We start from the raw sequence: 41475 nt of genomic DNA, 5'->3' as shown, positions 1-41475 counted from the left end.
CGCGGGCGGGCCCAAGCGGATACGTGGCGCCCCGGCATGGCCAGTCAGCCGCCCGTCCGCCGCCGTCCGCGAGCGAATAGCGGGACAACCCTTAGCCACAAGCCCCGGCGACATCACGAATTAATCCTAAGTAGAACACATCGCGGAGCTGCCGAGCCCACGCAATATGATCCGGCCACCGCTCCGCAGACGTCGCTCGGGGCGGCTAGAGCGAAACGCCTCGATGGCCGTGCCAGTGTGACGCAAGGACGCTATTCGGTGTTCATGTACCACGTGTTCAGCCGCCGGCTGGCTTCCTCGGCCTGCAGTGTGAGGAATGGCGATCCCTGGTCGGTGATCTCGGCGCTGCCGGTTTCCCCCTTGAAGATCCATGAGAGGCGAGCCTTCCATTCACAGGCACCAGCACAACTGGTGGTGATGTCGAGCACCTCGGCTTCGCCGCGGGAGACGGTGTAGGGGAAGCCCGGGTTCGGATCCGGGGAGAATTCGCCGGTGTCAGCGTCGTACTGCATGTGGTGGGGTCGGGCGCCGGCTCCGTCGAGATCGATGGCGAAATACCGTTCCGGTATTTCGGCTCCGCATCCGGCACCGACGAACAGCAACTCGTCTGCCGCCACCTCACGTTTGTTGATGATCTCGACCTCCAGGCCAGTCAGAATCATCACATCCTCACTGGGCCCCTGAACGGTGACTGTCAGGTGTCCTCCGTTCGATGGTCTCCAACCCCGCTCTCGCAGTCCCTCAGCAGTCGCCGCGTCGTGCTGGGGCGCCCCCTCCTTCGGGTACTTGGCCTTCACCTGCGTGATGACCGACGACACAGCGCTCTTGGCATCCCGGCCGGTCCAATTCTGGCACGTCGACTGGTAAGCGGTGATGGCATTGACGTAGGGAACGGATCTGGGATCAGAACCGAACCAGGACTGGGCCACTGACACCCCGCCCTGAGTGAGCCACCCTGCCAACACCGCACCCACAACCGAACCGACCAGAGCTGTGACCGCGGGCCGTCTCCACCAGGGCACCGCAGTGGCTGATGCACTATCAGTCGCTGGTTCAGTGCTGATGGCCGTTTGGATGGGCGCGGCCGCCGCGCTCTGGGGCCCCTGTACCGCTGATCTTCCATCGCTTTCCGATGAACCTGCCATCACCCTGCCCCTCATACAGTGGTTAGAGAATATGCCAAATCTGATTACCTCAGCAGGAGTTCGCCAATCCAACTCGACTACCTGTCTCTGACATCTGCGCGTACCCCACGTCGAGCCTTGTGGTGTCGGGCTACTCGCGGATGATCACCGCGATGGATCTGCTGCGGCCGGGCGCGCGCCCGGCATGCCCGCAGCACTCGTCACCTTCGACCCGCCATGGACCGGCCGGGACCGCACCGGCACCCGGCCGGGCCGTAGCCACGGTGGGCGCTTGACGGGCCACAGCGAGTGAAAGTTGAACTATCAAGCACACGCATCTACATTAGGAGACACGTCAACCACTTGCCATCGAGGCAAGCGGTAGGCGCGGCCGCTCGGCCCCGACCCGAACTACGCCGGTGAACCAAACAGCCGACCGTCCAGCTTGGCCGCGCCGCGCTGACGTGCACTGCTCTGCGCGGCGCGCACCACCGAGCCACAACATCGTTGTCGTGCGCTGGCATCGCCCCGTCGCCCCCACTCGAGCCTGCGTGAAAGCGCGCCAGGGGGAAGCGCCGTCCGCAGGCGAGCCTCCCAGGAAAAATTCACCGTTTCGAGGAAGGGAAGTCCTGCCATGCCCGCCACCAGGAAAGCCGGCTCCCGGCTCCACAACGCCAGCGATCCGCGGGTCGCCGAGGTGTGGGCGGCGTTGCGGCGGGGCGTGGACATCGAGGGACAGCCCAGGATCGATCTCGACCGTTTCATCGCGCTGTGCAAAAAGGGTGGCGGGGTCGTCGCGAAGGCGATCAGGGGCGACTTCGTCGACGTGGTCGGGGTGCACGCCGTCGGCGGCGTCGCCGGCACGCTCCTGATCGGCGTCTTCGACACCACAGACGGACTCGTGGCCGGCGCGGGCCCGGGACAACTGGGCAAGCAGGCCATCGGTGCCTTCGCCGTCGCCGCCTACTCCCTGGCGATGTCCTGGCTGCTGGCAAGGGCCATCGACGTCACCGTCGGCTTCCGCGTCGCACGCCACCACGAAATCGCCGGCCTCGACCAGGTCGTCCACGCCGAAACCGCATACGCGTACTCCACCGTCGAGGAGAGCCGGCCCGTGCCGCCGACCGGCATCGCCTCCTAACCACCCGAACCCCGGACGGGCGCCCGTCCGGCGCAACCCACGACAGACGTCCGCCACCAGCAACGGAGGATCCAATGAGCCAGACCATCAACGAACCCATGGCCGACGTGCGGGACATGTACCTGCTGCACACCATGTTCCGTCGTGAGTTCGGCCAGCTCCCGCAGCTCGTCAGGGCCGTCGCGCCCGGCGACACCAAGCGTTCGGAGGTCCTCGGCGCCCATATCGCGCTCCTCAGCGGCCTCCTGCACCTCCACCACGAGGGCGAGGACCTGATCCTGTGGCCGCTGCTCCAGGAGCGGGGCGGGGACGAGGCCGGCGCCATCGTGCCGGTCATGGAGGAGCAGCACCACTCCATCGAGGCGGCCAACACCGAACTGGCGCGTCTGCTGCCCGCGTGGCGGAGCTCCGCTCGCGGCGGGCGTGAGTTCGCCGATGCCCTCGAACGGCTGCTGACCGCCCTGCTGGAGCACATGGCCATGGAGGAGGAGCGGATCCTCCCCCTCGCCGAGAAGCACGTCACCGCCGCCGAGTGGAACAAGATGGGTGAGCACGGACTGGCCGAGGCACCGAAGAAGGACCTCCCGGTGATCTTCGGCATGGCCATGTACGAGGGAGACCGCGAGGTGATCAAGGCGATTCTCGCCGAGGCCCCGCTTCCGGCCCGTTTGCTCATGCCCCTCCTGGCGCCGCGCCTCTTCGCCAAGCACGCCAAGCGGATTCACGGCACCGCCACGCCGCCGCGCGTCACGCGCTGACGGTCGGCGCGCAGTCGCACCTGATGGCAGCGGGGCCTTCCGGGCAGCCCGGCCTCCACAGCGGGCCGGGCGGTGGAGGGCCCCGCTGTCGTCCCGCCGTACCTCCACGGGACCGGACCGCTGCGGCCGGAACGACGTGGATCGCACAGTTGACGAGTCAACCGGGAGCAGCACATTGAGGCGGCGATCACGCCCCGTTCGAGCAGGCGGCGGCCCCCGCCGGACGGTCCGCCGACGACACCCGGGGCCGCATTCCCCCGGTCTCCTCCGCAGGCCGCGACTCCGTTCCCAGGAAGGAACACCCATGCCCTCCCCCACCGATGCACCTGAGTCCGATGCCCCAGAGTCCGAAGGCCCGGACATGACCGCCCCGGCCGGCTCCGCGTACGACGTGCGCGGGCTGGAGCCGCTCGACGGCTTTCCCTTCCCGGTCTTCGTGAGCCCCGGCGGTGCCGCCCGCGGGCGCGCCGTCGCGGAGCGCGCGGCCCGCACGGTGGCCTGGCTCGAGAACGCCGTCGCCCTCCCCGCGACTCCGCCGCTGTTCGTCGTCGGCCCCGAGAACTGGGAGCAGGTGGCCGCCTTTCCCGTGTACGGGATGCCGCACGTCGAACTCGACAGGATCGTCGTCGGCCAGCGGCCCGCCCCGTTCTGGACCACTGTCGTCGACACGATCACACCGCACATCGACTCCGCGGGCCTCGACCGCCTGCGCCGGGCGTACGGGAACGAAGTCGACCTCGGCTCCTTCGCCGACCTGCTGGTCTCCCACGAACTGACACACCTGTCACACATGGGATCGACGTCCTGGGGGGACGACGGGGCGGTCTCCTTGTGGATGAGCGAGCTGGCGGCGAACCTGGGTCTGCACGGATACGTCCACGAGGTGGAACCCGACCAGGCGGAACGCCTGGAGACGGCGTTCGAGGTCACCTGGGCCTCCCCCGACGGACACTGGCCCGTACGCGACTTGCCCGACATGCGCGACTCTCTCCGGGGCGACGGCTCGAACTACGTCTGGTTCGAGTTCGGGCTTCAGGTCCTGGCCAAGCGCCTGTGGGAGACGGCTGGTGTCACAGCTCTGCGGCGCATCGCGGGCGCCCTGCGCGGACCCGCCCTCGGCTTCGACCAGGCGGAGAAGCTGCTGGACGACCTGGACCCGTGGGTGGCCCGCGCGGTCCGGGAGTGGCCGGCCTTCACTCCCGGCCGTCGGCCGGTCGGATCGTGACCAGGGCTACGGAGCCGTCCGTGGAACCGGGGCGTTGAGGCAGTGGCGGGTGACGGCCCGGCGGCCCGACGGCCGGGTTCCGCTCCGTCAGCGCCGCTCCGGGCGGCCCCCAACCCCCGCTCGGGGCGCGGTGCGCCGGTCCGATCCCAGGGGGAGCGGGCTCACTCCAGGCGTTCGAGAATACGGTCGGAGATCTGGCCCAGCATCGCGAGTTCCGCCGGCGTCAACGCGTCGACGACCAGTCGGCGAACGGCCGCGACATGGCGGGGCGCGGCCGCGGCGATGGCGTCACGACCGGCCTGCGTGACGAGGACGAAGGACACACGCCGGTCCTCCGCGGACTCCTCCCGGGCCACCAGGCCGCGTTTGGCCATCCGGTCGACATGGTGGGACGTCCGGCTCTTCTCCCACTCCAGTGCCTTCGCCAGTTCCAGCACCGGCTGCCGGCCGTCGGGCATGTCGGTCAGTTGCACGAGCACCCCGTAATCCGCCGCGGACAGCCCCGAATCCGTCAGCAGCTCGCGCGTCAGCCGACCGGTGAGCCTGTCCCGCATCCGGAGAAAACTGCGCCACGCCTGCTGTTCCGTTGCGCTGAGCCACGGCGGTGTCCCTGTCATGAACGCCATTCTAGATAAAAAGTTGATACGTCACCTTGTGTCATAGCGTGGTCACGGTCGGATGCCCGTGCGGGCATCCTCCGCATGATGTGCCGCGCGTGCCGGGTCCCGGAAAGGACTTCCCCCTCGGCGGACGCCGACCCGCGCCCCGGTACGAACGCGGTGAGGACCAGGCCGACGAGTGCCGCCCCGGCCGCCACGACGAACGAGGTGCGGAAGGCCGCTCGTGAGGGAAACGCCGTCGCGCCGACCACGACGGTCGAGTGGGTCAGGACCAGCACGAGGACCGTGCTGGCAGCCGCGCCGCCGACCGAGCGCATCAGGGTGTTGACGCCGTTGGCGGACGCCGTCCCGGTCACCGGGACCGCATGGGTGATCAGCACCGAAGTGGCCGCGACGGCGATGCCCGCACCGGCTCCGACCAGGGTCGCCGCGATGACGAAGTCGGTGACACTGCCCATCCGCAGCGCGACGAGGACATAGCTGGCGGCCATGACCGCCGAGCCCGCCATCATGGCGAGCCGTGCCCCGTACCGCTCGACCAGGCGGGTGGCGACCGGGGTCAGGAGGAGCGCGGCCAGGCCGTTGGGAAGGACGGCGGCACCGGCACGCACCAGGCTCAGCCCGAATCCGTACCCGGTGGCGGTCGGCGCTTGCAGGACCTGCGGAAACACGAAGAGCATGGTGTAGATCGCGAACCCGATCGCCACAGTGGCCAGGTTGGTCGTCAGAACCGGCCGCTGTGCGGCGAGCCGCAGGTCCACGATCGGGAAGCGGGTGCGCAACTGGTGCGCGCCCCAGGCGAGAAGGACCAGCAGGGCCGCGGCGCCGAGTCCGAGAGTACGGGTGCTGCCCCAGCCCCACTCCCCCGCGTTGACGACCGGCAGCAGCAGACCGATCAGCCCCGCGGTCAGTCCGACGGTACCGACGACGTCGAATCGCCCCGTGGACAGCCGCTGCGACTCGGGCACCAGCAGCGCGACGAGGAGGGCGCAGAGCACGCCCAGCCCGGCCGATGCCCAGAACAGCACGTGCCACGCGAAGTGTTCGGCGACCAGACCCGCCAGCGGAATCCCCGCTACGGCGCCCAGGCCGAGGATCGCGCTCAGGAAGGCTATGGCTCCGCCGATCCGGGCCGACGGCAGTTCGTCGCGGAAGACGCCCAGGGCCAGGGGGATCACCCCGATCACGCAACCCTGCAGACCTCGGCCGATCACCATCGGCCACAGCGAATCGGCGAGCGCGGAGACCACCGAACCGGTGGCCACCACCGCGAGTGTCAGCAGAAGCGCGCGCCGCTTGCCGAAGAGATCGCCGATCCGGCCGCTCACCGGGGTGACGACCGCACCGGTGATGAGCGTGATGGTCACCACCCATGAGGCACCCGTGGGCGTGGTGCCCAACAGCCGGGGGAAGTCCGGGATGAGGGGAACGACCAGTGTCTGCAGCAACGACGCCAGCAGACCGGCGGTGGCGAGAACGGCGACCATGGCCGTAGGGGAACCGGGACGTTTCATGGGGATCTCCGCGGGGGCACTTTCTTGGATCATGAGCAGACCTGCGACGCGTCGGCAGTTGCCAGGGCCGACCGGGCGCACTGTGCCTGCCGCGAATGCGGGGGCAGTTGGGGCGGGGAAGGGTTGTTCACGTGGTCGCGCGGTGACGCGGCGAGGGAACGTTGATCACGACGGCGGCGACGAGCGCGCCGGCGAACATGATGGCCGCCGCCCACCAGAAGGCGGTGACGAAACCGTGGACGACGCCGGCGCCGGCCATCGCACGGCGTTGCGCGGCCGTCGTCAGGGTCCCGTCCCCGGCGAGGCGCGAGGAGATCCAGTGGCTGGTCGAGCTGGTGGCGACGGTGTTGAGCAGCGCGGTGCCCAGGGAGCCGCCCACCTGCTGCGCCGTGCTCACGGCGGCGGAGGTGACACCGGCGTCCTGGGGCGCGACACCCGCCGTGGCGGTGGCCATGACGGGCATGAAGACCAGGCCCATGCCGAAGCCCAGGAGCACGGCGCCGGGCAGGACGTGGGTGGCGTACGCGGAGTGGGTGCTCAACGCGGTGAAGGTGAGCATCCCGATCGCGGCGATGGCCAGTCCCGGGGCGATCATCAGTCGCGGTGCGACGCGGGACAGCAGCCGCGCGGAGAGCTGCGTGGAGGTCAGGAGGATCGTCGCGGACATCGGCAGGAACGCGAATCCGCTCTTGAGGGCGGAGTAGCCGAGGACGTTCTGCAGGTAGTAGGTGAGGAAGAAGAACGCCCCGAAGAGACCGACCATTGCCAGGCACAGGGTCAGCACGGGGCCGCCGTGCGCGCGGGAGGCGATGATCCGCAAGGGGAGCAGGGGACTTGCGGCGCGGGCCTGCCACCAGGTGAATGCCGCAAGGAGCGCGACGCCGCCGGCGAGCAGAGCGAGGACCGTGCCGGACCCCCAGCCGTCGGACTCGGCCCGGCTCACCGCGTACACCACGGTGACGAGGCCACCGCTGCCCAGGACGATTCCGGGCCCGTCGAACCCCGCCGCGCGATGACCGGCACGGTGGTCGAGGAAGAACGCCGCGCCCGCCACGCCCACAGCGGCGATGGCCACATTGACGTACAGGCACCAGCGCCAGTCGAGGTACTGGGTCAGGATGCCGCCGAGGAGCAGGCCGATCCCGCCGCCGGCCGCGGCCAGGGCCCCGAAGACGCCGAACGCCTTGGCGCGTTCCTTGCCGTCCGTGAAGGTCGTGGCGAGCAGGGAGAGCGCGGACGGAGCAAGAAGGGCGGCGAAGCACCCCTGCCCCGCACGGGCCGCGAACAGCATCGCGGGCCCGGTGGCGGCACCGCCGACCGCGGAGGCCGCGCCGAACCCGACCAGACCGACGACGAAGGCCCTCTTGCGGCCGACCCGGTCGGCGACGCGGCCGCCGACGAGGAGCAGCCCGCCGAACGCCAGGGTGTAGGCGGTCACCACCCACTGCCGGCTGCCGTCGGTCAGCCCGAGGTCGCGCTGGGCCGAGGGCAACGCGATGCTCATGATGGTGGCATCGAGCACCACCATGAGCTGCGCCAGCGCGATCACCGACAGGGCCCACCATCGCCGGTTGTCCTGCCGGGGCTGCGCAGCGTGTCGGCCAGGAACCGTTGCTGTCGAACTGCTCATCGGAACTCCGAATCTCCCTCATCGATGTCTGTGTGCGACGCGCACGCGAAGCAGCCCGGGCCGAACAGTCGCCGCGGGCACGTGGTGTGCTCTCGAAGCCGAGCTCCCCCCAGTGCGACGACACCTCGGCCATGGGAGGAGCCACCGAACCCGCGGGCGTTGATCGGCGGGATCCGGCGCGGCGGTTGCGGGACTCCCTGCCGCACGAACACTCTCACTGGATGACACATCAACTGTTTGCCCGGCGAGAGCCTAGCATGGAATGTTGAATCCGAAACTACTTCTCCTGAGCTACCGTGCCGCGAGCACCCCTATACCGCTGCAATCCCGGAACCCCCTGGCGGCGATGCCGTCCACGGAAAGGTTGACCAATCAACCTCATGGGAGTAATTTAGGGGACACGTCAATCAACCTTGAGGAGTGCGTTGCCACAAGCTCAGGGCGGATGGACGACGCTCCCTCAAAGGCTGTGCGGTCTTGGAGCGACCCGTGATTCAACCGCTCTGCCGCAAGGAACAGACATGCGCCTTGGTTTGACCATCCCGACGTTCGGTCCGCACTCCACAGCCGACGTGATCGCCCACGTGAGCCGCACGGCCGAGGAGATGGGGTACGACTCACTGTGGACCGGCGACCGCGTCCTGAGCCCCGAGCAGCCGAAGGACCCCTATCCGGGCAACAACGGCGTGATGCCGCGGGTCTTCGAGAACTGCATGGACCCGGCAGCGGCCCTGTCCTTCGCCGCAGCGAACACCAGCCGCGTGCGGTTGGGCACGAGCACGCTCAACGCGCTCTGGCAGCCACCGATCATGCTGGCACGCCAGTTGACGACCCTGGACGTGCTCAGCGGCGGGCGCCTCGACGCCGGGCTCGGCCTCGGCTGGATGCGCGAGGAGTACGAGGCCCTCGGTCTCCCCTGGGCGCGCCGCGGCGAACGACTGGAGGAGACGCTGAACGTGCTGCGCGGCTACTGGACCGCCGAGCGACTCTTCACCCACGAAGGCAGGTACTTCACGATCCCCGAGACGGTTGTCGGCCTGAAGCCCGTGCAACGTCCGGGACCGCCGGTGCTGCTGGGAGCCTTCAACCCGGCCGGCCTGAGCCGGATCGCGCGCGCCGCCGACGGATGGCTCTCGGGCGGTATGCCGCTGCCCTTCTACCACTCACTTTGGACGCCCGTACTCAAGGAGGCCGAGGCCATCGGCCGCGACCCCTCCGAGCTGAAGGTTGTGATGCGCGTCAACGCCCACATCACCGAGGCGGACGCCGCTCCGGAAGAGGTGCCCCAGCGCGGCTCGTTCGGACAGTACGTGGCCTACGCCCTCAGCGCCGCAGAGGCTGGCGTCCATGAGCTCTTCATGGATCTGGACCAGTGGCCGCTCTCCTCGGTCGAAGAGCGCATCGACATCGCCGGACGCTTCATCGAGGGCGTGCGCGCCGGCTGAGCACCAATCCGGGCGGTGACGCCGCGCCGCCGAAGGAACAGAGCCGGCGACCACCGCCGGCCCGCGGCCGCCTGACGCCGCCCACCGGCAAAGGGACTTCGCTGTCTTGCCGCTGTCGCCGCGCATTCCGAGTACTCCCTTGACCCGTGGAGCACGACTCCCCATGACGCTCATCGCCCTGCCGGACGGCCGGCAGCTCGACATCGCCGTTTCCGGTCCCCCCGGCGGTGTTCCCCTGATCTACCACCACGGCACACCCGGTGCCGTGCCCCAGAGCCGCGTCATGCAGCGGGACGCCTGGGACAGGGGACTGCGCCTCGTGACCTTCTCCCGGCCCGGCTACGGCAATTCCACGCGCAAGCCCGGTCGCGCGGTCCTCGACGTCGCCGCCGACGTCGAGGCGCTGCTCGACCACCTCGAGGCGGACCGCTGCCTGACCCTGGGCCACTCCGGTGGCGGTCCGCACGCACTGGCCACGGCTGCCGCGCTTCCCGGCCGGGTGGCCGGCGTGGCGACGTCGTGCAGCCTCGCGCCGTACGACGCGCCCGGGTTCGACTTCCTGTCGGACATGGGAGAGCAGAACATCAAGGAGTTCGGGCTCGCGCTGCGAGGGGAGGCCGCGGTGCGTCCCGCGCTGGAGGCGGACGCCGTCGGCATGCGACGGCCCGACGCGGTCGACGCGGTCCGCGCGTTGCTGGCGTCCTTGCTGTCCGACCGGGAACGCGCGGCCATGTCCGTGGACGCCGGGGCAGGACCGGCGGAGGAGATGGCGGAGCGCTGGGCTCACGGCCTGCGCGACGGGGTCGACGGATGGGTCGACGACGACCTCGCCTTCGTCCGGCCGTGGGGATTCGACCCGGTCGCCGTCCAGATGCCCTGCTTCATCTGGCACGGTGCCGCCGACCGCACGGTCCCTCCGGCTCACGGACGCCGCCTCGCCGACCAGCTGCCGGACGCCGTGCTGCGCATGCTCCCGGGCAAGGGCCACCTCATGGTGCAGCTCGACGGAATCGCGATGATGGCCGACGAACTCCTGAAGACGCTCTGACCGACGAGATCGCCGCCTCGGGAGGCCATGATCACGGTCCCGGCGCCGGCAGGGCGACGCGGGCCCGAACCCGCACACGTGATCATGCAGGGGTCCCCGCCAGCAGCACCGCTCCGAGCGCGACCAGCATGGCGCCACTCACGGACTGCACCACGCGAGCGACGATCGGCCTCCGCAGCCATGCGCCAAGCCTGTCGACCAGCAACGCCACGGCGGGGAACCACACCAGGGCCAGGGCCACGACGATCAGACTCAGCACCAGCGTCAGCGGCATCGCCGGTTGCCCGGGCGGCACGAACTGCGGGAGCAGGCTGAGGAAGAACACGGGCGCTTTCGGATTGAGCGCGTTGGTCAGGAAGCCCTGCCGCAGCCCGGGCAGGGCCCCGCGAGCGGTGCGGGGTTCGTGAAGGGGCACCGCGTCCTCCACCGCGGACCGGCGCTGGCGCGCCGCCGCGAGGAGGACCCGCGCGCCCAGGTACACCAGGTAACCGCCGCCCAGTACCTGCACCAACCGGAAAAGCGCGGGGACCGCCACCAGGACCGCGGCGAGGCCCGCTACGGCGAGCATGGTGTGCACCAGCAGTCCACAGGCGATCCCGATACCCGTGGCGATCCCGGTACGGCGGGAGACCAGGGCGTTGCGCACGACCACGGTGAAATCCGCGCCGGGCATGACGACCATGCCGGCCGCCACCCCGGTGAAGGTGAGGAGTTGTGGGTTCATGCATGTCATCGTGAGGCCTTGTGGCCTTTAGGGTGTATTTGGAATCTTGACGCCCGGCCCAAAGGAACGCTTAATGTTCGACTCGACGCGTCTCGCCGCGCTGGTGGCCGTGGCCGAGGCCGGGTCCATCACACGCGCCGCCGCCCGTCTCGGCTACACCGCCCCGGCGCTCTCCCAGCAGCTGGCGAAACTGGAACGGGAGGCCGGAGCGGAACTGCTGGTGCGCACGCACCGCGGCGCACGCCTGACGGCAGCCGGTGAAGTGCTGGTCAGCCACGCCCGTCGGGCCCTGGACGAGATGGAACGCGCACGCCTGGAACTGTCGCAGCTCACGGGACCGGCCGGCGGGCGGCTGCGGATCGGCACGTTCACGACCGCGGGCATCCACCTGCTGCCACCCGTGCTCACCGCCCTTCGCCGGGAGCATCCGCAGGTGGACGTCGTCGTCGCGGAGTACGAGCCCCCGGCCGGCGTCGCCGCCGTGGCCGCCGGAGAGGCCGATCTCGCGCTGACCCACGTCTACGAAGGAGGACCGGACCCGGCTCCGCCCACCGGGGTGGCGGTGGAACCTCTACTGGTGGAGGACCTCGTTCTGATCACGGCCCCCGGCCATGTGCTGGCGGCCGCCCCCAATCCGCTGGAATGGGCGGAACTCGAGGGCCAGCCCCTGGTGAGCAGCACCCCGGACCATCCGAACCGGCGCGCGATCGAGGCGACACTGCGGGCCGCGGGCGTACGGCCGGTGGTGGTGTGCGAGACACCCGCCTACGTCACGGTGTGCGCCCTGGTGAGCGCCGGTCTCGGGGTGGGACTGGTGCCGCGGATGATGGCCGCGTCGTCGGCGGTGCCGCTCGGCGTACGCACGCTCGCGCCGCCCGGACTGCATCGGACCATCGCCCTCGCGTCCCGCAGTGACGACATGTCACCTGCGTTGCGTACCCTGCGAGCCCTGATCCTGGGGACCTACCACAGGCCGCGAGCGGGGTGACCGAACCGGCGCAGGCATCCCCACGGCGTCACGCCCTGGTGGACGGGACGGCCGCGCACAGCGCGGAGGGTGCGCACGCCCTCGTCCCGTGCGCTACGAACTCAAGGCCCAATCCACGCAACGATGAATCATCACCGCCGTCACGCCCGACCAGGGCACTTCGGCAAGATCCTGTTACGAGCTCTTAGCGGTCAGTCCAGGGCGCGTGTCCACAGGCCACGGTGACGACGACTCAGCCCGGCAGTGAGACAGGTGCCAGGGTGAGTGAGCGCTGCGGGTTTCCGGCGGGGTGGTCGTTGATCCAGGCCAGGCCGCTGGGGTCGAGGCGTTGGCGGGCGCGGGTGACGGCGACGTAGGCGAGGCGGGCGTCAGCGTCGTCGATCGGCCCGGGCACAGGGTTGCCGTGCTCGTCGCGTTTGCCGCTGTCCTTGGGCGGGTGGAAGTCTTCGGCGATCTTCACCTGGGGCCATTCGCGGCCCTTGGCCTTGTGCACGGTGGACACCGTGACCTGCGCGTTCTTTTCGTCGACGAGGCGGTTGACCGCGGCCAGGATGGCATCCGCGCCGTGCTGGTCGACGAGGTCGACCAGTGGCTGCAGGTCACCGCCGGCGGGGTCGTGCTCCGCGTAGTCCTGCAGTTCGCCCCAGGAGGTGAACAGCACCAGTTCCGGGTGGGTGGTGCGGCGTCCGTCCTGCAGGTCGCGGGCCGCGTAGGCCAGGGTGCGCAGGCTGTCGCCTCCCCCGGCCAGGGCGACCCGGCGGCTGAGGCCGAGGAGGCGAAGGACTTCGGCCATGGCTCCGATGTTGCTCCGGCACAGCACCGCGTCCGGCCTGGTGACTGCGTCGATCTCGGTGGGGATCGTCTCGGTGCCCTCCAGGCGGATCGGGGCACCGGCGATCGCCAGCCACCGGTTGGCCTCCAAAGCCAGCAGCGGGCCGAAGCGGAACGACCGGGTCAGCGACAGGGCGGTGCCGTCGAAGCCGGTCATGACGTCCTTCGCGCCGCGCCAGCCGTAGATGGCCTGCGCGGAATCCCCGACCATGACCAGCTGCGCGTGGCCACGCTGGTTGAGCAGCACCTGCTCCAGGACCGGATTGGTGTCCTGGGCCTCGTCCAGGAGCACGAAGTCGGCCTTGAGTTTCGGGTCGGACAGCGCCCACATCTTCAGGTAGTGGTCGTGCTCGAAACGCACCGCCCCGGCGTCGGGGTGCTGCAGGTCCGCCCACGCCGCGCGGGCGTAGGGCAGGACCCGACGGGCGAACTCGGCATGCAGGTCCTCGGTGTCGATACCGCGCAGCCGCGCCACATGCTGGTAGCCGATTGTCCGGTCGGCGGAATGACAGAACCGGGTCACGGTGCGCTGGACCGTCGACGTCAGGGCCGACGGCAGGACGACGCGGTTCCCGACCTTGATCGGTTTGGTGATCCCGAGCGCCTGGGCGGTCTGGCGGCCAGGCACCCGCGGGCCGTTCAAGCGGGCCCGGTACCGGTGGCCGATGGCGGCGTAGGCCAGGGAGTGCGCGGTCCTGCACAGCACCGTCGCCGGGAAGCGCATCGCAGCGTCCTGCGCGATAGACCGGTTGAACGCGACATACACGCCACGCTGCGGCGTGCCAGCAGCGAGCTGGGTCAGCGTGGTGGTCTTGCCGGTGCCGGCACCGGCCTGGATCACCAGATGATCCCCGGTGGCGAAAGCGTCGGCCGCCATGGCTTGTTCGTCGGTGGGCTGCAGCATCAAAAAGTACTCCGTAGAGCTGAGCAGGGCGCGAGTTCGCCCATGGATGGGTCAGGTGTCGTCTTCGTCGAGGAGGAAGCCGCGCATCGGCACCGGCGGCAAGTCCTCGGAGGAGGCAGTGGCCAAGTGGCGGCGCAGCGCTGCCAGGTCCCGGACGATCGCGGCGTAATGCGCCACCACGGGCTCTGCCGGTACTGCGGCACGCGCAAGGCCGTCGACCATCAGGGCCTTTGCTGCCTCCCGGGAGGGCACAGTGCTGGCCTGCTGCCGACGGGCGACTTCGGCCGCGACGGCTGCCGGCGTACAGGGTTCCTTGCGGTAGAAGACGGCGGTCGCGGCGAGGAAGACTTCCCGGTGCGCAGGGCTGCTGTAGTCCGTGGCATGCAGAGCCACCAACAGATACGGGGCGAGCCCAGGCTGTCGAAGCAAAGCAGCCAGGGTGACCTGCTCAGCGCGCTCGTCGGAGAGAAGAAGCGCGGGTGGAGGTGGGTCGGGGTCGGGCGTGCCCACCAGGGTCTTGCTCACACAAGCCTTCGCGACGATTCGGCGACGACTGTCGGACCGTCAACAAGAGCCACACTCTGGGGAACGCGGTGAGGGCGAAGGCGTAGACCGGTCGCGGATGAAGGGGAAGTGCGATCCGGGTCCGGGCCGACCGCCGGTCCGTGCGTCGCCTGCAGCTCTACCGACGCTGGCGGGGGTGGGAAAGCGCGGCTGGAGCCGACGCATCCGGGGCCCCCTGCGCGGCCGCTGTTGGCGAACGGGAAATTGGTCGAGTGCATGACCGCAGACAATGACGGCCGACACGGCGCTTCAGCGGTATCGGGGCCGGTCCCGTCATCCGGTCGGCCCCATGCGACGTACTGGCGTTCCCGTTTTCGAGCGATTGTGCGCAGCGGGTTGCCGGTTCGGGTGATGCTCCCCCGGCCGTCCGAGGCCAGAGGTCAGCAGCTCGGCGCAGGTCAGGAAGCCGGTGATGCGGGGGGCTGGTGGCCGGCGCAGAGGGTGCCGAAGAGCTGGTCAAGCGGGGCGCCGAGGGCGTGGGCGAGGGCGTGCCAGGTGGCCAGGGTGCCGATGGTGCGGCCTTGTTCGATCTCGATGAGCGTGCGGCGTGACAGGCCGGTTCGGGCGGCGAGCTCGTCGTAGGTCCAGCCGCGCTCGGCCCGCAGTCGTGACAGCTCCTGGCGGAGCGCGTCGAGGTTCGGGTCGGGCGGCGGAGTGATCGTCACCGCTCTATCGCACGGTGCAGAACCCTGCCCTGTCAGTGCAGACCTCTGCCCTATTTGCCCTGGCCGGGCTCCGAGCGGCAGGGCAGAGGTCTGCACTACCGTGTCCGGACACCAGCGCTCCCCACCTCGGACGCCGGCCGAACCACTCGTCATACAGCAAGGAGGACAGTTCTCCATGGGGCACGGCGCACTCCCCCACCCGGTGAACCGCACCTGGACACTCCAGGTCCGACCCGGCCCCAACGGGATCATCCTGAATTGCCCCCAGTGCGGCCGCTTCCCCGCCAACCCCGGGTTCGAACCCGCACAGGCAGTCGTTGTGAACCACCTGGCCCAGCACGCCCGTTCCGAACCACTCCCTGGTCACTTGCGAACCTGCCGCTGTGGCGAGCACGGCTGCCACTGGCACCCTCGCCACCGCGGCTGCGACGGACCGATCACCCTGCTACTCGCGCGGAGCGCATGCGGCCGCATCTGGCGCCTGACGGATGCCTGCCGGGCCTGCGCCTCTGTCACCGAACACACCGCCACGGTTCCCGAGCCCCGTGACGTCGCCAGGGTCACCGAAGAGGTGACCAGCGGCCCGGTGGAGCTCTTCCCTAGCAAAGCCGAGGATCTCATGGAGGAAGGGCTCCACTGGCAAGACGGAGCAATGCATGGCTGAATCAGCCCAGCCATAAAACCCCTCCTTACATGCGGAAAGGCCGTAGGGAGATCAAGAGAAATCCCAAAATGCCGCAAGCGCGGGGAGTTGCTGGCCTCCCCGCGCTCGCTTGCCCGCCCCACCGCGACGACCTGATGACGACGCCTACCGCCCCGGACGCCCCCAATGTGCGGGGAACCACATAGGATTCCCCGCACATTCCTCAACCCAGATCCGCAGGTCGAGTTCTCCCCGGCCAACAGCTCCCGGTTCACTCACCGCGATAGGCGAAATACACCTAACGGAGACTTCTCAGTTTCCGGATGGCAAACTTGACCAGCAGCGCTTGGACCAGGGCGCAGCATATCCAGATCACCGCCATCAGTGGCGATACGTCATAGCCACCTCCGGAACTTACTCCATTGTCGGTCGAGGTTTGAAACGTTGACCCCAGTTCCAAAGCAACGACAACTACGACCGACAGTGGAGCCGTGAGGAGCGTTGCGGCCGTGGTTACGAGGCCATCGCCCGGAGTCCACAGGGCATCAGCAACCGACAGGACGGCTACAGTCGCAATATATGCGTACGAAACTACTCGCCCGACCACTGCACTTCCTTAGCTCTTCCGAGGCCGTCAGGGAAATCGCAACCATCAACCTTTAATAGTAGTGGTTGATCTGATTGTTCAGCGTTTGCAGTTTCCGTACGAATTTCACCCAGGTCTCAGTGGCAACCTTTTCATAGTTGGCACCGCCGACGATGAAGTCCATGATCGAGAACCTTGAATGCCCGTGAACCGTCAACGTCATGTCCCCGTTTTTCTTCTTCTTGAAGTCGAAGCTGATGTATCCGGGGTAATCCGGGTGCCCCTTCAGAGTGTCGAACTTCCAGTAATGGGAATTCATTGAAGCAACGCGAACCGGAAACGGTGCGGGGCCGACATGAAGATTAATTCTAGTGCCGACTCCCGGCAGCTTATTCGGGTGTCCAGCTATCGGGAAAACCGCACCGAAGTTCGCTTTGACGAATCCGAAGAATCTACTTGCCGATACCTTTGACCAGCCGATCCGGTAGGTTATTTCGTAATCGAACAAGCCGGTCGGGTCGCTACAGTTAACCGGGTCACCGGAGCAGTAGGAGTACGCGTTCGCTCCGCCGTCGGCCTCGGAATCACGGGTCAGGAAACGGCCGACGGTCGGATCGTAGAGCCGAACACCCATCGAAATGAGGCCCCCGGCCGCGTCGGATGCCCGTTGCGTTGCTCCGAGCCAGGCGTACCGGGCGTTGGCACTGTCTGAGGAAAGGTTGCCGTACTCGTCGTACGCCAGCGCCGAAGGTGTGCCGGCGCTGTCCAAGGGGAGTTGCACGGTCACGTCGCCGTGAATGTCCGTGAGTTGAAGGATCGTGTTCCCGGTCGCGCCGGTGGTGGCCTCGAGCCCGGCGCTCAACCCATGTACGTTGCGCGTGATGGTGCCGTTCGAATCTTCTTCGACCCAGACTGGGCTGTCACCGTCGCCACCGTAATGGTTCTTCTTTGCTCCGACTTGCGTCCAGGCTCCATCGCCGCCCTGCAGTTCTGTGGTCCATGCGGCGAGGCGTCCGACGGCGTCGAGGGTCCACGTGCTACGGCTTCCGCCTGTGATCCGCTGGCGCACCATGTCATCGGCGTAGTAATTGATCGTGGCGCCGCTTGCCTGAGTGACGGTGCGTCCGAAAGCATCATAGACAGTGCCGCTGGCAGTCAGGCGGTCTGCGCTGTCGTATGTGTACGACAGCACCGTCGCTCCATTGCTGGTGCAGTCGTCCCCTGCGGCACTGGTCGACGTGGTCAGCGCCTTGCGGTTGCTGTTGTCGTCAAATGAATACTCTCTTCGAGAGCAGGATCCGTCGGGATTGACCTCATCTGCCCTAGCCAAACGGCCAACAGAGTCGTAGATGTAACTGCGGCTGTGTGATTGGCCGTTGGTGTTGACCTCGCGAGCGACCTGATTCTGAGCTGATCGGTTGATTGTGTCTGTGGCAACGATCGCATGGTCGCTGTCTCGGGAGTAGATCCGCGAGACAGGTGCGCTTGTCTCGTCTCGCGTGACGCTGAGTGTGTACCCCCCAGGCAGCGATTCGGTTGCGAGTTCGCCGTCGGCGTCGTAGGTGGCCTCGAAGGTTCCTGCGACTGAATCGGTTCGCGATGTGGGAAGACCTCGCGGGTCTGCGGACGTGTCGTAGGTGAATGTCGTTGTGGAGGGTGCCGAGTCCGTACTTTTCACGGGCCGGCCGAGCCCATCGTAGGCGACAGCAGTGGTGTTACCCGAGCCGTCAGCGTAGGAGATCTCCCTGCCCAGGACGTCGTACGTGTGCGTAACCGTTCGCCCGTTTGACGTCACGCTGGCCACTTCGCCGCTGTTCGTGTCGTATGCGGTGGTGGCGTCGGGAACGGCTGTGCCGAGGCCGCCTGAGACAGAGGTTCTGATGCCACGGCCAGCGGAGTCGTACTGGGTGGTAGTGGTGCGGGTCGTGGTACCCACTGCTTCGGTGATCTTGGCCACGTTGCCCCACCGGTCGTATTCGGTGGTCGAGGTGGGCAGTTGGGCGGGGTTGCTGCCGCCACCAGTGATGGCTCCGGCGGAACCAGTGGTGCACACAAGGTCGGCCCATTCGGGACGGCCCTGGCAGGGACCCGTGCCGGTCGCGGAGTAGTAGGTGATGACCGAGGTGCCGGCGTCCGTGCCATCGGATTTCGGCAGCGTCGACTTGGTCACCCGACCTTGGGCGTCGTAAGACGTGTTCGTGGTGAGTGTGAGCGCGAAAGAGGTACTTGTACTGGTGGGCAGGCCCTTGACCCAGTCGTATTCCGTTTTGGTGCCGCGGACTTCTCCGTCGGGGTGCAGTTCGTCAACAAAGGCGCCGACCTGGGACGTGGTGGCTTGGTTGGCCACTGTGGCGGTGCCGTCGGTAGGTCGGCCTTCGTCGTAGGTGTTCACCGTGTGTGTTCTGGCCGGAACGTACGTCCCTGCCGGCAGGTCGGTTCCTCCCGGCTCGGCCTGAAGTGCCGAGGTGAGGATGACCTCATGGAGCGGTCCATATTCGTCGGTCTCGCGCAGACCGTCGGGGGAATACTCGGAGCGAGTAGTCAGAAGCTCAGCACGCTCGGATGTTGTTTTGCCAGCGATGCGGAGCAGGGACAGTTCGTCGTAGGCGCGGCCGGTGGTCGCCGAGGTCAGGGCCAGCTCCCGGTTGGCCGCGGTCAGCTCGCGGATGGTGTTGCCGAACTGGTCGTACTCTGTGGTGGTGATGTGCCCGCCTGGGGTGGCGGTGTTGACCTCGCGGCCGGAGGCGTCGGTGTAGGTGACCGTTGCCTGCTTGTAGTTCTCCTTGACCAGGTCCGCCCCGGTGTGGGAGGTCGGAACGTAGTCGTCCGAGGATATGGCGGCCGGAAAGATCGCTGTGGCGTCGGTCGGAACATCGGTCTGGCCCCAGGCACTCACGTCTGCGCTGCCCATCGCATTGGGGGCCTTGGCATCTGTGAGCGGCACGTTGTAGACGACGCTGCTAGTCGCGGTGGTGCCGTCCAGAGTGCTCTTGCTGCCTTGAACCAGGTTCGGCCGTGACGCGGACCAGAGCCTGCCGCTGTCAGGGTCAGTGTCGGAGCCGCCCTTGTAGGTCACTGTCCAGGGGAGCTCGCCGGGCGGGGTGAGGGTAGTGATGCGGCCCGCGCTGTCGTAGGCGTAAGTCGTCTTCAGCAGATTGGGGCTGGTCCGCGGATCCCACGCCTCTCGCAGTCGGCCGGAGTCGTCGTAGGCGTACTGAGCGATCACACTTGCTGTGGTGGTGCTGCTGCCGGGTGTGACGGCCCAGAGCTTGATTTGCGACAAGCGGCCGTTGTAGTCACCGAACGCGCTGGTGGTGGCGGAGGTCGTCGTAGCGTAGACGAACTGCAGAACGCGGCAGCCGGTGTTGGTGGCGGTGTTTGCGAAGGAATCGCTGTGCCCGGTTGTGGCGGCGTCGATCGCGCCCTGGCACTTATCGGCGCTGACCGCTGTGGTAGGGGCAATCAGGTACTTGGGACGGGACAGCGTCACGCCGCCCCCGGCGGGGACTCCCTCGGGGACCACCGTGGTGTCGGAGTTGGCGGTCGGCAGCTTCGTGGTGGAAACCAGCCAGGTGTACGTCCCACTGACCCGAGCGAAGATGGTAGTGGCGCCTTGGTCGTCCTTCAGGGTGAAGTCCGTGACATCGGCGAGAGCGTTGGTGGCATGACCGTCCTTGTCCTTGCTGGTCAAGGTGAGGTCGTCGGAGCCGGGCTCGGGCTTCCAGCCGCCGGACGTCGTGGCGGTGAAGCCGGTTAGCATGCCCTCGACGTCGGTCAGCCCCACCGAGGTGTCGGTCACCTTGTGGACGTTGGCCCAGTCGGAGTCGGTGAGCTCAGCAGCGGTGCCCGCAGTCCATTGCGGGCCGTAGATCGGGACCTGACCTGCAGTATCAGTTCCGGCTGTCGGGCGCCGAGAGGAGGCAGTGCGCGACACGGTCTGTCCGAATACTGTGACGTCGGTTGCCGAGACGGTGAAGTCGCCGGTGAGGGTGTTCACCGAGCCCGGGCCGACTTGCTCTGTTGGGGCTGTGCCGGAGTTGCGATCCACGGTGATCGTGTTCGCCGGGGATGCCCCGGGGGTGGTGCCATCAGTGAAGTACGCGCGCACGTCGACGGGGCCGTCGGCAAGGCTGTCGGCAACATTCCAGGTCAGCGCGGGCGGAACAGCCAAACCACCGGACACGGTCAGCGCGACCGGCCAGGCCGTGAGCTTGGCACCCGTGGAGTTCACAGTGACGGTGTTGGCGGGAATGCCGTGCCAGGAGTCGGTCACGCCGACCCGGTACTGGTAGGTCACCCCGGTATAGCTGCTCTGGCCCTGGGCCATCAGCGCCACCCGGCGCGCTGGACGCTCGCCCTCGCCGGGCGAGGTCAGTGCCGCGCCCGAGCCGGCGTAAAAGACATACCAGGCGCCTGAGGCGAGGTTCCCGGCCGCGTCCACGGTCTTGACGCTGATCTGGTGCCGGCCTGCGGGGAAGGTCAAGGTCTTGGTGAACGCTGCCCCTGTGGTGGCGGTGGACGTCCACGTCCCGCTGTCCAGGGTCCAGGTCACCGCCGCCACATCACTGCTGGGTGGGGTGACGGTGAACTTTCCGTTGAAGTTGCCGTCCGCGTCCTGCGTACCGGACCAGGTGTTCGACGGGAAGTCGTTCGAGGACACGGCGGTGTTCGCGGGTGCGGTGGTGTCCACCTTCAGGTTCTGCGCCGCAGACCAGGCGGAGTACTGGCTGCCGTCGTAGGCCCGGACCTTCCAGGTGTACGAGCCGTCGGCGAGCGAGGTGGTGTCCGCCCAGGTGCCCGCCAGTCCGGAGTTAGCGAACGCGCTGGAACCGGAGGCCACCACGGTGCTTCCCGAGAGCACCTGGAAGTCCTGGCGCACGGTGTCGCTGTCCGCGTCCGTGGACGTCGCGGAGAACGTCGGGGTGTGCGAAGCGGTGTATCCGGCCGTGGCTCCCTGCGAGACTGCGAGGGCGCTGGGTGTAGTCGGCGCGTGGTCGTAGGTGATGGAGAACGTCGGGTTGGGCGCGAAGCGGACGAAGTCGTTGGAGTCCGTCTCGGTGGCGTTGAACAGGCCCAGCGTCCAGGGGCTGTGGCTGATCCCGGCCAGGTACTGCATCCCGGAGGTGACGTCGAACTTCACGCTCTGGTTCGGGCTCTGGCTGGTGGTGGTGAACGTCGCCGACGCGTTCGGGCTGGGATAGTTCGGGTTCGTCCCGCCGGTCTGCTTGTCGGGCTGGTTGTTCCACGTGGTCGCGGTGCCGATCCCGCTTGTGGAGAAGGCGTTGACCGTCGTGGAGTTGGACACCGAGGACGCGGCGTAGGTGACCTTGGTGTTCAGGGTCGCGGAAAGGATCTTCGTCCCGAAGATCGTCGAGGGCACGCTCAGGGTGTAATAGGTGCGCTCGATCCCGGTCGGGGAGGAGAAACCCTGGTAGCCGAGTGCCAGCCCGTTGCTCGGGGCGGAGTCCCAGTTCGATGTCGTCGGGTAGGCCTGCTGGACCTCATCGAAGTGCAGCGTCGAACCCGACGCAGGATGCGGCACATACGCCGGATCCACATACACCGGGAAGACGGTGTTCTTCGCCGTCAGCAGCGCACGGTCCACCGTCAGGTGCAGCTTGTGGCTTTCCAGCCGGGCCTTCACCGGGGCCTGGTGCGCGTGGCTGCCGGGGCCCCGGGGGCCGGAACGCGTTCCCGCGGCCTGCTTCTTGGCCTGGGTGTCGGCGGTACCCGCCTCCTTGAAGGTGGTCGCGGTAGGGCCGGCCTTCGGCGCGATGGCTTCGGCGGTCGTGGCGGAGTCCCACATCACTGGGGCCGGTGAGGTCACCAGAGCGTGGCCGCCGGTGTCCTTGACCGTGAGGTTCCCGCCCGTGTCGGTCGTCACGGTCGTCTCGGTGGCGGTGGCGACGGTCTGCACCAAGTCCGCGAGTGCCGGGTCGGCGGCCGCTTCAGCAGTCTTGACGACCAGCGTCTCCTCCGCTCCGCCCGCGACAGTGGCGGTGACCTGAAGGTCCACGCCGTCCAGGACGTCCCGGTAGGTGGCCGTGGTACCCGACAGCATGGGCTTCGGCAGGGCCGACGGCCACGTCAGCAACGTCTTCTTCCCGTCGACCGTCATCGACACCAGCGCTCCGCTACCGCCGCCCGACAGCACCAGCGGCGACTCCGACGCTGCCGGCACCACCGTCCCGCCCGGACCCGCCTGCAGAGTCGCGTCCAGGTCGACCCAGGCACCGCCGCGCTTGACCCACCGCGGTTCGGCGAACGCCGACAACGTCAGCAGACCGTCCGGACCCACGAACGTCTGCGACGCATCCGTACGGGCGCCCAGGACCTCGATCTGCCGATTCTGCAACCGCGCCATCAACCGCGCCGACGCCTCATCCTGCGCCTGCGCGGGACCGAACACCGCAGCCTCGGGAGCCGCCGCAGATGCCTTCGCCGCGGTCACAGCGACCGCCAGACCAGGCTCCCCCACCACCGTGGCGGAACCGACAGCCAAGGCCATCACCATCACACCTGAAACCCGTCGCAACCAGCGCGACGAAGCCATCCCGGAACGGGCAGCCGGCACACGATGCCGGACACCCCCCCACCTGCGACCCACGAAGAACCCCTTGAATGGCCGAAAAGTTCACAACCGAACCGGGGAATCTTCACATGCCCAATACATCACTCGAGCCAAAAATATCGCACACCCACCTCCAGCCCACCAGCGCGATAACAACCCATCAGTACTGATGGCCATTCCACGGATAAGGCACTCCGCAACTCGCCCATCGTGGAAGCCGTTTGACTGATTGCACAGATCCGGATCGAAGTGACCGATTGATGTCCGATATAAGGATCTTGAGAAGATTGTGATCGAGGACACATCGCAGAAGGGAACTTCTGCGCGCCCCACACAACCACCAACCACCCCTAAATGGGGCACAAGGCATCACTTTGTACCGTGTCCGACTCTGGCAAATTCTGTTCGGTTGGTACCGAAACGGCTCGGTCGTCAGAGGTAGTACGGGACGCGGTTCTGCGTGCGTGCCGGGCTGATCTCCTGGATGATCCCGGGTTGCGCAGCCAGCTTTCGTCGGTGCAGCACCCGTCCAGATCAGAGCACCGGAATCGGCTCAAGCCGTCACCGGGCTGTTTCTCTGCCGATGACGCCCTCGAATCAACTACCGAGCCTTTACAGATGGCTTCAGCATCAGTGACGCAAAGGCCCGGAAGGGCGGCGAGAGGCTGCTGCCCCAAGACACTGCTCGCTCCCGTTGGCGGCTCCCTCACTGCGCTGCGGGGGGGGGCAACAAGTCTTCCTTGGGAGGATCGATAGGGGTGTTCGCGCACGGCGGCAACGGCAGATTGACTCCCCGGTAGCAACGCCCGATACCCGAGGAGCGGCTGTCGCGTCCAACAACAACGCCACTCAGGACCGGTACGCGACGCGTCTCGCAGAAGACCTGGACAACAACGCCAACCAGCAGGCGACGGCCCGCGTCAGTTGGCGGACCTCCAAAGCCAGCTCGCACCGCTCGAACAAGAACGGCATGGCTGACGCCACTTCAAGGAACCGCGACCGGCGCACCAAGCGCGGCTACGCCCGAACAACCGGCAAGTGAAGCGCCTTCGCCGACATAGCCGACGAGCCGACGAGCCGGCGGTATCTGCAGGGAGCATCGTCGGCGTCCTCCTTCGTAACTGCGGGCCGGCGCCTGCGATCCCGCTGCCCGGCTATCGGCGGCTGACGGACTGGCGGGGGATCCAGCGCATGTCCAGGGCTTCAAGTGCGTCTAGCTGCGCTTGGGTCAGGTGCTCCGGGTGGCGGCGTTTGCCGGAGATCCACTCCCCCAGTCGGAAGACGGAGCCACGGTTCGTGGCGACGTAGTTGAGGGGGACGTTGAGGTGCTGATAGCTGCGCCAGTAGGCGCGGGCGACGCGCAGGCCGCGGATAAAGGCGTATTCGGCGGCGCCGCGGGGCCGGCGCAGCAGCACGGCCAGAGGGTGGCGGAGAGGCAGGACGCCCAGAAGGTTCTGCTGGTCGGGATGGAGGGCGTCGAAGGCGGTGATCTGCTCTTCCAGCCACCGGGCGAGGGCGGTGTCCTCACGGTCGGGCCGTAGGTCGGCCAGGGCCAGGTCGCCGCGGCGGGCGGCCGTCAAAGCCTGGACGTAGGTGCGTTGCCAGTCGTGGGACCAGCGGGCGTTCCACCAGGGGTCAATTTCGTTCAGGGCCCGGTGGTAGGGGTGGGGCAGGGTGCGTTCGCGTGCTTCGCGACGGCGTTCGGCCAGCCACCGGCCCAGGCGGATACCCCCGAAGGCTTCCTTCGCCAGGGGGTGGAGGTGGCCGTGATGGGCGGCGTAGTCGCGGGCGATGAGCAGGCGGTGTTCGATGCTGTGCGGGGGGTGTTCCCAGCGCATCTGGAGGGTGTCGAGCGTGTCGATGCGTTCTTGCAGGAGCATGCGGTTCATGCGCAGGGAGCGTTGTTTGCCGACCCACCAGCCCAGATAGAACCGGTCGGGGCCGATGTACCGGCTGGGGACGTCGAGGTGACCGAACTCGGTGTGGAAGCGTTCGGCGCTTTCGAAGCCCAGCTCCCACACGCGGTTGGGTGATTCTTCGGCTTCCAGGCTGAGGACGGGGATGATTTCGTCGGCGCGTTCGGGCCCGACCGACGGTGGCAGGATCCTGTACGGCGGGGGCTTCCAGTGTTTGATGTCCACGCGGTAGAAGACGTGCTCGTCGTAGACCGACAGGGCGATCAGGACCTGGTAGAGCAGCCGGTAAGCGGTGCGCTTGGTGCCTTCTGCCATCTCCTGGCCGGGCTCGAGGTAGACCGGGATGACGATGGTGGAGACCTTGCCGGCGCCGGGGGTCTGCCGCAGAGGGCGGCCGACAGCCTGGGTGATGTCCACCGAGCTGGTCTTGGGGTCGGCGAACAGGATGGAGTCGATCGCCGGGATGTCGACGCCCTCGGTGCAGCAGCGGCAGTTGGTGAGCACGGAACGCAGCGGCAGCCCGGTGGACGGGTCTGTGTGCAGGGGTGCGGAGGCGAACTGGGTGAAGGCCTGCAGGCGGTCGAACCGGTTCTGTGCGGCGTTGACGGTGCCTACCTGCAGCGGCCCCTGAAAGCGGCGGGGCATCAGAGCGGCGGTTTCGTGCAGGGTCTCGGCGAAGATCTCTGCGGACCTGACGCGGTTGTGGCAGGTCAAGGTGCGGCGTAGGTCGTAGGTGTGCTGCGCGTTCAGGAGCGCGACTTGCGCTGCGGCGACCCGCAGCCCTTCGGTGGAAGACCGGAAGCACGAGTGCCGGTTGAGGACTCTGCGCAGGTCGTCGTCGTCGATGACGACGGCCACGACCCGGTAGTCGGCCAGGAGTCCCTGTTCGATTGCCTCAGCCAGGGAGAGCCGGTACACCACAGGCCCGTACAGACTGAGGTCGTCCATGGAGGCGATCTCCGTCAGCGGCATGTCGATGCGGCCGTCTGCCACCGCCTGGTAATCGAAGACGCGCTCGGTGGCGGTCATGTAGAGGCGGTGTCGCGCAGGGAGCTCGTCGTTGTCGTGAATGATCGCCCAGAGACTTTCGGCGTTGCCTGCGGTGCGGTGGGCTTCGTCGGCAATGATGACGTCCCAGTCGGGAAGGAAGAAGTCCCGGTGCGCCTTGGCGATCTTGTTCAGGGATGCGTAGGTGCTGAAGACGCTGACGGGTCCGTCGGCCTGGGCGATCTGGTCGGTGAGGAAGCGGGCTTGCTCGGTGGCACTGCCCGCCTGCCCGGTGGTGGTGAGCACGCCGCGCAGGTCGGGGTTCTCTGGCGTGTCGAGTCCACAAACACCGATGTAGAGGCCGCCGCGGCCCTCCGCGTGCCAGGCGGCCGCGGTCTGCTCGAGGAGTTTCCTGGTCGGCATGACAACCAGGGCGCGGCCGCGGGGGGCCGCTTCATGGACGGCGTTCAGGCCGACGAGGGTCTTGCCGGTGCCGCAGGCCATGATGACCGAGACGCGGTCTGATCCGTCGAGGAAGTGGCTGACGCAGGCGCCGACAGCGAGTTCCTGGTGTCCGTGCAGCACGGTTTTCAGGCCGGTGTCGGCCCTGGTCAGCGTGGCCATGGCTCCTCCGAACGACTTTGCTGCCTTTCCATTGCGAGAGTGGAGGAGCCGCGTGCGGCAGCACGTGGGGCAGGGGCGGGGATTCACTCGAAGGAGTGGCGAGGTCTTGCGCGAGACCTCACGGTCGGGGCAGTTCTCCACCGGCGCGTACAGCCGCCAGGCTCCGAGCAGCGGTAGAGGCTCGAGCAGGGACGGGGAGCTGATCGTGGCGGGCGGTTACTGCCTGGCGGGAAGGAGCCGGATGACCCGGGTGAGGAAGCCATGTCCAGGCCGGGCGGCCGGAGTTCACTCGAAGGAGTGAGGTGCTATGTCCCGTAGCTCCAGGTGTTGGCCACGATGGACGTGACGCCCGCCCGTATCGGCAGCGGGTGAGCCCGGGCAGCTGGAAGGTTCCGATAATGCTGGATGCGCCGCGGTTGTGGGGGCCTCATTTCCGGCTGGCGTTGCCGGTGCGGTATGTACCGGGCGAGTCAACTGGATCGTTCGTGAACCGGCTCGCCCGCGCCAACGGTCTTCAGCTGGGCGAGCTGCTGGACCGAGTCGGGCTGGGTCAGCGGGCGGTCGACCCGCAGTTTGCGGAGATGTATGTCAACCAGGCCGGGCTGGAGTACCTGGCGGTGCTGGCCGGCCGACCCGTTTCGGCACTGCAACGGGCGCTTCCCAATCTGGCGCCGGAGCGGATTCTGCCCGGGGACGGGCCGGCCCGCTGGCACTGGCCGTGGGAGCCGACGGACGGTTACCTGGTCCGTGGCTGCGACCTGTGCGCTGCGGCGCGGGGAGCCCGTGAGCCGGTATGGCTGGTGTGCCCGGACAACTGGCAGGTATGCGTGCGGCACAGCCGGTGGACCGATGACGCGCGCGGTGACACCGCCGGAGTGGTGCGGCTGGACAAGCTACCGGAGGTGCTCGACGCCCACCAGCGGCGGCTGATGCGGCGGCGCCGGGTCGGGACGGCCGCTGAGGGCCTGTTCGCCGATGCCCACCAGATCGCCAGGCATTGGTGGAGCACCGCTCCCGGCACGCCGGTGTGGCACCAACGCGCCACAGAAGTGGGCCTGAATCCGCTCGAGGCGCGGGCTGCCCCGCTGGTGTTCTACCCGGAGGCGGTGTTCGTCGCCGGTGCCCTGGTCGACTACGAACGGCGCCTGGTAACAGGCGGGGACTGCGCCGTGGTCCTGGCGATGCTGGATGAAGTGCTGCAGCGGTGGGGGCTGGACGTGGTACGCGCCAGGTCGCCGCTGCGGGAGTGGGTCATGCGGCATCGCGAGCCGGCTCCGCGGTCCGGAGGCAGTAGGCGCCGGCCGCAGCTGGCCCTGGGCCCGGGGCATGAGCGCAGTACCGAGATGGCCGGATCTCTGGCCGACCGGTCCTGCCTGCCGTGGCAACTGGACCTGGGACATGCGGAGTAGGCCGGCCGGAGCGGGGCCTGGGCGCAGCGTTGCCGGGGGAAGTTGTCAACGGCGCTTCCTTCCCCCGGGTGAACGACCACCGCCCATGCCGGCCCGAGGGCGGTGGTGTGGCCACGCTGAACATGCCGTGGCATGCGGGGACGGTGCGGAGGTGCCAGTGGATTCGGTATGGGCCCATCACCTGGACGAACGCGGCCTACTGGTGCGGTCGGCCCCTGGCGAGCTGCGGGGGGTGGCGTTGGAGGAGCGCAAGCCGCCGTCGCCCCCGGTGGCGTACCACGGCCGCAAGAGCGTGGTGACCTGGTGGTGGTCGGCGACGACCCGGACCCAGGTGGCGTGCGGGTCGCTGCGGCGGATGCGGGTGGCGATCGGGCTGGACTGGGACCCGTCAGTGGCCTGGTTCTCCGGTGAGCCGGTGGAGCTGCGATGGCAGACCACGAAGGGCCGGCGGCGCAGGTGGCGGCCTGACTTCATCGCCCGCACCACCGACGGTGACCGGATCGTGGTGGCCGTGGAACCGGAAAAGCCCGACCAGGAGTGGCGGGACAAGCTCGTGCTCCTGCATACGGTGGCCGCGGAGGCCGGCTGGCGGGTCGAAGTGCGGCAGGTGCCGCACGGGGTGCGGAGGAACACCCTGGAATGGCTGGCCGAGTACCGGGGGCCTGATCCCATCGAGGACGAAGCGGCCTGCGAGCAGGCGCTGCTGCGGGCCTTCGCCGAACCGCGGACGCTGATCGACGGGGCGCGGGCCAGCGGCATCCCCGAGCTGCTCGCATTGGATCACGCATACCGGCTGATCTGGCGGCACCGGCTGCACATCGACTGGGATGCCCCGCTGCTTCCAACCGCCCGCGCCTGGGCGGCGGCATGAGCCGCCCCCTGCCCGGCCAGGCACCCGGTGACGACGTCGGCCTCGGGGACCGGGTGACATGGCTCGGGGCGACCTACCAGGTCGCCGCGTTCAAGAACGACACCGGCGTCGTGATCCTGCTGCCCGAGGCCGGCGGCGCGCCGGTGGACGCCCTGTACCGGGCGATGCTCTCCTCGCAGGACTTCCAGATCCTCGCCACCGACAACGCGCCGGCCGAACCCAGCGGGCTGCCTGCGCTGGGAACCATGCAGGGCACGCTGAGCCACAAGCAGCGTAAGAAGCTGCTGCGCCTGCACGAAGACATGATGGAGATCGACACCGGGGTGCGGCGGCCGGGCCAGAAACCACGGGACGGCTACGACCCCGACCGCACCACACTCAGTGAACGGTACGCGGCCAAGGCCGCGGAACTCGCAGACCGCGGCAAGCCCATCAGCGTCAAGGCCCTGGAGGCCAAGCGCCGCAAATGGCTGCGCGCCAACCGTAATCCGCTGGCCCTGGTCGACGGCCGCAAGAACCGGGCGCGCCTGCCAACGGGCCGAACCGATCCGCGGCTGCTGGACCTGCTGCGCGAAGTCGCCCACGCCAACGCGGATGAGTCCACCAGCACCATCGACAGTCACATGGATGAGATCACCCGCCTGGCCAAAGAGCGCTTCGGCATCGACCTGGACGATCCCGCCGAACGCAAGCGGCTGAGCTTCTCGCGGGCCACGTACTACCGGCGGATGGACGACCTCGGACTGACTGACCTGCTGCAGGCACCGACCAGTACCCGCAGCAGCCGCGTCCGCAAGCCGCCGCCTCCCTACACGCCCTCCCACGCCATGCTGCCCGGGCAACTGGTGCAGATCGACACCTGCCCACTGAAGATCAAAGCGCTCGGCGACAACGGAAAGATGATCTCCGTCGAGCTCACGGCGATGGTCGACGTCGCCACCCGCACCATCATGGCCGTCATGCTGGTGCCGGTCGTGCCCGGCGACGGGCCGGTCGGCAAGAGAATCGGCGGCCGCGCCACCCGCGCCTTCGACATCGTTCTCACCTTGGCCCAGGCCCTGGCGCCGATGCCGACCCGCCCCGGGTGGTCGCCGCTGACCGCGGCAGCCGGCTCGGCTCTGCCCTATGCGGCGCTGAACGCGGCAGACCCGCGCTTCACCGAGGCCACCGCGGCCCGCCCGGTGATCCGGCCCCGCACCATCATCATCGACCAGGGCAGCCCCTACCTGAGCGAGCACTTCCAGACCGCCTGCGACTTCCTCGGCATCAGCGTCCGCCTCGCCCGCAAGGGATGCCCCACCGACAAGCCGCTAGCCGAGCGCTACTTCCGCACGCTCGGCGACCGCTTCAGCCAGCACGTCGTGGGCTGGACCGCAAGGCGGCTGGAACACCGCGGCAAGCGCCTGGACCGCAAGCCGCTGTGGACCCTGAACCAGCTGCAGCAAATGGCCTACGAGTGGGTCGCCCTCGAACATCAGCAGCGCCCCCACAAAGGCCTGCGCAACCCGTACGCGCCAGGCATGGTGGTCTCCCCCAACATGATGTACGCCGCTTTGGTTGCCGGCACCGGCTACCGACCGCGGCTGATGACCCCGGAGGAGAACCGCAAGCTCCTCATCCCGGCCTGGGTCACCGTCACCGACAAGGGCGTCACCGTCGAGAACCGCACCTACCAGTCCCCCACCCGTGAGCTGGCCGGCCTGCAGGGCTTGTCCTCCGGGCTGACAGAGGTGGGCGGCCGCTGGGAAGCCCGCTGGGACCCGTACCAACCCGTCGTGGTGTGGGTGTACGACCACCGCGATGAGGATCGCTGGATCCAGACCCGGTTCGTGCAGGAGGCCCTACTGGAACACCCATGGACCCAGTACTGCTGGGAAGAGGCCACAGCCCAGTACGTCGAGCAGGGCGGCGCGGCATCCGACGAGGAAGGCATCGCGCTGGCGATGAGGGACCGCCGGCTGCGCGCCAAAGCCGGCCCACCACGCCCGCGCGGGCCACAGCCCCCGGCGCAGCCACCGATGCCGTTCCAGGGCGGCTTCACGCTGCCGGTCCACGACGAGGAACCCGAAGACCCTTACGCCGGCATCCCGGATTTCGACCCCGTCGCCATCCAGCCCTACGAGGCCCTGCCAATCCCGGGCAGGGACACCCACCTGCTGGCCTACCCCACTGTCCCCTCCCCCGGCACCAGGGAGTATCGGGAGCCTGGCCCCGCAGGCGAGCCGGGTTCTGAGGACCTCGGTGCCAGACCCCCATCTCCTGACCTGAGGCGTTAGATCGGAGAAGCCAATGCCCAAGACCGACACGCAACAACCCGAAGCGCTGCGCCGGGCCGTACTCGCCCCGCGTCTCCTGACGCCCGAGATGCTGGTGCGCCTGGATGGCTGGAACTACTTCGCCCGCACCGACCTCAAGCCTCCCGATCTGCGCGACTGTGCGCCGGCCGGAACCAAGGTCGACGACACCGACCCGCGCGTGGTCTACAACGGCCACCTGTGCGTGGTGAACATCCCCGTCATCGAGGCGGCAATCGTCAATGCGAGCAGGCTCTATGGAACCAACATCACTCGAATGCAGGGACAGTTGGGCTCGATCATCGACGGAGAGGAGGGCACAGGCAAGACGTTCCTGCTCCGCTCACTCGGTCGAGACTTCCAGCAAAGAGCCGAGAAGTACTACAGCGACCGCATCCCGGTCGTCCACATCCTCGCCCCCCACGACGCAGACTCCAAACAAGCCTGGCTATGGGAGATCGGGCAGTTCCTCGGCCTTGCCCCCGAGCCCAAGGACCTGACCGAAGCCCCGCAGTGGGCAAAGACCAAGCAACTACGCTGCCCCGATCTCAGCATCCCCGTCATGCACGTGCTGGAGCACGCCAAGACCGACATCCTCCTCATCGACGACATCCACCGCGTCACCGTCGACCAACTCGCCGTGTTCCTGCCCCTAAGCGACTACCTCCGCAACAAGCTCGGCATCACCACCATCTACTGCGGCACCGGCGCCGCCGAGATCTTTCACGCGGCACGCCTCAAAGCCAACCGGCACAGCAAGGACCCGCAGCACAACACGCTCCCCGTCCTTCGCCTCGAACCCATTCCCTACAGGGACGGCGTCGACCTGGAGACCTGGCCACGCCTGGTGAAGGGCTTCGAGAAGCAAGTACGCCTGCACCGCCTTGCCGAAGGCGACCTCACCCGCCATGCCACATACCTCCATCAGCGCACCGGAGGCCGTCTGCTCTACATTTCCCAGCTCGTGTGCCAAGCCGCCCAAGCAGCCATCCACACAGGCGAAGAGACCATCACCCTAGACCTGCTGGAATCCATCAACATCGGCTTCACCAGCAGGGGAAGGTCACAGACGGCCGGGTAGCGACTCGCGCAGCGGCGATCACGCACCTCGTTCCTTAGGCAGTATCCTCCGGCGCGGGTAACCCACACCGGAGGTCGCGAACTTCATGGTTAGTCCCGCGGGAGCATCGACCATTCACTCGTCTTCTTGTGCGTCGTTGACCTCGCGGTACACCAACGTCTCCAACGAACCCCGGAAAGCGTCGAAGTTCGTGATCGGCTCAATGGGGTCATCGTCGAGGTCGAACATGCGCACGATCCCGCGAATCTCACTCCGCAGAGCCTCTGCATCTACAGAGTTGTCGAGGAGAGCTTCGACGTCTTCCAGGAGGAGCGCGGCGGCCTCTCGAGTGGCTCCGACTGGGTGATCCAGCAGGAAGGACCTCTTGAGGCGCTTGATCTTGGCACTGGTGCGTTCTGTGGTGATCTCCCTCATCGCTTGGCGCTGCATGCGGGCCAGTTCACGGAACAGCGTCCGGAAATTCCGGTCCATGATGGCCGCCGCGTCGACCAGGTCGTCGTCGTGACGGACGGCTTCCATGACACTTCGGGCGAAGCCCACCTTATCGAGGTGGAATTCGGGAAGCTTGCTCGCGCACGCCTTCACCAAAGCGGCATGGGCGCTGGCCTGGTCAGTGACAGAGACATCTTCGGCCCTCAGGCTCGCTACCTTGCTTGCCTCATCAGGCAAGAGGAAGTCATGTGCGTATCGCTTGACGGCCGCGACGGCGATCTCGAGAGGTACGAGGTCTTCGATGGCAACCACACCTGCGGGCAGCGTGCTCTCGACTCGATCGGCCGACAGGTCCCCCAACTGCAGGATGAACTGGGAATCAAGCAATGCCTTACCCAAGGGGCCGCGCTGGAGCGCCTTCTTTGCCTGATCTCCTGAGGAGTCGCTGTCGAGAAGGACGATGACAGCGGGCCGGTCGGCGTCGCGACCGCGGGCGAGGTACACCAGATACGGAATATGAGGTGCGGAGCCAGCCGGCACCAGTGTCAACGTGTTGAGGTCGAGGTTGTCCAGCGAGGACGACCCCTGGCGCCTGAGCCGCGCTGACATCCCAGCGAGGAGGACCTGGTCAGACATCCCCTCCAGCATCAGGTTGCAGTTGCTGATGAAAGTCGTCTCTGCAACGAAGTTTCCGAAGGCGGACCTCAGCGGCTCGTAGTGATTACGCGCCGCATTGCGTACCACGCGGGTCCCCTCGTCCCCTTCCCCTTTTTCAAGGACCCTGATCCGTTCCCCGTGGTTCTTGTCGATGAGGAACGGTGAGTGCGTGACGTAGACGACCTGGCAGGGAGTGCGGGAGGGATCCTGAGGGCTGGCGAAGTCCTCGAAGATGCGCAGCAGATCCTGCTGGCCAGTGCTGGACAGGTAGGCGTCCGGCTCGTCCATCAGCAGGATCTCTCGGGCGCCAGACGTGGGCGCCTCATGGGCAAGGTACTGCACGAAGTAGCTGAGGAAGAACTTCAGTCCACCACTGCGTTCATCAGCGGAGTACTCGGTGCCGGTCCTGTCGCGGATGGTGAAGACGAGGTCTTGGTCACGCAGCGTCAACAGAAGTTGGAACTGGTGGTCTTGTGACCACCATCTGGGGAAGTTCAGGGAGGCAGCCAAGGCGTCGTTCATTCGCTCGACGATGCCGTTGGCGAAGCCGTCTCTGCTGTCATCCACGGCCTTGAGCAGCTCCTTGAAGGCGACCCGATCGATCTTTGCCGCCTTCAGCAGAAGGTCCTCAGCCAAGACGAGCTGCTTGTCGTGGCTGTCGGTCTGCTGGCTCGCCGTGCTGAAAGCGCTGACCAGGCTGGGTGCCGCCGCAGCGATCTGCTCTGCGGAGGTGAACCAGTCGGTGTTATCGAAGAGCACACCGAGGAACGTTTGACGTCCCCTTCTCGGACTGGTGCGCAGGGAAGCCTTGCCTTGGGCCAGGTACTGGATCGGGACGCTCTCTGGCAGCGCGACATGTGCGTCGATCTCGAACCACTCGGGAAGTATCTCGTCGAGGATCTGCAAGTCCTCGACCTCGAACCTGGCCCAGTCGTCACCCTGTCGGAGAAAGACTACTGGGTCTGCGTTGTTGAGACGGAACAGCGAGAAGCTGTCGAACTCGTCATCGAGTTCGATGCCACAAGCCTTCCGTACCGCTTCCTGGTCACTAGCATCCAGGTTCTTCAACTCCAGGCCGAAGTCCGGGTATGACATTGACTTGTCCACGGCAAAGAACTGGGAGTAACGGCAGAAGTCACCGCGCTCGAGGTCCTCGCCGGTCAGTGCACGCTTGATCGCCCCCAGGAGCTGGCTCTTTCCGGACTCGTTGGCCCCTACGACCGTGGTCACACCGTCCTCGAGCGGCACTCTGACAAAGGGGTACTGCAGACCGTCAGAGCCCAGCGTGTCCCAAGGGTCTGGAACGAACCTGTCATCGGCCTTGCGGAGGTAGTCGAAGTTGAATGAGCGGAAGAAGCGGATGTAGACGTTGGCGATGAACATCCGAGGTCTCTTTTCCCGGGGGCTCTGAACTAACTGCCAGTCATGTTAGGCCCAAGCACCGACAGGGGGCCGGTCCCAGGCAGCTTCGGGTGCTCCTACGCCTGATCGACGAGGTGAGCACTCAGTGCAGTGGACCGGGGCTCTCCTCTAGGGACAGCGCTGGCTCAAACAGACAACCTGTCCGCTGTCGAGCCGGTTCGACCCCCCGCGCCAAGCGAGACGGCCAGCCATGAGCAACCCGCGACCGACCAGCCGCCGCGATCGGCCCCGCTTGGGGCTGGGGGAAACTGCCATTGAATCGCGTCCTCTGTCGCGATGTCTGGCGGTCCAGCAGTCAACGGGTGTCGATGTAGAGCTCCACAACTCGGGAGGGCCGCCCCACAGCGTCCAGCCGGTCGGGGATGTCTCGGGGAACACTGCGTCGTGGTCGGCGACGAAGGTGCAGAAGGCCTGGAGAGTCTTGGAGGGTGGATCGCGCACCGCGCGCTTCGGCCATCAGATGCTCGACCACGATGCCCTATGCGGCAGCACGCTACTACGGCTGGTCGTCGAGGCGTGTCTGCGCCAGATCCGGTCATACTCCGCCCTTGGCGGGCGTGGGGATGCGCATGTTGAGCGGCCGGGACCAGTCACCGGTGGCGGCGTAGCCCTTCAGCGCGTCGTACAGGACGGTGCTGGCGTCGCGGCGCAGCCCCTCGGGGAGGATCGAGACGCGGTGGCAGGGCGGCATGCCGGGGTCTGTGCCGTAGTCCGTGTACTTGCCGTCGTCGTAGCGGCCTGCGGCCGGCGTGACGTCGACGAGGCCAAAAGCTTCCAGTTGGCTGTGGGTTTCGTAGACCTCGCGCCCCAGCCCGTAATGCCCGGCACGCTCGGCACCGGTGACGTAGGGCTCGTCATGCCCGGGGTTCTGGTCTACGTCGAGCCACATCAGGTAGGCGGCAGTCTCGCTGGGGGTAAGCAGGTGGACCCAGCCATTCGTGAAGAACTCTACCGGGATGCCGAATATCGCCTCGGCCTTCTTAGGCACCCGGTAGGGGATGACGGCAGCCTGGGTGCTCATGCCGCTGTCGCACAGCAGGGTGAAGTCACGGAAGGGGTGGCGGGTTCCAGCGTGTGGGAACTCGACCAGGAGGTTGTCGCGCAGCTTCTTTAGGCCTTCGGTGATCTGCCGCTGCTTGTTGACCCGGGGGCTGGCCACGTAGTTGCCGCCGGGGGCGTGGCGGGCGTGGGCGCCGATCAATCGCATCCAGGAGAACCGGTGGGCGCTGTCCGGGTCGATGGGGATTCGGTTGGGCCACTGGTTGCCGGGCTTGGCCTGGCAGGCCGCGGCAAAGAGCAGAGTCAGGTGCAGGCGCCCGGCCACTCCCCGGGGGGCGATGAGGCGGGCTGCGGGCGGGCGCTGCTCGCTCGGCAGACCCTTGCGCTCGTGCTCGACGTGCCGAATCTCGCCGTGGCGGATGTAGGTGCGCCGCACGGGGACAACAGTGGGGCTGCGGCCTTGGTCAGCGAGCTCAGCAGCGGCCAGGGTGACGTCGTTCAGGGCGCCTCGCTCGCGGAGGGCGGTGAGCGCATCCAGCCGGGGTTTGATCTTGTTCGCCGCAGCGGCGGCCCGAGACGAGACGTGGCGCACGAACAACCCCCACGGATTGATAGCTACGTTTTGATCCTCATGTATGCCATCTGCTTCCTAGTTATCCATTGGTATGTCGCTACATCAGGGTCAATCCGTGGAGCCAGTGTAGCGGGGGGCGTTCGGTTCGGGGGTCCTATTGATGCACGAGCTCCGGCCCGGCTCACGGTACCCGCCCTGACAGCGGTGCCGCAGTGTCCGGCCAGCTCGTTGGCAGGCGTGTACCGGGCCCGGAAACGTCTTAGCCCCGGCGACATGATCATTAAGGATCAGCGGTCCACCGGGGCTTGTCATCCATGACTATACCCAAGCCCCGAGGAGGAACAACGTGACGCACGCTGCCCCGGTCCCCGTCGCAGGCCCCTGGGTGGAGCAATGGCTCAGCCCCGCCCGCCACGGCGTCTACCTGGCCCAGGCCGCCGGAGACCCGGCCCGCGCGCTCGCCCTGTACGAGTGGAACACCGCCCTGACGTGCGCGGTGCTGCGTGACCTTGGCCATCTCGAGGTCGCCCTGCGCAACGCTTACGCCGCAGCCCTGGACGCCACCTGGTCAGGCAGCGGGCACTGGCTGGACGACCCGACCAGCCCTCTGCGGGCACCGCTGATGCGCACCAAGAAGGGCGGGCCCCGCGGGACCCGGCATGTCGACGTCAACGACAAGACACGCAAGGCGATCGACAGCGCGCGAGCCCGGTACGGCGTCCAGGCGCCGCCCGGGAAGATCATCGCCGAGCTAACGCTCGGAGTGTGGCGCTATCTGTCCACCTCCGCGCACGAGAAGACCCTGTGGGTTCCCCACCTCCACCACGCCTTCCCGCCCGGGACTCGCCGGGCCGCCGTGGACAAGGCGATCGGCGACCTACACGAGCTGCGGAACCGGGCCGCGCACTGGGAGCCGCTCCTGGCCGCCCCCGTGGCCCGGCGCATGAACGACCTGCTCACGGTCGCCGGCCTGCTCAGTCCCGACCTCGCCACCTACATCCAGCACTCCAGCCAGGTCGCCGCCCTCCTCGCCACCCGCCCCTGACCACCCCCGCATCGCCCGCCAGCGGGCGCCGCCGATGGCGAAACCCTCAAACTGCATGCGGGCCCCTCACCCTCTCGGTCACACCATGCGGAGCACGGCGACGACCTTGCGGTCGCCGTCGCAGATCGCCGCCTCCGCCATGGAGTCGCCGACGCCACCTTCAGCGCGAACTCCGCCCCGTCGCCGACCAGTTGCCGCCCGGCAGCACGAGCGCATCCCTCGATGGCCTCCTCGGCCATCGCCGGCACGCCAGCGGCACCTACGCCCCCTCCACCGGCGGGATGGGGCTCGAGGTCGAAACCCAGATACTGTCGCCTCCACCTCAACTGCGTCTGCATGTACGCTAACTGAGTTGGTGTGGGTAACTCTGCACTGACCGCGCACCGCTCCGGATACGCGGAACCGCACGTGCAGGCGTACGAACTGCACGTGAAGGGCAACTGGCACCCGTCCTCGACGGGAGATCGGGGTCGCCTTGACCCCGCTGACCACGAGTCCACCCGGGACCGTTGAATGCCGGTCGGCACCGATCGAGTCGGACCATGAGCCGACCCCGAGACGTGACGGCGCTCGCCGCCCTCTGGCGGCGCGCGGCGGGTCCTGGCAAGGCGTCAGGGCAGCCCGGGCCTGCGGGTCCACGAGCGCGCTGCTTGCTGAAAGGGCGAGCTGATGATTACTTCTGCCTTCGGCGACTCTGAGTTCGACGACGCCGATGACACCTCCCTCCCGCCGCTGCTGCGCCGCCCGGAGCCGACCCCTGGCCCCGTGCCGGTCACCGCACTGCGCGGGGCCCGCAAGAAGCTGCTGGACAACCCGCTGACCAACCTCAACGAGGACGCGGCCACCGCGGTCACCTCCGGCGCAGTCGATCCCGGGCTGCTCGCCGCTCTCGTCGACGGCGAGGGCACCAATCTGCTGATGGCCAAGCCGGTCGTCGGCGGGACGCTGTACTCGATCGCGCCTCACCGCAGGTACACCGACCTCGGCGTCCTGCCGGACTTCATCAACCAGCGCTGGGCGCACCAGCTGCACACCCCCATGGATGTCGAGCCGCCGACGCTGCCCCGGCTCACCTACGACACGCTCGCCGTGACCATCGACGGCAAGGTCGAGTACCTGGCGATCTTCACGGTCCGTATGAAGGACCGCGCGGCGCTCGCCAAGGCGGTCGAGGACAGCATGCGGCGCACCCACGAGGCCCAGGGCGGTGCGAACGACTACACCGACAGCGTCCTGCAGCAGGGTGTCAAGGAACCGCTCACGCTGTTCCTGGTGCGCGTGGAGTACGACGACGGAACCAGCGACACCTACCTGGTCAGCGGTGACGGCAACAGCCGTCTCGTCAGCATGTGGCTGGCTCGCAGTGGTGGCGAGATCGACGCAGCTGCTCGCCTGTGCATCGCCACCGTCATCGGTCCGCTCGGCAAGTCCGGCCCCCGCAGCACCAGCGAGATCAGGAACGGCCGGCAGCAGGTCGAGGCCATGGCTGCCCGGGTGCTGCGGGGCCTGGGGGAGAAAACCCTCACTGAGGCGACCAGGCGCGAGGGCCACACCATGACCTTCCCGGCCACGGTGGTGGTCGGCGCCCGGCGCCAGGACGGGACCCCGCTGGAGGACCTGCTCGCCGGCCGCGACGACCTCCTCGCCAACCTGCACGTCCACGTCACGCCGTGGACTGAGGGCGCCCAGTCTGCCCAGGGTATGCAGCGCCTCTTCCAGCACGCCGTCCGCCAGGACCTAATCAGCAAGTCCGTGATGCGCGTACTCACTGGCCAGGCGGACCTGGACGAGATGCGCCGCAACCTGCAGCTGCCCGCCCACCGTCTGTGGGCGACTGCCGTCCCGCAGCAGGTGCTCCTGGCCGGCAACTACCGGCGCATGAGGGACCTGGTTCGTCAGGAGTTCGGGATCAGCCGCGTCACCCGAACCGCCCTCGGCAGCCGTATGGGCACGGTCGTCCTCGCTCCCTACCGCAGCGCCGCCAACCACGACCAGGCCGTCCGCACGTTCGACAACGGCGGCACGATCACCGACATCGTCTGGGGGCACGACTGGCACCTCACCAAGGGCGAGGATCCCGTACAGATCCTGGACGAGCTGCTCGCCAAGGCGCTGGCCGGCGACCTCGACGCGGTCGCAGAACTGACGGTGCTGGGCGGCACCGCCGCCATCCTTGAGGGTCTCCTCACCCGCGACCGTGGCTCCAAGGAGGACTACACCCGCGCCGACCTCAAGGCCCCTTACCGGGCGACGCCCACGCGGATCCTCACCATGCTCTCCCAGACCCGGGGCGGACTGAGCATGCTCCACTCCATCGCCATCGCCCACGTCGCCGATGACCCGGCCATCCTGCCGAAGGCCTTCCACACCGCCAACGCCGTGATCGACGGCACCGCGGTCGACGACGGCCAGCCCGTCATCGACCGTGCCGGGGCCCGCGTCACCCTGGAGTACGAGTGGGACCTCGTGTACTTCGCCAACCCGGCGGAGGCCGCAAGCCGTAAGGCGACACTCCAGGCAGAGCAGCAGAAGAAGAAGGACGGCGGATCGGGCATCGAGATCCCCGAGCACGTCCGCCTGCGCCAGCAGCTCACCCAGGCCGTGACCGACGCGTCCCGGGCGGCCAGCGCCCTGCGGCGCATGGTGGTGCAGAAGGGCCGCGAGCGGGACATCTTCGGCTCCCCCGAAGGCGTTGACGCGCTGCGGCAGAAGCTTTCGGGCATCAGCGACATCCTCCTGCGGTACGGGCCGAGCCATGCGGCGTTCGACCTCGACCTCGACCTCGACGGCGACGGGGCTGGCGCGTGATGAGCACCCTGCCCCTGCACATCGCGCGTCGCCTGAACCGTGTGGCGGTGCTCCTCGCGCCGCTCCTGGCCTCGCAGGCGTCCCGCCCGTCCGGAGCTCCGCTGCCTCCGTGGACCTGGCGTGCTCAGCCCGAGTCCCTGCGCCAGGCCATGAAGTGCGCCAAGGCGGTCTACGTCGCCTGGGACCGGCGCGGCGACTGCCTCTACGTCGGTAGCGTCTGCCGCGGCCACGACATGGCCGTCGCCGACCGTCTGGATGAGCACTTCCGGTCCATCTCCAACGGCTCCGGCCGGCGCGCCTCCTGGGCGCTGCTGTCGGTGCTGCCGATCCGCGCCAACGCCCCGATTGCGACGGTGCGGGCGGCCGAGGGCTGGGCGGCTCTGCACCTCAGCCCCCAGGAAGGCTCGGCGCACCCGCGAGTTGACCTGGCCGTACCCCCGCGCGACCTCGCCAGGGCTCTGCGGTAGTAGTTCCGCCGGGCAGGCGCCCCGGCGGGAGGGGGATGCCACACCATGCGGCATCCCCCTCACCACTTCCGGGAGCGCGGAGGATCTCACAAAGCCCAACATGAGGTCGGAGGCGCCCATAGGCAGTCTCAACTAAGCAACGCAATCTCACTTAATCGACGGGACCCCAGGTCATCACTGCAGCAGGCCGAGATTTACGGCGAGTTGGCGGGCTAAGCGAGCAGACGTCCGTCTCACTCAATCGCCAGATAGCTAGGTCAGAACCCTAACTACTGCCGTCGAACCCGCTGAAAAGTTGAGACCTCACAACCGCGCGGCGTAATGCCCGGCCGGCTGTGAAGGTGGGTGCCCATGTGCGCTTCCGCGGCGTGAAGTGGCAGGTGGTCGCCCTGTCCGGACAGAGCATCCACCTCATCGGCCCGGACGGCGGCGGCCAGGCCGTGCTCGCCGGGCACCTGTTCGCCGACCCCGGCTTCACCGTCATCGGCGCCGACGTTCCCCAGGCGGCCCCGCAGTGGGGGCTGTTCGAGTCCGCACCCGCCGCGGCCCGCGAGAAGGCGCTGGCCTGGCAGCGACACGTACGCGAAGTCGAATGCGGCCTGCCCGGCGGCCCCGGCAGCCACGGAACCGTACGGCCGCAGTACGACCCCGAGCAGCACACGCTGGCCCAGCGGGAGCAGGCCAAAGCCGAGGAACTGACCGCGCTCGGCTTCGGCCGGGTCTCGCGCACCACGGTGCAGCGCATGCGGCTCGACTACCGCAAGCAGGGCCTGTGGGGGCTCCTCGACCACCGCACCACCCGCGCCTCCACCCCCACCGGGCGGGCCGACGAACGCGTCGTCGCCGCCGTCCGCGAGGCGCTGCGCCGCCGGCGCGGCCGCTCCAAAGGCACCATCAACGGCCTGTTC

General features: G+C 67.8%; 25 protein-coding genes and 1 pseudogene. 14 read left to right on the top strand and 12 right to left on the bottom strand.

Annotation, left to right across the window (positions count from 1 at the left end; translation table 11 throughout):
• Positions 1 to 251: 251 nt before the first annotated feature.
• Positions 252 to 929, bottom strand: a complete 678-nt coding sequence (locus ABZ883_RS40385; RefSeq protein WP_360916356.1) for a hypothetical protein — start codon at positions 927 to 929, stop codon at positions 252 to 254.
• Between the two features lie 829 nt (positions 930 to 1758).
• Between ABZ883_RS40385 and ABZ883_RS40380 the strand changes: the two genes are divergently transcribed.
• The 3 genes from ABZ883_RS40380 (at position 1759) to ABZ883_RS40370 (ending at position 4248) form a co-directional block, all read left to right on the top strand.
• Complete coding sequence (locus ABZ883_RS40380; protein WP_360916353.1) at positions 1759 to 2265, top strand: hypothetical protein; 507 nt, start codon at positions 1759 to 1761, stop codon at positions 2263 to 2265.
• 74 nt (positions 2266 to 2339) lie between these two features.
• Positions 2340 to 3023 (top strand): hemerythrin domain-containing protein, encoded by a 684-nt coding sequence (locus ABZ883_RS40375; RefSeq protein ID WP_360916350.1) that lies wholly within the window; start codon positions 2340 to 2342, stop codon positions 3021 to 3023.
• 361 nt (positions 3024 to 3384) lie between these two features.
• Positions 3385 to 4248 carry a hypothetical protein gene (locus tag ABZ883_RS40370; RefSeq protein WP_360916347.1) on the top strand — a complete coding sequence of 288 codons (864 nt, stop codon included), beginning with the start codon at positions 3385 to 3387 and terminating at the stop codon, positions 4246 to 4248.
• Positions 4249 to 4409: 161 nt separating this feature from the next.
• Here ABZ883_RS40370 and ABZ883_RS40365 read toward each other — a convergent pair whose 3' ends face one another.
• The 3 genes from ABZ883_RS40365 to ABZ883_RS40355 form a co-directional block, all read right to left on the bottom strand.
• On the bottom strand, positions 4410 to 4865 hold the full coding sequence (locus ABZ883_RS40365; RefSeq protein WP_360916344.1) for a MarR family transcriptional regulator: 456 nt from the start codon (positions 4863 to 4865) through the stop codon (positions 4410 to 4412).
• Positions 4862 to 6382 carry an MFS transporter gene (locus tag ABZ883_RS40360; RefSeq protein ID WP_360916341.1) on the bottom strand — a complete coding sequence of 507 codons (1521 nt, stop codon included), beginning with the start codon at positions 6380 to 6382 and terminating at the stop codon, positions 4862 to 4864. Before ABZ883_RS40360 ends, ABZ883_RS40365 begins: the two co-directional genes overlap by 4 nt.
• A gap of 127 nt (positions 6383 to 6509) precedes the next feature.
• Positions 6510 to 8012: an MFS transporter gene (locus ABZ883_RS40355; protein WP_360916338.1), complete on the bottom strand. Its 1503-nt coding sequence runs from the start codon at positions 8010 to 8012 to the stop codon at positions 6510 to 6512.
• Positions 8013 to 8533: 521 nt separating this feature from the next.
• On the opposite strand from ABZ883_RS40355, the gene ABZ883_RS40350 reads away from it, so the two are divergent.
• Together ABZ883_RS40350 and ABZ883_RS40345 are read left to right on the top strand one after the other, a co-directional pair.
• On the top strand, positions 8534 to 9457 hold the full coding sequence (locus ABZ883_RS40350; RefSeq protein ID WP_360916335.1) for a TIGR03619 family F420-dependent LLM class oxidoreductase: 924 nt from the start codon (positions 8534 to 8536) through the stop codon (positions 9455 to 9457).
• 163 nt (positions 9458 to 9620) lie between these two features.
• Positions 9621 to 10505: an alpha/beta hydrolase gene (locus ABZ883_RS40345; RefSeq protein WP_360916332.1), complete on the top strand. Its 885-nt coding sequence runs from the start codon at positions 9621 to 9623 to the stop codon at positions 10503 to 10505.
• A gap of 82 nt (positions 10506 to 10587) precedes the next feature.
• Here ABZ883_RS40345 and ABZ883_RS40340 read toward each other — a convergent pair whose 3' ends face one another.
• The gene (locus tag ABZ883_RS40340) at positions 10588 to 11229 is read right to left on the bottom strand and encodes a LysE family translocator (protein ID WP_360916329.1); all 642 of its coding nucleotides are present in this window, start codon (positions 11227 to 11229) and stop codon (positions 10588 to 10590) included.
• Between the two features lie 73 nt (positions 11230 to 11302).
• On the opposite strand from ABZ883_RS40340, the gene ABZ883_RS40335 reads away from it, so the two are divergent.
• Positions 11303 to 12217 (top strand): LysR family transcriptional regulator, encoded by a 915-nt coding sequence (locus tag ABZ883_RS40335; protein ID WP_360916326.1) that lies wholly within the window; start codon positions 11303 to 11305, stop codon positions 12215 to 12217.
• Positions 12218 to 12449: 232 nt separating this feature from the next.
• On the opposite strand, the gene ABZ883_RS40330 is transcribed toward ABZ883_RS40335, so the two are convergent.
• The 5 genes from ABZ883_RS40330 to ABZ883_RS40310 all read right to left on the bottom strand — a co-directional run bounded on the left by ABZ883_RS40330 (position 12450) and on the right by ABZ883_RS40310 (position 26508).
• Entirely contained in the window at positions 12450 to 13952 is a 1503-nt protein-coding gene (locus ABZ883_RS40330) for a UvrD-helicase domain-containing protein (RefSeq protein WP_360916323.1), read from the bottom strand.
• Positions 13953 to 14003: 51 nt separating this feature from the next.
• A complete protein-coding gene (locus ABZ883_RS40325) occupies positions 14004 to 14477 on the bottom strand; it encodes a DnaB-like helicase N-terminal domain-containing protein (RefSeq protein ID WP_360916320.1) in 474 nt (157 codons plus the stop codon).
• A 437-nt stretch (positions 14478 to 14914) separates the two neighbouring features.
• Positions 14915 to 15181: a helix-turn-helix transcriptional regulator gene (locus ABZ883_RS40320; RefSeq protein WP_360916317.1), complete on the bottom strand. Its 267-nt coding sequence runs from the start codon at positions 15179 to 15181 to the stop codon at positions 14915 to 14917.
• Between the two features lie 1302 nt (positions 15182 to 16483).
• Complete coding sequence (locus ABZ883_RS40315) at positions 16484 to 22963, bottom strand: RHS repeat-associated core domain-containing protein (RefSeq protein WP_360916314.1); 6480 nt, start codon at positions 22961 to 22963, stop codon at positions 16484 to 16486.
• A gap of 1172 nt (positions 22964 to 24135) precedes the next feature.
• The gene (locus ABZ883_RS40310; protein WP_360916311.1) at positions 24136 to 26508 is read right to left on the bottom strand and encodes a Helicase associated domain protein; all 2373 of its coding nucleotides are present in this window, start codon (positions 26506 to 26508) and stop codon (positions 24136 to 24138) included.
• Between the two features lie 398 nt (positions 26509 to 26906).
• Here ABZ883_RS40310 and ABZ883_RS40305 point away from each other — a divergent pair, with 398 nt between their 5' ends.
• The 4 genes from ABZ883_RS40305 (at position 26907) to ABZ883_RS40290 (ending at position 32163) form a co-directional block, all read left to right on the top strand.
• Complete coding sequence (locus ABZ883_RS40305; protein ID WP_360916308.1) at positions 26907 to 27917, top strand: TniQ family protein; 1011 nt, start codon at positions 26907 to 26909, stop codon at positions 27915 to 27917.
• Between the two features lie 157 nt (positions 27918 to 28074).
• Positions 28075 to 28788, top strand: a complete 714-nt coding sequence (locus ABZ883_RS40300) for a TnsA-like heteromeric transposase endonuclease subunit (protein WP_360916305.1) — start codon at positions 28075 to 28077, stop codon at positions 28786 to 28788.
• Complete coding sequence (locus ABZ883_RS40295) at positions 28785 to 31064, top strand: transposase (protein WP_360916302.1); 2280 nt, start codon at positions 28785 to 28787, stop codon at positions 31062 to 31064. The genes ABZ883_RS40300 and ABZ883_RS40295 overlap by 4 nt, the downstream gene beginning before the upstream one ends.
• 13 nt (positions 31065 to 31077) lie before the next feature.
• Positions 31078 to 32163 carry an ATP-binding protein gene (locus ABZ883_RS40290; protein ID WP_360916299.1) on the top strand — a complete coding sequence of 362 codons (1086 nt, stop codon included), beginning with the start codon at positions 31078 to 31080 and terminating at the stop codon, positions 32161 to 32163.
• 114 nt (positions 32164 to 32277) lie between these two features.
• Here the strand turns inward: ABZ883_RS40290 and ABZ883_RS40285 are convergent, their stop codons facing one another.
• Positions 32278 to 34635 (bottom strand): AAA family ATPase, encoded by a 2358-nt coding sequence (locus ABZ883_RS40285; protein WP_360916296.1) that lies wholly within the window; start codon positions 34633 to 34635, stop codon positions 32278 to 32280.
• Positions 34636 to 35209: 574 nt separating this feature from the next.
• Positions 35210 to 36265 carry a hypothetical protein gene (locus tag ABZ883_RS40280; protein WP_360916293.1) on the bottom strand — a complete coding sequence of 352 codons (1056 nt, stop codon included), beginning with the start codon at positions 36263 to 36265 and terminating at the stop codon, positions 35210 to 35212.
• 328 nt (positions 36266 to 36593) lie between these two features.
• Here ABZ883_RS40280 and ABZ883_RS40275 point away from each other — a divergent pair, with 328 nt between their 5' ends.
• The 4 genes and pseudogenes from ABZ883_RS40275 to ABZ883_RS40260 form a co-directional block, all read left to right on the top strand.
• A complete protein-coding gene (locus ABZ883_RS40275) occupies positions 36594 to 37292 on the top strand; it encodes a hypothetical protein (protein WP_360916290.1) in 699 nt (232 codons plus the stop codon).
• 669 nt (positions 37293 to 37961) lie between these two features.
• Complete coding sequence (locus ABZ883_RS40270) at positions 37962 to 40100, top strand: hypothetical protein (RefSeq protein WP_360916287.1); 2139 nt, start codon at positions 37962 to 37964, stop codon at positions 40098 to 40100.
• Positions 40100 to 40567: a hypothetical protein gene (locus ABZ883_RS40265; RefSeq protein ID WP_360916284.1), complete on the top strand. Its 468-nt coding sequence runs from the start codon at positions 40100 to 40102 to the stop codon at positions 40565 to 40567. Before ABZ883_RS40270 ends, ABZ883_RS40265 begins: the two co-directional genes overlap by 1 nt.
• A gap of 368 nt (positions 40568 to 40935) precedes the next feature.
• Positions 40936 to 41475, top strand: a pseudogene (locus tag ABZ883_RS40260) (transposase); the annotation flags it as partial.

It is taken from the genome of Streptomyces sp. NPDC046977 (assembly GCF_040644455.1).
Lineage (GTDB): Bacteria > Actinomycetota > Actinomycetes > Streptomycetales > Streptomycetaceae > Actinacidiphila.
Note: the sequence above shows the minus strand (reverse complement) of the source record. Positions and strands in the feature narration are given on the sequence as shown.

What these genes read in the sequence shown, in the direction of transcription:
- ABZ883_RS40380 (WP_360916353.1), top strand. Translation starts at nt 1,759, where the DNA reads ATGCCCGCCACCAGGAAAGCCGGCTCCCGGCTCCACAACGCCAGCGAT.
- ABZ883_RS40375 (WP_360916350.1), top strand. Translation starts at nt 2,340, where the DNA reads ATGAGCCAGACCATCAACGAACCCATGGCCGACGTGCGGGACATGTAC.
- ABZ883_RS40370 (WP_360916347.1), top strand. Translation starts at nt 3,385, where the DNA reads ATGACCGCCCCGGCCGGCTCCGCGTACGACGTGCGCGGGCTGGAGCCG.
- ABZ883_RS40365 (WP_360916344.1), bottom strand. Translation starts at nt 4,865, where the DNA reads ATGACAGGGACACCGCCGTGGCTCAGCGCAACGGAACAGCAGGCGTGG.
- ABZ883_RS40360 (WP_360916341.1), bottom strand. Translation starts at nt 6,382, where the DNA reads ATGAAACGTCCCGGTTCCCCTACGGCCATGGTCGCCGTTCTCGCCACC.
- ABZ883_RS40355 (WP_360916338.1), bottom strand. Translation starts at nt 8,012, where the DNA reads ATGAGCAGTTCGACAGCAACGGTTCCTGGCCGACACGCTGCGCAGCCC.
- ABZ883_RS40350 (WP_360916335.1), top strand. Translation starts at nt 8,534, where the DNA reads ATGCGCCTTGGTTTGACCATCCCGACGTTCGGTCCGCACTCCACAGCC.
- ABZ883_RS40345 (WP_360916332.1), top strand. Translation starts at nt 9,621, where the DNA reads ATGACGCTCATCGCCCTGCCGGACGGCCGGCAGCTCGACATCGCCGTT.
- ABZ883_RS40340 (WP_360916329.1), bottom strand. Translation starts at nt 11,229, where the DNA reads ATGAACCCACAACTCCTCACCTTCACCGGGGTGGCGGCCGGCATGGTC.
- ABZ883_RS40335 (WP_360916326.1), top strand. Translation starts at nt 11,303, where the DNA reads ATGTTCGACTCGACGCGTCTCGCCGCGCTGGTGGCCGTGGCCGAGGCC.
- ABZ883_RS40330 (WP_360916323.1), bottom strand. Translation starts at nt 13,952, where the DNA reads ATGCTGCAGCCCACCGACGAACAAGCCATGGCGGCCGACGCTTTCGCC.
- ABZ883_RS40315 (WP_360916314.1), bottom strand. Translation starts at nt 22,963, where the DNA reads ATGGCTTCGTCGCGCTGGTTGCGACGGGTTTCAGGTGTGATGGTGATG.
- ABZ883_RS40310 (WP_360916311.1), bottom strand. Translation starts at nt 26,508, where the DNA reads ATGGCCACGCTGACCAGGGCCGACACCGGCCTGAAAACCGTGCTGCAC.
- ABZ883_RS40305 (WP_360916308.1), top strand. Translation starts at nt 26,907, where the DNA reads ATGCTGGATGCGCCGCGGTTGTGGGGGCCTCATTTCCGGCTGGCGTTG.
- ABZ883_RS40295 (WP_360916302.1), top strand. Translation starts at nt 28,785, where the DNA reads ATGAGCCGCCCCCTGCCCGGCCAGGCACCCGGTGACGACGTCGGCCTC.
- ABZ883_RS40290 (WP_360916299.1), top strand. Translation starts at nt 31,078, where the DNA reads ATGCCCAAGACCGACACGCAACAACCCGAAGCGCTGCGCCGGGCCGTA.
- ABZ883_RS40285 (WP_360916296.1), bottom strand. Translation starts at nt 34,635, where the DNA reads ATGTTCATCGCCAACGTCTACATCCGCTTCTTCCGCTCATTCAACTTC.
- ABZ883_RS40270 (WP_360916287.1), top strand. Translation starts at nt 37,962, where the DNA reads ATGATTACTTCTGCCTTCGGCGACTCTGAGTTCGACGACGCCGATGAC.
- ABZ883_RS40265 (WP_360916284.1), top strand. Translation starts at nt 40,100, where the DNA reads ATGAGCACCCTGCCCCTGCACATCGCGCGTCGCCTGAACCGTGTGGCG.